Origin of the sequence: Kocuria sp. CPCC 205260 (assembly GCF_040981045.1) — a bacterium.
Taxonomy (GTDB): Bacteria; Actinomycetota; Actinomycetes; order Actinomycetales; family Micrococcaceae; genus Kocuria; species Kocuria palustris.
Genome location: NZ_JAVKPT010000005.1, coordinates 113,642 through 168,701, shown reverse-complemented (window position 1 = coordinate 168,701; position 55,060 = coordinate 113,642). Strand labels below are relative to the sequence as shown.

Below are 55,060 nucleotides of genomic sequence, written 5' to 3'. Positions count from 1 at the left end.
GACCCGACCATGCCTCAGACCCCGTCGACAGTCGCCCTAGCGGCTTGACGAAAACCATAGAGGCACCCCCCCCCGTTCTTCGCTGAGCTCTCAGTCCTCCAGCACCCCGACGGCCACGGCCAGGTCCTCCCAGGACATGCCCGTGCCCTTGAAGACATTCGGGCGGTCGTCGCGCCGTGCGACCTCGCCGGTGATAGAGGCGCGCAGCGACACCAGGTCGGCCTCGGCCAGGGTGCCGTCGTCGATCGCCATGACCACATCGCCGGCCTCGCGCAGTGCCGCCGCCGGATCCTCGACGACGACCAGCGAGCGCCCCATCAGCGCGGCGTCCAGCTCGCGGCGATCCGGCTCGTGCGAGCCCATGGCGATCACGCAGGCGCCAGCGGGCACCAGGGAGCCGTCGAACAGCGGCTCGGCCGCGGAGGTGGCGCACACGACGATCTCCGCCTCGGCCACCGCATCGGCGGTGCCGGCAACGACCTGCGGACCGAGCTGGCCCAGCTCGGCGACCAGATGCTCGACCTTCTCCGGGCTCCGTCCCACGATCGTGACGCGCTCGAGCGGGCGGATCGTCAGCATGGCGTGCACGTGCGCCTCGGCCTGCGGGCCGGTGCCGAACACCACCAGATGCTTCGCCCCGGCCGGAGCGAGGTCCTCGGCGACGGCCGCCGAGACGGCCGGGGTGCGCAGGGTGGTCAGCGCAGCGCCATCGAGCAGGGCGGTGGGCGTGAGGGTGCGGGTGTCCATCAGGAGGTAGGTCGCCTGGATGCGGGGCAGGCCGAGCTGGGCGTTCTCCGGGGACACGGTGGCGACCTTCACGCCCGTCCACTGCGTGAGCGTCGAGGGCATCAGCAGCACGTGCCCGGACCCGGCCGAGACGCCGATGCGGTGCGGATCCTCGGACGGGTCGAAGCCGTCGAGGATCGCCTGCCGGACCAGGCGACGGGCGCGATCGGGGGAGATGCGCTGGGCGATCTGCTGGGCGGTGAACCACTCGGGCTGGGTGTCGCTCATGGCGAGGCTCCTTCGCTGCGGGGCGGGTGCTTCGATAAACGCTACGGCTGTTCAGTGGACGTGAGTCGATAGGGCTTGAGCTGTCGGAGCCTCGCTCCACAATGGTGAGAGGAATCACAGCAGAAGGAGACCTCCGCATGACCGCCGCATCCGCCACCACCGACCCCGTCATCGTCGGAGGCGCTCGCACGCCGTTCACCCGGCTGCTCGGGGCTCAGGCTTCGCTGAGCGCCGTCGAGCTCGGGACCGCCGCGATCCGCGGGGCGCTGGAGCGTTCCGGGGTAGGGGCCGAGTCCGTGGACACGGTGCTCATGGGCCAGGTCGTCCAGGCCGGCGCCGGTCAGAACCCGGCGCGCCAGTCCGCGATCGCCGCGGGCATCGGCCGGGACGTCCCCGCCATGACCATCAACAAGGTCTGCCTCTCGGGGCTTGCCGCGATCATCGACGCCGCCCGTCTGGTGCGCCTGGGGGAGGCCTCGGTGGTGGTCGCCGGCGGCCAGGAGTCCATGACCAACGCTCCGCACCTGCTGCCGGGCTCTCGCACCGGGCACAAGTACGGGACCGCGGGGCTGCTGGACTCCGTGGCCCACGACGGCCTCACCGACGCCGACACCGGCGAGTCCATGGGCCTGCTGACCGAGCAGGGCAACGTGGAGCGTAGCCTCAAGCGCGCCAAGCAGGATCAGGCTGCGGCAGCCTCGCATCAGCGGGCCGCTGCCGCCCAGGAGGACGGGATCTTCGCCGACGAGATCGTCCCCACCGAGATCCCGCAGCGCAAGGGCGATCCGGTCAAGGTGAGCGCCGATGAGGGCGTGCGCGCCGATGCCACCGCCGAGTCGCTGGGCAAGCTGCGCCCTGCCTTCTCCCAGGACGACGACGCCTCCGTCACCGCCGGCAACTCCTCGCCGCTGACGGACGGGGCGGCCGTGGTGATCGTGACCTCGCGGGCCTATGCGGAGGAGCACGGACTGCAGATCCTGGCCTCGATCTCCGGGGCCGGACAGGTGGCCGGACCGGATACCTCGCTGCATTCCCAGCCCTCGAACGCCATCAAGGCCGCGCTGTCCAAGGCCGGGTGGACCGCAGAGGAGCTGGACTTCATCGAGATCAACGAGGCCTTCGGCGCCGTCGTGTGCCAGTCGCTGGCAGATCTCGACTACCCGCTCGAGAAGACCAACATCCACGGCGGGGCGATCGCCCTGGGCCACCCCATCGGCGCCTCGGGCGCGCGCCTGGCGCTGACAGCCGCCTACGAGCTGAGCAGACGCGGCGAAGGCAAGGCTGCGGTGTCCCTGTGCGGCGGCGGCGGGCAGGGCGATGCACTGCTGCTGAGCCGGTGAGGGGACGTGCGCTCGCGGTGAGGCCTCACAGCCGCACGTGCTGCAGGGTGTCCGCGGGAAGCTGACGCGCCTCGGGGCGGGCACCGGCGGGATCGTCGTCGGGGTGATCGTCGAGCCCGAGCGCACGGGCGGCAGTCAGGGAGCGCGAGGCCAGGAACTGGCCGAGCAGCCCGCCCATGGACAGGCACAAGGCGGTGACGGCTCCGGCGATCAGCTGGTCCCCGGAGCCGTCCACGCCGAAGATCGTGCCGAGCATCCCCTGGTAGATGTACGACCCCGGGAACAGCGGCAGCAGCGCGATCATCATGGACGCATTCGACGGCAGCCCCAGTGAAGGAGCGGCGCGCACGCAGATCGCCCCCACCACCACAGCGGCGGCCAGGATCGCCACGAAGGAGCTCAGCCCGACCGCTTGAGCGATCAGCACGAGCAGCTGCACGAGACCGCCGAGCGCCGCGAGCGCGACCAAGCGGATTCCTCGCCCGCTGCTGGCCAGCCCGTAGCCGCCGGATACCAGCACGGCGCCGGTGATGGCGGTGGCCCAGGTGACGCCGTCGGGGCGCAGAGCCTCGATGTAGGCCACCGACTCCCCGACGTACGGCGCCATCAGGTGGATCCCCAGCGCCACGCCGGCCACGAGCCCGGCGGTGCGCGAGGCGATGTCCATGACGCGTCCGGCGGCGGAGAGGTACCAGCCGGTGATCATGTCCTGGGCCGCGCCGTAGGCGGTGATCCCGGCCAGCCACGCCGCCAGCGCGGCCACGATGCACAGGGCCGTCTGGGCGTCGTCGATCACAGCGGTCGCGGCGGTGGCCCCGAGCACTGCGGTGAGCCCCGCGGCGGCCAGGGAGAAGATGCCGGGGGAGCGGAGGTGCTGCATCGCGGCGAAGGCGGCATAGGCGGCCACCGACAGCATCCCGGCGCACAGCGTCGTGGCCGCGGTGCCGCCCATGAGCAGGCAGAACCCCACGCCCAGGAGGCTGAGCCCGGCTGCGGGGATCGCATGCCGGGCACCGGTGTGCTGAGCGCTGCCGGGGCCGTCGGCCTCCCGGGACTCGAGCTCGGCCAGGCACTCGCGCACGGTGCGCCGGCCCTGGGCGAGGTCGTCGAGCATGGCCGTGATGCGCCGACGCAGCTCGAGGTCAAGGGAGCCCGGCGGCGCCTCGGAGACGTGGGTGATCGCAGCACTCGTGCCGCGACCGGGGCGGCTGAGGATGATCTGGCCCATGGTCACCCCGACGGTGGCGTCGTCCACTCCGGCGCTGCGCAGTGCACGCTGCAGGCACGTGGTCGTGGCGGCGGAGCTGGCCCCGCCGCGGATCAGCGCCTCGCCCAGCAGCACGGCCAGGCGGAAGGCGTCGTCGTCTCGTGAAGGCATGGCCAGGACGCTAGCGACGCCCCCGGCGCAGGGGCTGGGCCAGCGGTGCTCAGCACCGGCGGGCGGAGTGTGAATCGTCTGGACTGCGCCTTTCCCGCTCCTGACGACGCCCCGCCTGTCGCGCTAGCCCGGGCCTACGTGCGCCGATGCGCGATGTGCCTCCTCGTGCGCAAACAAGCACATAGGCATTGGGGTTGGTGGGGCGTGGGATCAGGCGGAGAGGCCGCGCCTCAGCGCCCCATCCGTGAAGAGGGCCTCATGGCCCAGGAGACCTACTGGGAGAACGGCCGGGAGAAGACCGGCACCATGATGTCGCGGGCGTTCTGCTCCACCGGCATCTCCTTGCGGAAGGTGCGCCCGGGGTGGGCCCTGGCGAACTGGCGGGCGCGAGTGGCCCACAGTGCCTCCGAGGCCAGGTACTGTCCGAGCAGGCCTCCCACGGACAGGCAGAAGGCCGTGATGGCGCCCTGCAGCAGGGCGTCCGCGGCGCCTTCGACGGAGAAGATGATCCCGAGCACCCCCTGGTAGACGTACATGCCGGGGAACAAGGGCAGCAGTACCACGGTCATGCTCGCGTTCGAGGAGACGCCCAGCGCTCGAGTCAGCACCACGCACATGCCCCCGGTGATCACCGACGCCGCCAGCGTTGCCGCATAGGAGCTGACGCCCATTTCGCCCAGGCTGAGCACGCCCACCTGGACCAGTCCGCCGAACACCGCGAGAGAGGCCAGCACTCGACCGCGCCCGCCCGCCGAGAACGCGAAGCCGCTGGAGACGAGCACCGCGCCCACGATGGAGGGGACCCAGCGTGAGCCGTCGGTCTGCAGCGTCTCCAGGAAGCCGGGGTCCCGGCCCAGCAGCGGCTCGAGCAGATGGATTCCCAGCGCCACGCCGAACACCAGGCCCGCAGTGCGTGTCAGCACGTCCATGAGCCGCCCGGTCGCGGAGAGGTACCAGCCGGTGATGACGTCCTGGACAGCGCCGTAGGCCGCGACGCCTGCCAGCCAGGCGGCCAGGGCCGCGACGATGCACACCGCCGTCTGCGCGCCGTCGACGACGGCGGCGAGCCCGCTGGCCCCGGCCACTGCCATCAGGCCGCCGGCGCCCAGGCTGAAGATCCCTGGGGCGCGCAGGTGCTCCAGGGCGGCGAAGGAGGCATAGACGACGACGGCCAGGAGTCCCGCCGCGATCGTCGTGATGCCGTTTCCTCCGAGGATCATGCTGAACCCCACGCCAATCGCGCTGAAGCCGAGGGCGGAGGGCCAGTGCGACGCCAGGCTGCGCTGCGTCTCGAGCTCGTCCAGGGCCTCGAGAGCCTGTGTCGCCTCCAGATTCCCCAGGACCGCGTCCTCGAGGATCCGATTGGCCTGGGAGCGCAGATGGATGTCGAGCGTCCCGGCGGCCGTCTCGTGGACGCGCGTGCTCGGGGCTGCTCCATCCTGTCCCGGCCGACTGATGGTGATCTGGCCCATGGTGATCGCCACGGAGACGTCATGCAGCTCGGAGCTGCGGTAGAGCGCCAGCAGGGACGAGGTGGTGCTCGCCGAGCTGGCGCCGGAGCGGATCAGGGCCTCGCCCAGGCGCATGGCCAGATCGTCAGTGGCCTGAGGGTTTTGTTGCATGCACGGGACCCTATCGTTCGGGGACGACTCGGGCTGCGGCGCATGCGTCGTCGGTGCTCCGGCGTAGTGTGTGGTGCATGACTCATCGCGTGCTCGTCACTGGATCCACCGGCTATGTGGGCGGGCGCCTGGTGCCGCGCCTGCTGGAGGCCGGCTATGCGGTGCGGGTGCTCGTGCGCTCGCCGCAGCGCCTTGAGGGGGTGCCGTGGCGCCAGGACGTAGAGGTGGTCCAGGGCGATCTGGGCGACGCCGAGACCGTGGAGAGGGCCTCCCGCGGCGTGGAGACCTTCTACTACCTCGTGCACTCGATGTCCTCGGGCTCGGACTTCGAGGCGAAGGAGCTGGCCATGGCGCGCACGGTCGCAGCCGCCACCGCCCGGGCCGGAGTGCGTCGGATCGTCTACCTGGGAGGGCTGCACCCGGAGGGCGTGGAGCTCTCCCCGCACATGCGCTCGCGCACCGCGGTAGGCGATGCGCTGCTGGCGGGCGACGTCCCCGCGGTGGTCTTCGAGGCTGGCGTGGTGATCGGCTCCGGATCGGCATCGTTCGAGATGATCCGCCACCTCACCGAGAACCTGCCGGTCATGCCGGCGCCCAGCTGGGTGCTGCGCCGGATCGAGCCCATCGCGGTGCGGGACCTGCTGCATTACCTGGTCCACGCCCCCGAGATCCCGGAGGGCACCAACCGCCGCTTCGGGATCGGCTCGCGCGAGGTCCTGACCTATGGGGCGATCATGTACGGCTACGCGCACGAGGCCGGTCTGGCCCAGCGCCGGGTCTACGCCCTGCCGATCCCCGCACCCCGGCTGGCCGGCTGGTGGGTCGCGCTCACCACGCCGATCCCACGCCCGCTGGCGGTGCCGCTGGTGCAGTCCCTGCAGCACGACGCCGTGACGGATGACCACGACATCGATCAGCACATCGCCCCGCCGGCGGAGGGGCTGACGGGCTACCGCCGGGCCGTGCGCCTGGCGCTGGGCAAGCTGGCAGCCGACGAGGTCGAGACCACCTGGGCCTCTGCGGCCAACACTCCGCCCTCGGACCCGCTGCCCTCGGATCCGGACTGGGCGGGGCGCAAGGTCTACGTGGATGAGCGCAGCCGCTCCGGCTCGGCCTCACCGGACGACGTCTGGGCCGTGATCCAGGCGATCGGCGCGGACAACGGCTGGTACTCGTGGCCGCTGGCCTGGTCGGTGCGCGGGGTCATGGACAAGCTGGCCGGGGGAGTGGGACTGGCTCGGGGCCGGCGCAGCCGCGACCGCCTGGCCGTGGGCGAGGCCGTGGACTGGTGGCGCGTGGAGTCGATCACCACCGGGCCCGACGGAACCCGGACCCTGCTGCTGCACGCCGAGATGAAGGCCCCGGGGCAGGCCTGGCTCGAGCTGTCCGCGGTGCCTGAGCACGGAGGGGGCACAGAGTACCGCCAGCGCGCCATCTTCTTCCCGCAGGGAGCGGCAGGCAAGGCCTACTGGTGGGGCGTGTACCCGTTCCACGGGTTCATCTTCCCGTCCATGGCGCGCAACATCCTGGCGCGGGCGGCTGAGCGGGGAGCAGACCGGGCTGCTGAGACGGGAAGCCGAACGGACCCGGCGGACTGAGAGGGGAGACCGAACGGGCGCGGCTGACTGAGTGGGGTGGCCGGACCGGCCCTCCCGGCGGAGTGGGGAAGCGGGCTGGGACCGGCTGAGGCCGGTGTCAGGCCGCTGGCCCGAGCCACAGGCCCAGGCCCAGCCCGAACCCTGCCGCACCGACCGCGATCACCAGCGTCCCCAGCCCGTGCACCATGCCTGCCGCCCAGCGCTGCTGCTGCAGCAGGCGGACGGTGTCCACGCTGGCCGTGGAGAACGTGGTGTAGCCGCCTAGGAACCCCGTGCCGAGCACGAGGCGCCAGGCCTCGGGCAGCAGCCCGCTCACGGCGAATCCCGTGACCAGGCCCAGCAGTAGCGAGCCGGTGATGTTGATCAGGACGGTGGGCCAGGGGAAGTCGGCCTCCGAGAGGGACGTCAGGAGTCCGTCGAGCACGAAGCGGCAGACCGCTCCCACGCCGCCGGCCGCGGCGATCGCCAGGAAGAGCAGCGGAGTCATCATCGGCCCTCACCCGAACGAGGGTCGGTGCTGGGGTGGGGTGCGGGGCCCGCGTCGGATGTGGCCATGTGGTCAGAGTCGGCCTCAGGGCTGGAGTCCGCGCCTGCGCCAGGCCGCAGAGCCGCGGCCACCGCGATGCCCGCCAATGCCGCCATGCCGCCGGCGAGCACGCTGCCCATCAGGTAGACCAGACCCACGGCTGTGGCCTCCACGCCGAGCATCTGCGCCCCGTCCAGAGCCAGCGTGCTGTAGGTCGTGAACCCGCCCATGAATCCGGTGCCCAGCAGGAGGCGCAGGTGTCTCAGCGGCGCCTCGTGAGGGCCGCGGCGGGCCAGTGCCTCGAGCAGAAGCCCGAGCAGGAAGGCGCCGAGAAGATTGACGGCCACGATGCCCAGCGGAAATCCCGACGGCATGCCGAGGACCAGCGAGACTGCCTCGCGGACGGCCGTGCCCAGCGTCCCGCCCACCAGCACCAGGGCGATCGCGCCCGCCCGCAGGTGCGCAGGCTGCGGGGCGGCAGCGGGCGAGGGGACGGCTGAGCGCGGGGCCATGGGGATCCTTCCGGGCGAGAGACAGCAGGCATCGTCTCACCCTCAGCCCAGCGCCTGCGCGACTCCCGTCAGCTCCTCGACCGCGCCCTGCGCCCACGCGCGGGCGGCGTCGTGCGTCGGGATGGCCGCGGCTGCGTCGTGCCGGCCGAACTCGCCCACGCGCTGGGCCCCGCAGGCCCGCAGTGTCTCGTCCAGGATTTCGCCGCCGCGCGAGTAGGTCGCGTGGTACGAGTGATCGCCCAGCCAGAAGACCGCGTAGCGCAGGCCCTTCAGCGACGGCGCCTGCTCCCGCAGCGCTTGGCAGAACGGGCGCGCGGAGACCGGCAGCTCGCCGTCGCCGTAGGTCGAGCAGATCATCAGGTGGGGCGCCTCGAGCTCAAGCGCGCTCGCGGGATCCTGAGGATCAAGGGAGGCGATGTCGAGCACTGTGACGTCCAGATGCTCGCTCAGCGCCGCGCCGAGCTCCTCGGCCACGAGCTCGGCATTGCCCGACTCGGTGCCGAACACGATGCTCAGCTTCGGCAGCCCCTCGGGGGACGCACGTCGGTTGCGGGTCGGTGGGGCGGCATCCGTGTCGGGCAGCTGCTGGGCCCCATCGACGACGGCCACCTGCCCGTCCTCGATCCGGGACATGTAGCTCAGGAAGTCGTGATGGACGGCCCAGAGGAGAGCTGTGGTCGCCACGGGGGTCCTCCGCGGGCCTCGGATTCACCCTGCGCCAGATGGATCTCTTCGTCGCCGCCGCCGAGCACGGGGGATTCGCCCCGGCCGCCCAGGCTCGACATCTGAGCCCCAACTCGGTAGCCCAGGCGATCACGGAGCTCGAGCGCCGCATGCAGACCCGCCTGGTCCTGCGGCATCGCGCTCGCGGGATCACGCTCACATCCTCGGGACGGCAGCTGGCGGAGGCCGCGCGCGATCTCCTGCGCCGCGCCGGCGAGCTGCCCCGGGGCCTGAGCGGGGACGCGCTGAGCGGGCCGGTCTCCGTGGGCTGCTACACCACGCTCGCACCCACCGCGCTCCCCGAGCTGTGGACGGCACTGGCGCAGCGGCATCCGAAGCTGGAGCTGTCCGTGCGGGAGGGCTCCGGGACCGAGCTCGCCCAGCTGGTGCGCGACGGATCCCTGGACATGCTGATCGCCTACGAGCTGGCCCTTCCTGCCGACCTGTCCCGGCGACAGCTGTTCCTGGCGCAGCCGATGGTCGCACTCGCCGGAAGCCACCGGCTGGCGGATCGGCAGCGGATCGAGGCCTCGGAGCTGGCCGAGGAGCCGCTGGTGCTCTTCGATCAGCCGCCCAGCGGTCAGTCCACGCTCACGCAGCTGCGGTGGCTCGGGCTCAGTCCGCGGATCGCCCACCGCACGGCCGATTTCGAGCTCATGCGCTCGCTGGTCGCCCGCGGCATCGGGTTCAGCACCCAGTACCTGCCGGCCCCCGTGCCGCTGAGCCGCGAGGGGCTGCCGATCGTGACGGTGCCGCTGGCCCGCGACGCCGTCGTGGAGCCCGTGGTCCTGGCCTGGTCGCCCGATGCGGAGCCGACCGCGCGCGCCGCGGCGACGATGGCACTGATCCGCGAGCGCCTGGGCCAGCAGGAGCGGATCACATGACGGGGTCGGGCACCCCGAACGGGTTGGGGACGCCATCGGTGACATCCCAGTCCGCCGGGTCGGTGGTGGCGCAGTAGTCCTTGATCTCCTGCAGGGCCGAGGCGCTGGGGATGCCGGCGGGGAAGAAATCCGAGTAGCAGGCGCCGCCTGCCTGGAAGTGTGCGAAGGCCTCGTCGGAGAGCCCCGCGGGATTCTGGGCGGCCTGGCCCTGGCTGGTGCCGGTCTGGCTCGGCTGTTCACCCTGGCCCTGCTGGGCCGGGTCCTGGCCTGCCGCCGGGTCCTGCCCCGCTGCGGGGTCCTCGGTGAAGCCGGGGATGTCCTCCGGGCCCGGGTTGGCGGGCACGGCGCCCTGCTCGACCGGGGCGGAGTGCGGTGCGGGGGAGCTCGTGTCCTCCGCCGTCTCCTCGGCCGACCCCTCTGGCTGCCCCGTCTGCGCCGGCTGCTCGGTCCCTGTCGAGGGGCTGGCCTCCGGGGGGCTCGCGGCCTGCGAGGTCTCCTCGGCCGGCGTCGTGGGATCGGCGCTGTCGTCGTCGGAGCCGCAGGCGGTGAGCGCCAGAGCGAGGGCCGCGGTGACGGCGAGGTGACGGGGTGCGAGCTTCATGGGTCTCCTGTCATCTGCGCGGATCTCGGCCGGAGGAAGGGGCGGCCGATGGGGCTTCCGCAGCATCTCCATTCAACAACGTCGTGGGATTCGCCGCATCCGGGCAGAGGTGGTCAGCGTTGGCCGAACAGGCAGAGACATTGGCGCCGATCTGCCGGGCTGGATAGCGTGGCGAGTCTGATCTCGTCCCCAGGAGGCCGTCATGTCGAAGCATCGTCGCGGGTCGATGTCCGAGAGCACGCGCGATCGTCGTGAGGAGCGCCCGGAGCGCAAGCGCGAGGGCATCGGCATCCGCCGTCTGCGCGTGATCCGCGTCGAGAACATCACCCCGCGTCTGCGTCGGATCGTGCTGACGGGGGAGGACCTGGGCGGCTTCCCGTTCCGGGAGTTCGCGCCCTCGGACAAGGTCAAGCTGCTCTTCCCGGATCCGTCCACCGGCGTGCTGCCGATGCCGGAGTCCACGGAGAAGGGCCTGCGCTGGCCCGGCGGGCGCAAGCCGCAGACGCGCAGCTACACGGTGCGCGGCTTCGACCCGGAGGCCTCCGACGGGCAGGGCGAGCTGCTGATCGAGTTCGTGCTCCACGACCACGGGCTCGCAGGCAGCTGGGCCCTGCGCGCGGCAGCGGGCGACGAACTGGGCGTGCTCGGCCCCAAGGGCGCCCGTCAGCTCCCAGCTGCTGCGCATTACGTGGCCCTGGGGGATGAGACCGCCCTGCCGGCCATCTCCCGGCTGATCGAGGAGGCGCCGGCCGAGTCTCGGGTGAGCGCTGTGATCGAGGTGGCCGACGCCGCCGAGGAGCAGCAGCTGGCCTCCCGCACCGGGGCCGACGTGCAGATCCGGTGGATGCACCGCGACTCCACACCCCTTCCCGACGGCTGCCTCAGTCTCCTGGAGCCGACCGTGGACGAGCTCGATCTCGGGGATCCCGAGGAGCTCTTCGTCTTCGCAGCGGGGGAGTCGCACGCCATGAAGGCGCTGCGCGGGCGGATCGCCGAGCGGGTGCGGCTGAACAAGCACCAGCTCGATATCCACGGCTACTGGAAGGACCGCACGCGGGCCGACCCGCGGCGTCGTCGCTGAAGCCGCAGCCACCCTGCGCGGCAGGACCGAGGGCTAGACTGCTCGGGCATCTCGTCGGGTCCGGACCCGACGACACCGATCCGCGAGCACGAGAGGCAGGCCGGGTTCCGCGTGACGACCTCCGCATCACCGAAGCTCGAGACCCAGGCCCTGCGGATCCTCGAATCGGTCTTCGGCTACGAGTCCTTCCGCGGCAAGCAGGCGGAGATCGTGGAGCATGTGGCCGCGGGCGGCGACGCCGTCGTGCTGATGCCCACCGGCGGCGGCAAGTCGCTGTGCTACCAGATCCCCGCGCTGCTGCGGCTGGGCACGGGCGTGGTCATCTCCCCGCTGATCGCTCTGATGGAGAACCAGGTCGACGCCCTGGCTGCGGTCGGGGTGAACGCTGCGTACCTGAACTCGTCGCTGTCCTTCGAGGAGGCCGACGAGATCGAGCGGAGGCTGCTGGCCGGTGAGCTCGACATGGTCTACATGGCCCCCGAGCGGCTCGTGCAGCCGCGCACCCTGCAGCTGCTCTCGCGGGTGGCTGTCTCGCTGTTCGCGATCGACGAGGCGCACTGCGTGTCCCAGTGGGGCCACGACTTCCGCAAGGACTACCTGGGCCTGTCCGTGCTGGCCGAGCGCTTCCCCGACGTCCCCCGGATCGCCCTGACCGCCACGGCCACGCAGGCCACCCACCAGGAGCTGACCGAGCGGCTGTCCCTGCAGGACGCCCAGCACTTCGTGGCCAGCTTCGACCGGCCCAACATCCAGTACCGGATCGTGGAGAAGGACCAGCCGCGCCAGCAGCTGCTGTCCCTGATCCGCAACGAGCACCCCGGAGACGCCGGCATCGTCTACTGCCTGTCCCGCAAGTCCGTGGAGCAGACCGCCGCGTTCCTGTCCCAGCAGGGGATCGACGCCGAGGCCTACCACGCGGGTCTCACCGAATCCGAGCGCTCGCAGCGCCAGGCACGCTTCCTGCGGGAGGACGGGGTGGTCATGGTCGCCACGATCGCCTTCGGCATGGGCATCGACAAGCCCGACGTCCGCTTCGTGGCCCACCTGGACCTGCCCAAGTCGATCGAGGGCTACTACCAGGAGACCGGCCGCGCAGGTCGCGACGGTCTGCCGGCGACCGCCTGGCTGGCCTACGGCCTGCAGGACGTGGTGCAGCTGCGGCGGATGATCGATCAGTCCGAGGGCACCGCAGAGCACCAGCGCTCGCAGCGCCAGCACCTGGACGCCATGCTCGCGCTGTGCGAGACGATGACCTGTCGCCGCGTGCAGATCCTCAGCTATTTCGGGCAGACCGGTGAGCCCTGCGGCAACTGCGACAACTGCCTGAACCCGCCCCAGGGCTGGGATGCCACCGTCCCCGCGCAGAAGATCCTCTCGGCGATCATCCGCCTGGACCGCGAGCGTCGCCAGCACTTCGGCTCGGGGCAGCTCATCGACATCCTGCGCGGCAAGCCGAACCCCCGCTCCACCGAGTCCAACCACGAGGCCCTGAGCGTGTGGGGCATCGGCCAGGACCTCAGTCCGCAGCAGTGGAAAGGCCTGGTCCGGCAGCTGCTGGCCCGTGACGTCCTGGCCGCGGTGGGCGACTACGCCACCCTGGCCCTGGGCCCCGAGGCCGATGGCGTCCTGCGCGGTCGCACCACGCTCGAGCTGCGCAAGGAGTCGGGGCGCAGCAGGGCCTCGGCCCCGCGCGGATCGCGGACGACGGCCGCCGCAGCACGCAGCGAGCTCACGCCGGAGGAGATGGAGATCTTCGAGGCGCTGCGCAAGTGGCGCACGGCCCAGGCGAAGGAGCAGGAGGTCCCCGCCTACGTCGTGTTCGCCGACGCCACCCTGATCGCGATCGCCCAGCGCCGCCCGGAGACCACCTCGGACCTCCACGGCGTCAGCGGCATCGGCGCCAAGAAGCTGGACCGCTACGGCTCCGCCGTCGTCGACGTGGTCACCCGGACCCTCAGCTGACCCGTCCCGTCGTCATCCACAGGCCGCTGACGCTGTCTGATGCGCCGCCGCTTCGGCGCTCGCCCCATCGAGTGGCGTCGCGGCGTGCGATCGAGGACCCGCTGTCATCGAGTGGCGTGGTGGTGTGCGTTTCGACATCGAAACGCACACCACCACGTCACTCGATAGGGGAGACGACACTGCGGAGCCACTCGATGCGGGAAGCGCACGGCAAGGCCGCTCGAGCCGCGCTGTGCACGGCATGTCGAAACGCTTGAAAAGCAATCAATGCCGTAGGTCAGAGTGCGTGACGCGGCACCACAGAGAGGGAGCAGTGACCTCGACGTCCCCGAACGGGTGTGTATTGAACTGGGACAAGGCGAGTTGCCGCGTGTTGTCGATCACATCTGGGCCGAAATCTGTCCCCAGGTGAGCGGGGACGGTCGCGTCGTCACGATCCGATGCAGATGGATCGGATGTGACGCTGGCCGACTCATGGGTCGGGGAAGCGGCTCGACCGATGCTGGCCTACCGTGGGGCTCATGGATTCGACGACTCAGCAACCTCACCGGACGCACGACTCCTCCGCGGAGGAACAGGCCCGCGAGATCGCCGCCGGCCTCGAGGGCGTGCGCGAGCGCATCGCAGCGGCGGCGCGGGAAGCCGGACGCGATCCGGAGGGCATCCGCCTGCTGCCGGTGTCCAAGACGGTGCCCGCCGAGCGGCTGCGCGCCGCCGTCGCCGCCGGGTGCCGGGAGCTGGGGGAGAACAAGGTCCAGGAGGCCGCGGGCAAGGCCGCCGAGCTCGCCGACCTGGAGCTGCGCTGGTCGGTGATCGGGCATCTTCAGCGCAACAAGGCCAAGGACGTGGCGGCCTTCGCCCACGAGCTGCAGTCCCTGGACAGCCTGCGCACCGCAGAGGCCCTCGAGCGCCGCCTGCAGGGAGAGGGGCGCAGCCTCGAGGTGATGGTCCAGGTCAACACCTCCGGCGAGGAGTCCAAGTCCGGGCTGGCCCCGGAGCAGCTGCCCGAGCTGCTGAGCGAGCTGGAGCAGTTCGAGACGCTGCGGGTCACGGGGCTGATGACCATCGCCATGGACTCCGAGGACGAGCAGCGGGTGCGCGGCTGCTTCCGGCTCCTGCGTCAGCTGCGCGATCGGGCGCGCGAGGACGGCCCGGGTTTCGTGGGCGATGGCGAGCTGTCCATGGGCATGTCCGGCGACCTCGAGCTGGCGATCGCCGAGGGGGCCACCTGCGTGCGGGCGGGGCGCGCGATCTTCGGCCGGCGACCGCGCCCCTGAGGCGATGGCGCCGCCTGGTCTGAGCGGGCCGAGGCAGCAGGGTATTGTTGCCCTCCCGCAAAGGCCATGTGACGGCAGCGGCGGAGCCCCCGAAGGAGATCTGCGCATGAGCGGAAGTCGCACCGAGACCTCGGAGTATGCGGATCCCCTGGTCATGGAGATGGGGGAGCGGCGCCGACGGAACCTGTTCGGCGCGCGCAACGTGCTCTCCCTGCTGGCCCTGCTCGGGCTGTGCATGGCAAGCACATCGCTGGCAGCCGGCGGGGCCCCGGAGGCCTGGATTCCCTGGCGCTCCGAGGCCGATGAGCGCAGCTACCTCTTCGCCACGATCTGCCTGCAGGCGGCCATGACGATCAGCGGCATGCTGGTCGCCCACACCGTCCTCAGCCAGCCGCCGCGCGTCGGGCCCCGGATCCTGGCGGGACGCATCGGCACGTACTTCATCACGCTGATCCCGATCGCGGGCGTCCTGGTGGTCGCCGAGCTGCTCAGCGACGGCCCCCTGCCGGTGCCCCGGCTTCTCGTGGCCATGATCGCGGTCTATCCGGTATGCATAGCGGTGATCGACCTGCTGCTGGCGCCCCTGCTGCTGCGGCAGTGGGCGTGGGTGATCGCCTTCGCCGCGCTGACGGTGTGGATGGTCGTGGCGCTGGCCACCGGCACCACCCAGGTCTCGGCTCCGACCACGTTCATGGCGGTGCTCTCCGGGGTGGAGTTCCTCTCCGACGCCGCGACCGTGAACTCGGTCCTCACACTCGGAACGTGCTTCTGGGCCGGAGCCGCCGTGGCCTGTCTGGGAAACCTGGTGGACAGCCACGGCCCGGTCGTGCGGACCATGGTGCCGCCCATGGCCGCGCTCGGCACGCTGATCTTCCTGCCGCAGATGCTCACCGGCGCCTCCGTCGGACACATCATGCTGGCCACGGCACTGGCCCCGCTCGTGGACGTCGACCAGCCGCGCTGGCTGACGGAGTTCGACGTCGGCTTCGGTCTGCTGACCATCGGCTGGGCCGCGGGTGTCGTCGGCAGCCTCCTCGTGGTCGGGACGATCACACCGTGGGGCACAGCGGTGAGCGCCCTCGTGATCGGCGGCGGTCTGAGCGTGCTCATCGGATCCCTGGCGGGGCGCCCCTGGGGCAGCGGCACATCGTGGGACCCGCACGGGGCGGCCTCGGCGCTGAGCGGCCGAGGCAGGCGCCACCGGGAGGCGACGCGGCGCGGACGGGCCCTGAGGCCGGGTGAGCACGCCGGGTTCCCGGACTCGCGGCGTCGTCTGGTGGCCGATCAGGGACGGACGTACTGGGAGGAGCGCGCGCAGGACGACGACGAGCCCGGGGCGCGCTGAGCACCACGACGCCTGCGCCGCCGGGCGGGTGCGCCCCATTAGAGTGGGGCGCGTGAATCGAGTGCTCGTCATCGCGGCGCATCCGGCGGAGACCGCGCAGCTGCCACCGGAGGCCGACGTCGTCCTGACCGGGATCGGCATGTCCCGAGCCGCCGCGGTCACGGCCCGTGCGGTGCTCGAACGGGCTCCGTCGCCGGCCGAGCGCCGTGGGCTCAGGGTGGTGAACCTGGGCAGCTGCGGTGGCCTGCGGCCCGGGCTCTCGGGGGTCTGCGAGCCCTCCGAGATCCTCAACCGGGATGTCGACGCCGACCTCATGCGCGCCATGGGCTCCGATCCCGATGACCTGATCCGCCTGCCCGAGCTGGGGCAGACCGGCGACGGCTCCGTGCTGGCCACCGGCGACTCGCTCGTGGCCGGCGGGCCGGTGCGCGATGCCCTGGCCGAGCGGGCCCACCTGGTGGACATGGAGGGCTTCGCGGTGGCCACGGCCTGCCGCGAGCTGGGCGTGACCCTGCGCATGGCCAAGCACGTCTCCGACGACGCCGACTCCCAGGCCCTCGAATGGCTCGAGCGGGTGCAGATCTCCGCGCGCGAGCTCGCCGCCTGGTACCGGGCCCATCACCACGAGCTGGTCTCCTGCGCACCGGCCGACGCAGCGTCGAATCGACCGGAGGGCGAGGCATGAAGCTGATCCGACAGCGCGATTCCCTGGGGCCCGAGCTGGACTACACCGCCGGCGAGCGGATGCTGCGCGCAGTGCGGGCCAGCCGCGAGCCCGTGCTGCGGCTCTACCAGCCCCGGCCCACGGTGGCCTTCGGGCGCCGTGACGAGCTGCTGGCCGGCTTCGGCGCAGCGGAGCGCTCCGCTCGGCGCAGCGCCTTCACCCCGCTCGTGCGCAAGGTCGGCGGGCGGGCGGCCGCTTACCACCGCGGCTGTCTGATCATCGACCACATCGAGCCCTCGGAGGATCCCAAGGCCGGGATCCAGGACCGCTTCGAGCTCTTCGGCGACATGATCGTGGCGGCCCTCGAGGAGCTCGAGGTCCATGCGGATGTCGGCGAGCTGCCGGGGGAGTACTGCCCCGGGGAGCACAGCGTCCACGGCACGGGGCGCACCGTCGATCGGGCGCAGGCGCAGATCAAGCTCGCCGGTGCCGCCCAGCGCGTCGTCTCCGATGCCTGGTACTTCTCCACGGTGATCGTCGTGGAGCAGTCCGAGCCGCTGCGCTCCGTGCTCACGGACGTCTACCGCGACCTCGGCCTGCAGTGGGATCCCGGCACCTGCGGGGCCGTCGACGACCTCCGCCCCGGCACCCGCGTCTCGGAGGTCGAGGCCGCGGTGCGCAAGGTCTACGGCATGTACGCCCGGCACATGGGCTACGGATCACTGAGAGAGCAGGCCTTCTGATGTGCGGACGCTATGTGATCGCCCGGGCCGCCGGGGACCTGATGGCTGATGTCGATGCCGCCCCCGGCGAGCCCTTCCAGGGCGAGGACCTCGACGAGCTGCGGGCCAACTGGAACGTCGCGCCCACCACCGAAGTGCCCATCGTCCTGGAGCGGCTCGACGACGGCCAGGTGCTGCGCGAGCTGCACGTGGCCCGCTGGGGCCTGGTCCCGTCGTGGGCCAAGGAGATCTCCGTGGGCGCCCGCATGTTCAACGCGCGCTCGGAGACCGCCGCCGAGAAGCCCTCGTTCCGCGCGGCCGTGAAGAAGCGACGCTGCGCGATCCCAGCCAACGGGTACTACGAGTGGCGCAAGCGGCTCGGACCCGACGGCAAGCCCGCCAAGGGCACCAAGGACGCTCCGGCCAAGCAGCCGTACTTCATCCACCCGCCCAGCGAGTCCGAGAACATCTGGTTCGCCGGGCTCTACGAGTGGTGGCAGGACCCGCAGGGCCACTGGATCCTCTCGTGCTCGATCCTCACCGCCGAGTCCCCGGATCCGGACAGCGACGACGAGACCCTGGCCGAGCTCGCCGCGATCCACGACCGCATCCCGGTGGCCATGGATCGCGAGGCCCTCGATGCCTGGCTCGACCCCTCCGCGGAGGACAAGGACGGAGCCCAGGCCCTCATCGAGCGCGTGGTGGCCCAGCACGAGACGGTGGCGGCCACGTGGGAGCTGAGGCCGGTGGGCCAGGCCGTGGGCAGCGTGCGGAACAACTCGCCGGAACTCGTCGAGCCGGTGGCCTCCCTCTTCTAGCGTGACAGCACCGGGGATCCGCCTCGGTCGACGGCGGCTTCCCCGGGTCCGCGTGGGTCAACACGGTCGTCACGCCGTCCGGTCTGATCGTGTTCTGGACGTCGAAGGAATCGCGCAAGGCTCTCAACCTGCAGTCGAACCCCAAGGTCTCGCTCTTGGCGGTGGACGGCCAGGGCCATGAGATCCAGGCCCATGCTGAGGCTCAGGTCCTGACCGGCCCGGAGGCCGGGCAGGTCGGTCAGGCGCTCGCTCAGGCCCACCCCGGAGGCGATGCCGATCCGGAGACCGCGATCCTGGTGGGGCCACCGGTCGTGTGGGCCCGGTGGGTCGACGCCACGCAGGTGCCCCCCACACGCCCAGGAAGCCTCCTTCTGAGCTTCAGCTCGAGCGCTCGGCCAGGCTCCGGCAGCGGCTCAGCGCCGCCAGGACCTCCGCGCGACGCGGCATGGCCATGTCGCCTGGGTGCCCGCGCCGCGGGGACAGGGCGTCCAGGCCGTCGCGGTCGATCGTCTCGAGAACCCGATCGATCGCCGCGGCCGCTGTCGTCGTCCCGTCCAGGTGCCCGGCCGCAGCGTCCAGCGCCAGGGCGATCGCCTGGGTCTGGCCCGGTTCCATGAGCTGGGCCAGCGCCGAGAGGTCGACGTCCTCGTGGCCTCGCTGGATCGTGTGCAGTCCCCGGGCCCGCGACGGTTTGGGGCGCTCGCCGTCCCCGCTCGATCCCCGTTCGCGCCGGCCGCGCTCGGAGCCGCCGTCGCGGCGCGGGGCGCCCAGGGCTCCGGCGGGCAGCACGCGGTCCACGCCGTGGGGGAACAGCTCGTCGTCGCCCTCCTCCAGGGCGGCAGGCTGCTCGGCGATCAGCTGTCGCACCTGGGCGGTGGCATCGCGCGGCTGGTAGGACTCCATGGCGATCACGTGATCGGCGGCCTCGAAGAACGCGCTCGAGCCTCCAGCGACCAGCACGGTCGAGACGCCGAGCTGGCGGCGCAGCGGGCCGATCCGGTCCATGAAGGGCGTGATCGGCTCGGCATCGGCCGGAATCAGGGCGCGCATGCGGGCGTCGCGGATCATGAAGTTCGTGGCCGAGGTGTCCTCGTCGATCAGCAGGGCGGGGCTGCGTGCCTCGAGCGCCTCGACCAGACCGGCGGCCTGGGAGGTCGAGCCGCTGGCATTGGCGGTGACGAACGCGGAGGTGTCGGTGCCCTGCGGAAGCCCCCCGATGAACGGGGAGATGTCCGTGCCGGCCACGCTGCGTCCGTCCTCGGCGCGGATGGACACGGCGTCGGGACGGGTGAGCACCCACTCGCGTCCATCGCCGGCGATATGCGGATGGATCCCGCGCTCCAGGGCGCGCAGCAACGTGGACTTGCCGTGGTAGCCGCCGCCCACGATGACCGTGATGCCCTCCGGGATCCCCATGCCGGTCACCGTGCGGCCGCTGGGCAGCTCGAAGCTCGTGCGCAGGGTCTCGGGGCACTGCAGGGGCTGTGCGCCGCGGCGCAGCGGAAGGTCGGAGTCCCCGGAGGCCCGCGGCAGGATCGAGCCCTCGCCCACGAAGGCGATCAGCCCGCGCTCGCGCAGCTGCGACTGAAGATCCAGCTGATCCAGCACCAGCTCCACATGCTTGCGCAGCGCCTCGACGTCCAGGGCGCCGGGCAGCAGCGAGCGCTCCACCGCCTCGGGCAGGGCCTCGGCCAGCAGCGCGGTTGCGGCGCGGCCGCGGATCCGTCGCCCGCCGGCCGGCAGGGCGGCCTCCAGCCGCAGCTCCACGCGCTCGCGATCGACGAGCACGGCCGTGCGCTCCAGGACCTGCTGGCCCGGGACCATCATCCGCAGGGAGCCGGCGGCCTTGTCGCGACCGCTCGGGCCGACTCGTCGCAGCGCGTCGCAGAGCAGCCGCGTGAGGTGATCGCCCGCGGCCACGCGCTGGGAGTGCTCGCGCACCAGCTCGGCTGGCACCGCGGTCGCCGCGCGATCGAGCACCAGGCGGATCTTCGACGGCGGCGCATACGGGTCGGACTGCACATGATCCACGTGCAGCACTGCCGGGCCCAGGTCCCAGGCACCCTGCAGGTCGCGGTAGGCGGGGTAGCCGCGCCCGTCCATCCGGGCGAGCTCACGGCGGAGATCATCGAGGGTGCGCATCCCTCCAGGCTAGGCACGAGCTCGGCGTCTCGGCCAGCGAGGGCCACGCCGCCCGCGTCGTCTCCGACGGGTGCCGCGCTGGCGCCCCTCGTGCGTCGAGCGGCGCCGTGGCGTGCCCCGCCGCATCGTCGGGGGCCTTCCGTACTCTGGTGCCTCATGAGCGATCCAGCCCCTCGTGACGCCGCCGGAAGCGGCCGGGACAGCACCGCCGAGCGAGCCCATGAGGTCATCCGCGTGCTCGGCGCGCGGCAGAACAACCTGCAGGACATCTCGATCGAGATCCCCAAGCGCCGTCTCACGGTCTTCACCGGAGTCTCGGGCTCGGGGAAGTCCTCGCTCGTGTTCTCGACCGTGGCGGCCGAGTCCCAGCGGCTGATCAACGAGACGTACAGCTCCTTCGTGCAGGGATTCATGCCCTCCACGGCCCGCCCAGATGTCGACGTGCTGGAGGGGCTGACCGCGGCGATCATCGTGGATCAGGAGCGGATGGGCTCGAATCCGCGCTCCACGGTCGGCACTGCGACCGACGCCCATGCGGTGCTGCGGATCCTGTTCTCCAGGCTGGGCGACCCGCACATCGGGCCGCCCCCGGCGTTCTCGTTCAACACTCCGTCGGTCACGGCCAAGGGCTCGATCACCGTGGCCAAGGGCAAGCAGGAGAAGAAGCTGAGCTCGTTCACTCGCACCGGCGGCATGTGCCCGATGTGCGAGGGTCGCGGCACGGTCTCGGACCTGGACCCGCGCGAGCTCTACGACCCGTCCAAGTCGCTCGAGGAGGAGGGCGCCATCACGGTCCCCGGCTACAAGGCCGGCGGCTGGTCCGTGCGCTACTACGCCGAGTCGGGCTTCCTGGACCCGACCAAGAAGATCGGCGACTACACCGAGCAGGAGCTGCACGACTTCCTGCACCACGAGCCCGAGCGCATCAAGTTCCGGGGCATCAACACCACGTACGAGGGCCTGATCCCCAAGATCCGCACCTCCATGCTCTCCAAGGACCGCGAGTCCATGCAGCCCCACATCCGGGAGTTCGTGGACCGGGCCGTGGCCTTCTCGACCTGCCCGCAGTGCGGCGGCACCCGGCTGTCCCAGGCTGCGCTGTCGTCGCTGATCGACGGCAAGTCCATTGCCGATCTGTGCCGAATGCATATCACGGAGCTCGCCGAGTGGGTCCGCACCCGCGACCTGCCCTCGGCCGGTCCGCTGCTGGAGTCGCTGCAGCAGATCCTGGACTCGTTCATCGACATCGGCCTGGGCTACCTCTCCCTGGACCGAGCCACCGGCACGCTCTCGGGCGGCGAGTCCCAGCGCACCAAGATGATCCGCCACCTGGGCTCGGCGCTCTCGGATGTCACCTACGTCTTCGACGAGCCCACCACCGGCCTGCACCCGCACGACATCGAGCGCATGAACCGCCTGCTGCTGAGCCTGCGCGACAAGGGCAACACCGTGCTGGTCGTCGAGCACAAGCCCGAGGTCATGCGCCTCGCCGACCACATTGTGGACCTCGGCCCCGGGGCGGGCTCCGACGGCGGGCGGATCACCTTCCAGGGCGGCTTCGACGAGCTGCGCGCCTCCGAGACCCTGACCGGGCGCTACGTGGAGTACCGCGCGCGCCTCAAGGACGACATTCGTCGGGCGAGCGGCGCGCTCGAGATCCGCGGGGCGGATGCCCACAACCTCCAGGACGTCGACGTCGACATCCCCCTGGGCGTGCTCACCGTCATCACGGGCGTGGCCGGGTCGGGAAAGTCCTCGCTGATCCACGGCTCGCTGCCGGCCGATGCCGCGCAGGCCCACGGCGTGGTGAGCATCGACCAGGCCCCGATCCGGGGCTCGCGGCGCTCGTCCCCGGCCACCTACACGGGTCTGCTCGAGCCCATCCGCAAGGCCTTCGCCAAGGCCAACGGCGTCAAGCCCGCGCTGTTCTCCGCGAACTCGGAGGGCGCCTGCCCGCAGTGCGGCGGCGCCGGGGTGATCGAGACCGATCTGTCCGTCATGGCCTCGGTCTCCAGCCCGTGCGAGCTGTGCGAGGGGCGCCGCTACGACGCCTCCGTGCTCGAGCACACCTTCGGCGGCAAGGACATCGCCCAGGTGCTGTCCATGTCGGTGGCTGAGGCTGCGGAGTTCTTCGCCGGCGCAGAGGCCAGGATCCCGGCCGCGCAGAAGATCCTCGCCCGGCTGCAGGACGTGGGCCTGGGCTACCTGCGGATCGGCCAGCCGCTGACCACGCTGTCCGGCGGCGAGCGTCAGCGCCTCAAGCTGGCGGCGCACCTGGGGGAGAAGGGCGGGGTGATCGTGCTCGACGAGCCGACCACCGGCCTGCACCTGGCCGACGTAGCCGCCATGCTGGAGATGCTCGATCGCCTCGTGGACGGCGGACGCACCGTGATCGCCGTGGAGCACCACCAGGCGGTCATGGCCCACGCGGACTGGATCATCGACCTGGGCCCGGGCGCGGGCACCGAGGGCGGGCGCGTGGTCTTCCAGGGGACCCCGCGCCAGCTCGTCGAGGACGCCTCCACGCTGACCGGGCAGCACCTGGCGGAATACGCGCAGGACTGACGACGGCGGCCGACCCTGCATCGGCCCCAGAGCCATGACGGGCCGGTCGGCCTCTGTCCGCCGTCGAGCGTGCTCAGGCCGGCCACATCCCCGAGGCGCCCCGGCGGTGGGAGCCCATCAGGTGCAGGTCGACCATCCCGATCGCCGACATCAGCGCGTACATGGTGGTGGGCCCCACGAACACGAAGCCCTCCTTCTTCAGCGCCTTCGACATCGCCTTCGACTCCGGGGACTGGGTGGGAACCTCGGCCATGGTCCGCGGCTGCGGTGTGGTCTCCGGCTGGAAGGACCAGATCAGCTGCGCCAGCCCGCCCTCGTCCCGCAGCGCGATCGTGGCCTGAGCGTTCGTGATCGTGGCCCGGATCTTGGCCCGATTGCGCACGATGCCGGCATCGGCCATCAGGCGGGCCTCGTCGTCGTCGCCGAATCCGGCCACGGCCTCCGGGTCGAAGCCGGCGAAGGCCTCGCGGAAGGCCGGGCGCTTGCGCAGGATCGTGGCCCAGGACAACCCGGACTGGAAGGCCTCGAGGCTCAGCCGCTCGAACAGTCCCTGCTCGTCGCGGATCGGCATGCCCCACTCGGTGTCGTAGTACTGCTGCAGCAGCGGGCCGGCCGCCGCCCACTCGGGGCGCAGCAGCCCGTCGTCGCCGCGCACGAGCCCGTGCTCGTCGGACGCGGCTCCCGGAGGGTCGGCGCTCGGATCGCTCATGGGGCTCCTCGGCTCGAGAGACGGAAGACGGCGGGCGCGCTGCTGCGCGCCTGCCGAGATCCTACGGTCCGGCGAACCCGCCGGGGGCGCCTGCGGCTCAGACCGCGGCGTGCTTGCCCTTGCCGTGGATGAGCCCGCGGCGACCGGAGATCCGATCCCACAGCGGGCTGACGACCACGGCCAGCACGAGGAACGCGGCGAGAACGCCCAGCAGTCCGAGCACACCGGTGCCGAGACCGGCATCCGCCTTGGCGTCGAAGAAGAAGACGTCGCGGGTGCACAGCCACAGGTAGTGCAGCGGCTCCCACTGGGACAGCCCGTGGAAGAACCCGGGCAGCGCCTCGGGCGGGGAGACGGCCCCGGCCGAGGGCAGGCCCATGAAGACCAGGTAGAACATGGCCACGAGCATCCCGGCGCTGCCCATCACGGTGATCAGCGACAGGGTCGCCGCGCCGAAGGTCACGATGCCCAGCCAGGTCACCAGGAACAGCGTGCCGCCGTTGGGCATGGGGACATCCACCATTGCCCCGGCCAGCATCATCAGGCCCGACGCCCCGGCGGCGCCGATGATCACGATGCCGAGCTTGAGCGCGAAGGTCGCCAGCCGGGACATGCCGGTGGGGGGGTAGAACTTCAGCGAGGGGCCCATCTCCCAGGGGGTCACGCCGTTGAGCCCATCCACCAGGGTGGACACTGCCACAGAGCCGGACAGGCCCACGACCAGCGCCACGATGGCCCAGTAGAAGGGACCCATGCCCAGGGCGACGCCGTCGGGAAGCTCCTCCCAGACCGTCTGGTTCTCGACGATGGGATCGCTGAGCGTGCCCTCGGCGACCGTGGTGAGGCTCGGGGTCGGGCCGTCGGCCTTCTCGAGCTGCTGGATCTGGCTCTGCGCGCTCGGCAGCAGCTGCTCGCCCAGGCTCGAGGACGCCGACGAGACGGCCGGATCCATCACGCCCGTGGCCAGCCGGGAGGTCATGGACCCGGCCTGAGGGGAGGTGACGATATCGATCACCGGCTGCTGGCCGTCGCCGTCGCCGCCCAGCGAGGCGCTGATCAGCGCGGTCGAGCGCTGGCTGAAGTCCGAGGGCACGACGATCGCGCCGTAGGCATCGCCGCGGTGCAGGGCGTCCTCGGCGTCCTCGCGGGAGAGCAGACGGAAGTCCACCTCGTCGCTGTCATCGCCCTGGGCCACGATCGCGTCGGCGATCTCCTGGCCCATCTGCACGTCGGTCTGCTTGCCGTCGGGCCCGGGCATCTGCGCGCCCTCGTCCTCGTTGACCACGGCGATCGGGAACTCGTGCAGGTTCTGCTGGGGCGAGCCGAGCCCGCCCATGTAGAGCAGGACGCCCAGGAAGCCGATGGCCATGACGGCCAGCGGCGGCAGCACCCAGCGGACGGTCCGCGGCAGTGCTCGCACGATCGGCCGAGTCGTGTCTGGCTTGGGAGAAGGTGCCAATTCGTGCTCCTCGCTTGACGTTTCGGGTATTCTCAATACACTGATGTATTGAATGTCTGGTATCCACGGTACACTCGAGCACTGCACTGACGGGACTCGACGGGAACTCGAAGGGACGTGAGATGCACGACGCATGGGCGGATGCCGCCACGGAGGTCGCCAAGCGATCGCGCACGCAGACTCGACGCCGCCTGATCGAGGCTGCACCCAGGGTATTCGTGGAGCGCGGGATCGGTGGAGCCAGTGTGGCGCAGATCTGCTCGGCGGCGGGCTTCACCCGCGGTGCCTTCTACAGCAACTTCGAGTCCAAGGAGGAGCTGGCCGCAGCCATCTACGTGGACCACGTCGACGGCCTGGTCGAGCTGCTCTCGCACCGCGTGGTCGAGCAGCTCGAATCGGGCATGGCCATCGGCACGATCCTGCGAGAGGTCTTCGACGCGATCGCAGGGGTCTCCAACGGCTCCGACTGGCACCTGTTCCGGCTCGAGATGCACCTGGCCTCCCGTCGCAGCGAGCAGATGCGCCGGGTCGTCGAGGACCAGTACGAGCGTCTGCTGGGAGCGGCCGAGGAGGCGCTGGGACACGCCCAGGCCCACGGAGTGCGGCTCCAGCTGCCCGTCGACGTCCTGGCCCGTCTCTTCGTGGCCGTGCGCGACGGCGAGGAGATGCGCATGACGGCACCCGTCGGCGACAGCCTCCTGCATCCCGTGTGGGATGCGTTCACGATCATCCCCAGTGATGATCAGCGCATGCCTCGGGCATGACTAGACTGTCTGTGATCATCCGCATCTGCGTCATGCGCCGGGGGCTGATGAGCATGCGTCCGGCGTACGGCTCACGGGCCGACCGCCTCTCGTCGGCCTGACGGCCCGCGAGCACGACTTCTACCGAGGAGCACGGAAGCCATGAGCACGCCGCCCGAGAGCACCGCCCCCTCCGCTGGCCCCGAGACCACCACCATCCAGGTCGTCACGGAGGTCCTGTCGCGGGAGGCCAACCGCCGCCTGACCGCCGAGGAGCGCGCCGCCGTCGAGGCCCTGCCTCCCCGCACCGCGATCCTGGTGGAGACGGTGGAGAACGGCGCCCGCGCCTCCCGCTTCCTGCTGGACACCGATGAGGTCTCCGCCGGCCGCCACCCCAGCTCGGACGTCTTCCTGGACGACGTCACCGTCTCGCGCAAGCACGCCGGCTTCCTGCGCCGGGAGAACGGCTTCGAGCTCGTCGACCAGGGCTCGCTCAACGGGACCTACGTCAACGGCGACCGCGTGGACTCGGTGCGCCTGAACAGCGGCGACGAGGTCCGCATCGGCAAGTTCACCTTCGTCTACTACAGCTCCGCTCGCACCGCCGGTCAGGGCGCCTGAGCCGCTGGCCGCGCCAGGAGCCTGCCGCGCGCGTGGTCCTCGACGCAGTCAGTCGCATCCGTTGAAGGGAGGACGCCCGTGAGCGATCAGCCCGCCGCCGACCGGCCCGTCCGCCGCGTCAGCATCGGCCCGCTGCTGCGGGCGCTCGAGCCGGACTTCCCCGGTATCACTGCCTCCAAGATCCGCTTCCTCGAGGATCAGGGGCTCGTGCACCCCGAGCGCACCGCCTCGGGCTATCGCAAGTACAGCGCGCAGGACCTCGAGCGCCTGCAGGCGGTGCTGCGACTGCAGCGCGAGCACTACATGCCGCTGAAGGTCATCCGCGAGCTCGCCGACGCCGGGCGGCTGCTGGACTTCCAGGAGCCTGCCGCACCGGTCGCCTCGAAGGACCGTGAGCCTGCCGAGAGCTCGGAGCAGCAGCAGACGGATGTGCCGTCGTCGGGGCCCCTGCTCAGCCGCCGCAGCGAGCACTCCCTGACCATGCGCGAGCTGTGCCGGCGCTCCGGTGCCGGCGTGGCGCTGGTGCGGGAGCTGCTGAACTTCGGGCTGATCCGCGACGGCGAGGGCCACTTCGACAGCCACGACATCGCCGTGGCGGCCGCCGCCCGCGAGCTGCAGGCCTTCGGCGTGGAGCCGCGGCACCTGCGCACCCTCAGGCAGGCCGCCGACCGGGAGACCGGGCTCGTGGAGCAGGCCGTGGCCACCGAGGCGACCCGGCGCACCCAGGAGTCGGCGCGCCGAGCCGCCCAGCGCGCCGAGGAGATCGCCGGGCTGTGCCTGTCGATGCACGCCGCGCTCGTATCCAGCCGCCTCGAGCAGCTGCAGCGGGGGATCGCCCCCGAGGAGCCGTCGCAGGGCTGAGGCGGCACCGCAGCCGGCCGCGAATGATTCGGAAAGGACCGCTATGGCCCAGGAGGACCACCTCATGGAGATCGACGGGGTGCGCATGGATCTGCCCTCAGCACAGCCCGTCGTGGTGCTGCGCGAATCCAGCGGCAGCCGCTTCCTGCCGATCTGGGTGGGCAGCTCCGAGGCCACCTCGATCGTGTTCGCCGTGCAGGGCATCGAGCCGCCCCGCCCGCTGACTCACGACCTGCTGCTGTCGGTCGCCGCCTCCTTCGGCCGCAGCCTCGAGCGGGTGCGCGTGCACATGGTCGAGGACACGGTCTTCCACGCCGCGCTGGTCTTCGACGACGGCACCGTGGTGGACTCCCGGGCCTCGGATGCCATCGCGCTGGCGGTGCGCGTCGAGTGCCCGGTGGTGTGCGCGTCGTCGGTGCTGGATCAGGCCGGGCTGATCATGACGGGCGACGGCGAGCTGCGCGCACCCGGGGAAGCGGCGCCCGGTGACGGCGATGCTGCGGGCCCCGAGGAGGCCGACCGGCAGGTCCGGCGCTTCCGCGACTTCCTGGACACGGTGGATCCCGAGGATTTCCAGGGCTGACGGGTAGACTTCCGGGAGCGAGTCCGTCGGGCCCGCTTCCGCCTCCGGCATCTGCCGCGGGACGTCATCGGCAGCACAGGAAGGGAGGACGCGCGTGAAGGACACCGACCACGTCGAGCACCTCTCCGCCGGTTTCCCGGACGATCTCCTCTCCGAGGACCCCATCCTGCCGATCTTCACGTCCCTGACCGGCGGCACCCAGGGCGTGCTCTTCGACGACGAGCGCCAGGCCCTCGACGACACCGTCGGCTATCGCGGCGCCACCGCCTGCAAGATCGCCGGCATCACCTACCGTCAGCTCGACTACTGGGCGCGCACCGAGCTCGTAGAGCCCACGGTGCGCAGCGCCAAGGGCTCCGGCACGCAGCGCCTCTACAGCTTCCGCGACATCGTCGTGCTCAAGATCGTCAAGCGCCTGCTGGACACCGGCGTCTCGCTGCAGCAGATCCGCTCGGCTGTCCACGCGCTGCACGAGCGCGGCGTGGAGGATCTGGCCCGCCTGACGCTCATGAGCGACGGCGCCTCGGTCTACGAGTGCACCTCCCAGGAGGAGGTCATCGATCTCGTCCAGGGTGGGCAGGGCGTCTTCGGGATCGCCGTGGGCCGCGTCTGGCGCGAGGTCGAGGGCTCCCTGGCCGGAATGCCCCCGGCCAACGGAGATGCCGAGGCCGGGGAGTTCCCCGGCGACGAGCTCTCCGCCCGGCGTGCGCGCCGCCAGCAGAACGTCAGCTGATCCCGGGCTCCAGCGGCTGATCCGGCCCGTCCGCCCAGCCGACGGCCCGATCTGACTCCGACCGTCCGCATCGGGCAGCCGTTTCTCGACCGCCGATTCCTCGAGCGGTCTCTTCGTCACTTCCGGCTCATGGAGCGCCCCCGGCTCGGCGGCGCGGAACCAGACGGCTCAATCCAGCAGGCCCCTCAGGATCGAGGTGAAGCGCGCTGCCATGTCCGCGGCATCGGCGCCCGGCCAGCGGTGGATCGGCCAGGCGGCGCCCTGCGCGCGATGCCACACGGGGCGATCGGGGATGACCTGGGAGACCAGCAGCGCGCCGAACAGCTCCTGCAGCTCTGCCACGCGATGCTGATGCTCGGGATCGTCCTCGGCCACCTTGTTGACCAGCACGGAGGCCGAGGGCACGGCGCGCTTGGAGCTGGTCTCGAACTGACCGATCGCCGTCATGGTGCGCTGCGCGCCGGCCACGGAGAACAGCGACGGCTCCGCGACGGTGAGCACCTTGTCCGAGGCGGCCCAGGCCAGCCGGGTCAGCGCGTTGAGGTTCGGCGGGCAGTCCACCAGCACCAGGTCGTAGTCCGTGTCCAGCCCCTCGAGGGAGCGGGAGAGCCGATCCAGGTCCTTGCCGCGGAAGGTCGAGCGGTCCAGGCGCGAGGAGTTCGACGACCCCGGCAGCACATCCAGGCGGGCCGAGGAGGTCCTGCCGGTGTCCCGGGCGGCCGCGTGCTCGCGCTCGATCCACGCCGAGGGCACGGCGGCGGCACGGGCGCCGGAGCGGGCCACGCGGCCGTTGAGCACCGAGCCCGCGTCCGCAGAGCTGCTGGCGACGGCGCCGAGGCCGGTGGTGGCATCAGCGTGCGGATCGAGATCGACCACGAGGGCGCGATGGCCGTCGTCCATGGCCGCCGAGGCCAGGCCGAGGGCCACGGAGGACTTGCCGACCCCGCCCTTGAGGCTCGAGATGCTCACGATCTGCACAGTGGGATCCTCCGACGTCGGTGCCTCCGCCTCTGGGGATGCTCCATGTGGGGGAACAGGCGGGCGCCCTCATGGTACCCAGCGAGGGCCGCCGGACCGGCAGGGCGGCAGCGCGCCGCCGCGCCGATACAGTGGGGGCCATGCGACGCTTCGACATCATCATCATCGGCTCGGGCTCGGGCAACACGATCCTCTCGGAGGCCTACGAAGGTCTGGACGTCGCGCTCATCGACGGCGGGATCTTCGGCGGAACCTGCATCAACGTGGGCTGCATCCCCACCAAGATGTACGTCTACCCAGCGGAGATCTCAGAGTCGTCGCGCGAGCTGGACCGGCTTGGCGTCTCCGTCTCGATCCAGGACGTGCGCTGGCGCGAGATCCGGGACCGCATCTTCGGGCGGATCGACGCGATCTCCGAGGGCGGGCTGGCCTACCGGCAGTCGCTGGAGAACGTCACCGTGTTCCAGGAGATGGTCCGCTTCACCGGCCCCAAGACGCTGATGACGGCCTCGGGCGAGCAGCTCACGGCGAATCAGATCGTGATCGCCTCCGGCTCGCACATCACCACCCCGGGGGTGCCCGGCGAGGACCTTCCGCAGGTGCACACCTCGGACACCGTGATGCGCATCGACGACCTGCCGCAGCGCGTGGTAGTGGTCGGCGGCGGGTTCATCGCCGCGGAGTTCGCGCACATCTTCCACGGACTGGGCTCCTCGGTCGTGCAGCTCAACCGCTCCGGGAGGCTGCTGCGCGCCCATGACGCCGAGATCGTCGAGCGCTTCACCGCCGCGGCCTCCGAGCAGTGGGACCTGGCCCTGCACCAGGGCATCGAGGCCATCGTCGACAACGGCGACGGCACCGTCACCGTCCGCTCGATCGCCAGCGGCGACGGCTCCGCACCGGCGGGCGAGGTGCGCGAGGACGTCGCGGACATCGTCCTGCTGGCCACTGGCCGACGCCCCGCGACCGACCTGCTCGACCCGGCCGCCGGTGGCTTGGGGGTCGACGAGCGCACGCATCTGCTGCAGGTCGACGAATTCCAGCGGGTCCTGTCGCCCACGGGCGAGGCGGTCGAGGGCGTCTGGGCGCTGGGCGATATCTGCAGCCCCTGGCAGCTCAAGCACGTGGCCAATCACGAGGCCCGGGTGGTCGCCCACAACCTCCTGCACCCGGAGTCCCTGCTGCGCAGCGACCACCGCTTCGTGCCGTCTGCGGTGTTCACGCATCCGCAGATCGCCTCCGTGGGCATGACCGAGGGCCAGGCGCGGGCCTGGGCGGCCGAGAACGGCACCGAGATCGCCGTGAAGGCCCAGGAGTTCGGCGACGTGGCCTACGGCTGGGCCATGGAGGACCGATATGGGCTGTGCAAGCTGATCGCCGACCGGTCCACCGGCCAGCTGCTGGGCGCGCACCTGATCGGGGAGTCCTCGTCGTCGCTGATCCAGCCGCTGATCCAGGCCATGAGCTTCGGCCTCGACGTCTCCTCGATGGCCCGCGGCCAGTACTGGATCCACCCGGCTCTGGCGGAGGTCGTGGAGAACGCGCTGCTCGGGCTGGATGTCGACGTCGACGAGGCTGTGGCGCTCGAGCACTGAGCTGCTGGACTGGATGGGCGGTGGCCCCCTCCCTTGACTGCTTCGCTTGATGTCTGCGGGAGGGGGCCACCGCCCATCCCTTACGTTGGGCAGTCCCGTTCCCAGCGCGTCCCGGTCCCCAGCGGGGGCAGGCCGAGTCGACGCCTGCGTGCGCGCTTCGGGGCCTCGTGCGGCATCGAAGCGTCGATTCGGCGGGGTCGGACGTGTCAGGTGCGGGCGGGCTGGCGGAGGTGGCCCGCCGCGAGCACGGCGAGCACCGCCGCCACCGGGATCACCAGGAAGGCCAGTCGCAGGCCGAGCGCATCCGACATGACGCCCACGAACGGCGACAGCGACAGGAACGCCCCGCGCATCAGCCAGCTCACGACCGCCAGACCGGTTCCAGGGCGCAGGCCGGGGACCAGATCGGCGGCGTGGTAGGCAGAGGGCACCAGCGTGGCCGAGCCCAGCCCGGCCAGGAAGAACCCGGCCACGGCAGCAGCCGGTGCCGGAGCGGCGACGACCAGGCCCAGGCCGGCCGCGATCCCCACTGCCCCCAGGCGCGCCATGGTCACGTGCCCCAGCCGATCGACCATGCGATCGCCCAGCAGGCGGCCGATGAACTGGGCGCACATCAGCGCCACCAGGCCCAGCCCTGCCATCGTGGCCGAGGCCTCCAGGACCTGGCTCAGGTACAGGGCCGACCAGTTCTGCCCCAGGTCCTCGACCATCACGCCGGTGATCGACACGACCGAGATCAGCAGCAGCATCAGCACCGCGCGGCGGGCGGGCCCGGCGCTGCTCGGCGACGCCGTCGCAGCCGAGGCCGCCCCCGACGACGGCTCGTGTGCGGCAGCCGCCACCCCCGGCGCGTCCTGCTCGGACAGCCCGGGCAGGTCCTGGGCCGGCTCGGGGCCGTCCGCCGACAAGGCGTCCTGCTGCGCGGACGACTCGGCGATAGGTCGCACCCGGGCGACCTCCTCCATGGTGAGCACCCGGGTCCCGGCGAAGACCGCCACGGCGGAGAAGAGGATGCCGCTGATCGTCAGATGCATGGCCAGGGGCACCTGCAGCGCCAGGGCAGCCGTGCCCATCAGCCCGCCGATCACGGAGCCGAGACTCCACAGGGCGTGCATGGAATTGAGGATCGAGCGGCCCATGGCGCGCTGGACGTCCAGGGCCTGCGCATTCTGAGCGGTGTCGGTGATGGCATCGAGCATGCCTGCGAGCATCAGGGGCACGATGTAGGCCAGCAGCACCAGCAGGCCGCCGCCGATTCCTCCGGAGACGCCGGCGAGCAGGATCATGAGTGCGATGGCCACGGAGCCCATGACCACAGTGCGCCCCGAGCCCCATCGCCGCATGATGGGAGCAGGTGCCGTGCCTGCCAGCAGCGACCCCAGCGGGAAGGCGATCACCACGAAGCCGTAGACCGAGTTCGACAGCTCGAAGGCGTCCTTGATCTGCGGCAGGCGCGGCAGGAGATTGGCGAAGACCGCCCCGTTCACCAGGAACAGCAGGGCCGCGCCCAGACGGGCCCGCCGAAGACGCTCTGGGCTGAGGAAGGATCCGGCGGGCGAGGGCATCGGCCCAGCCTAGCCGCCCTGCGGACCCTCCCCACGGCGCTGGTCAGCGTCGTCGTCCTCGACCTCCTGGGAGCCGAGCCGCAGCTCGCGCAGCCGCTCGAGGGAGGCCTCCGACGACTCCCGGACGCGCTCTCGCAGACCGCGCAGCTCCTCGCGCAGCTGGGCGGCGCGCTCGCGCGTCATCTCCTGGCGAGGGGCCGGAGCGGGCCGGGAGTAGATCTCCTCGATCTGCTCGGCGAAGTCCTGCAGGATCACCGCGCGGCGCAGCTTCAGCGAGGGCGTGAGGTGCCCCGAAGCCGGTGTGAAGTCGACGGGCAGGATCTGGAACGCGCTGATCCCCTCGGCCCGGGAGACGCGGCGGTTGGCGAAGTCCACGATCTCCTGCACGTGCTCGATCACCGCGGGATGCTCGGAGGCCTGCGCGGCAGTCATGGACGGGTCCAGGCCGAGCGCGCGCAGGCACTGCGGCAGCAGCTCCGCGTCCAGAGTGATCAGAGCGGCGATGAACCGCCGGCCGTCGCCGATGACCATGCACTGGCTGACGATCGCCGCGGTGCGGATGGGGCCTTCGAGGACATCGGGGATCACGTTCTTGCCGGCGGCCGTCACCAGGATCTCCTTCTTGCGCCCGGTGATCCGCAGCATGCCGCGCTCGTCGAAGGCTCCGAGGTCTCCGGTGGCGAACCAGCCCTCGTGCAGCGCCTTCTCGGTGAGGTCGGGGCGGCCGTGGTAGCGGGCGAGCACATGGGGCCCGCGGACCTCGATCTCGCCGTCCTCGCCCAGGCGCATCTCATGCCCGGGCAGGGGCCGCCCGACGGTGCCCAGCGCGGCGGTGCGCGGAGTGTTCGCGGCCACCGGGGCGGTGGTCTCGGTCAGGCCGTAGCCCTCGACCACGAAGATCCCCATGCCGGCCAGGGTGTGGGCGAGCTCCTCGCCCAGGGCCGCTCCGCCGGAGATCGCCCAGCGCACGCGCCCGCCCATGGCATCGCGCACCGGCGCGTAGACCAGGCGGTCCCAGAGCCGGTGGCGCAGCTTCAGCGCGGGGGAGACGCGGCCGTCCTGACGCTGACGGGAGAAGGCCTCCGCGTCCTCGACGGCGCGCTGGAAGATCCCGGCGCGCAGCCTCCCTCCGCCCTCGGCCTTGAGCCGAGCGCTGGTCATGATCTTCTCGAACACCCGCGGCACGGCCAGCAGGAACGTGGGCTGCACGCGCTGCAGGTCGCTCATCAGCGACTTCACATCCGGGGTGTGGCTCAGGGTGACGCCGCCGTGGACCGAGATCACCTGGACCATGCGGGCGAACACGTGGGCCAGCGGCAGGAACAGCACGGTGCGGGAGCCGGGGCGGACGACCTCGGGCAGGAACGGACGCAGGTTCTCGCACAGGAACACGAAGCTGCGGTGCGTGAGCTCGCAGCCCTTGGGCGGGCCGGTGGTGCCGGAGGTGTAGATGATCGTGGCGGTGTCGTCGAGCCCGCGATTGGTGCGTCGCCGCTCGAGCTCGTCGTCCTCGACGGCGGCTCCCAGACCGATCAGCCGCGAGAGGTCCTCGCCGGTGCCGTCCAGGCGCCAGATCCGCTCGGCGGCGCTCAGCGTCGAGCCCAGCTCGGGAGCGTCGTCGAAGCCGTGGAGGCTGCCCGCCGCCAGATCGTCCGCGGCCTGTCGGACAGCGGCCTCGAGCCGCTCATCCTCCACGAAGACTGCGCGGGCCTGCGAATCGCCCAGGTTCCACGCGATCTGATCCGGCGACGACGAGTCGTAGACCGGGACCGGCACCGCACCGGCCCACCAGATCGCGAAGTCGACCAGTGTCCACTCGTAGCGGGTGCGCGAGAGGATGCCGACGCGATCGCCGGGCTCGATCCCCGCCGCCACCAGTCCCTTGGCCACGGCCCGGACCTCGTCGCGGAAGGCGCTCGCGGTCACCTCGACGGATCCGTGCGCGTGGAGGCGCTCGTAGAGCACCGGGTCCTGCGGGGAGTCCGCGCGCTGGACGAGCAGGTCCGTGATCCGGTGGGCCTGCAGCTCGGCCACGACGGCGGGCTCGGCTTCGATGGTCAAGGTCATCCTCCTGGGCTCGTGCGCGTTCGCGATCTCGTCGATGGGGGAGTCAGGTGTCGCGGATCAGACCTGGGCGCCGTCGTCGTCGTCGCTGCGATCCTCGGGCAGGGCCTGGAACAGCGAGACCAGGCTGCCGAGGATCAGCGCCAGACCGGGGACCCACAGCCACCAGGGGAGGCCGTCGAGCAGGAACCCCAGGACCAGCAGCGCTGCGGCGACTCCGAGCAGCACGGCCCAGGCCATGATCGTGCCCGGGCGCATGCCCGCCGTCACCGGCCCGGGGTCCTGCGGCTGCCAGTCGTCGTCGAGGAGCTCCGGCTCGTCCGTCTCCGGAGCCAGCTCGAAGTCGCGGGGTCCGCGGGCCCGGTCCTCGAGCTCGATCGGAGCCTCGTGGCTGCGGACCTCCTCAACGGGCGCGCCGTGGGCCGGGGCTGCCTCGGCAGCCGCGCTGTCGGCGGAGGCGTCGTCTTCCTGGAGCCGGCGGACGAGGTCCTCCCAGGCGCGGGCGACGCTGTCCGGATCACGCTCGGGCGGGGTCATGGCGTCATCCTCTCACTGTCTGCGCGCCCGATCCCCATGGGGTGCGCGCCGACCGCTCGCGCGGCTGTCCTTCATGCGACAATCACTGCGCGGCGGGGCTCACCGCCGCTGCAGGGGTCCGTCGAGCACCGCGCACGGGCCGTTCCAGATCCAGCCACGATGCCCGCGAACCGGGCCACGAGGAGAGCAATACGCCATGGTCTACATGTTCCTGAAGGACTGGATCGTGACCCCGCTGGTCAACGCCGCCTTCCGGCCGGAGGTCGAAGGCGCCCACCACGTCCCGGACCAGGGGCCGGCGATCCTGGCGAGCAATCACCTCTCCGCCGCAGATCACATCTTCATGCCGATCGCGGTGCAGCGGCAGATCTTCTTCCTGGCGAAGTCCGACTACTTCACGGGCCGCACGCTCAAGGGCCGGGCGATCGCCGCGTTCTTCCGCGCGATCAACCAGATCCCCATGGACCGCTCCGGCGGGCGCAAGTCCGCTGCCTCCCTGTCGGCCGGCGGTCGCAAGCTGGCCGAGGGCGAGCTGCTCGGCATCTACCCGGAGGGCACGCGCTCCCACGACGGCCGCCTGTACCGCGCCAAGATCGGTGTGGCCCGCCTGGTCATGGAGTCCGGCGCGCCGGTCATCCCGATCGCCATGATCAACACCGACGTCGTCCAGCCCCTGGGCACGCCCTTCCCCGCTCCGTGGCGGCAGAAGGGCAAGCGCGTGAAGACGATCTTCGGCGAGCCGCTGGACTTCTCCGAGTACAAGGGCCGCACCGGCGACCGCGTGGCCGCCCGGGAGATCTCCGACCGCATCATCCAGGCGATCCAGGAGCTGTCCCACCAGGAGTACGTGGACGTCTACGCCGCCGACGCCCGCCGCGACCTCGAGCGCGGGGCCTCCTGAGCCGAGGACCCCGATCACAGGGAATCTCCCGCCCTGCGATAGCGTTGCCTGCGGTGGCCGCAGTCGGTGCGGTGCCCGGCAGCCGCGTTGCCGGCGCCTGTCCGGCTGTCCTTGCCGCACCCGCGCAAGCCCGGGCCGCCGCCGACCTGATCTAGACGAGGGACGATCACCGTGACCCAGCCGCTGTCCGCCGACCAGCCCACCCCCTTCATGCCCGGCCCCAAGCCGAGCACGAAGGACTATCAGGGCCTGGACGACTGGCGCAGCCTCAGCGCCGACCAGCAGCCGGACTGGGCTCAGCACCCCGAGTTCGAGCGCGTCATGGGCGAGCTGAACACCGTGCCGCCCCTGGTCTTCGCCGGCGAGGTCGACACCCTCAAGCGCCGCCTGGCCGAGGTGGCCGAGGGCCGAGCCTTCCTGCTGCAGGGCGGCGACTGCGCCGAGACCTTCGAGGGCGCCACCGCCGACCGCATCTCCGCGCGGGTGAAGACGCTGCTGCAGATGGCCGCCGTGCTCACCTACGGCGCCTCCATGCCCGTCGTGAAGATGGGGCGCATGGCGGGTCAGTTCTCCAAGCCGCGCTCCTCGAACGACGAGACCCGCGGCGACGTCACTCTGCCGAGCTTCCGCGGCGAGATGGTCAACGGATTCGACTTCACCGCCGAGTCGCGCGCCCACAACCCCGAGCGGATGCTTCGCGGCTACCACACCTCCGCGTCCACGCTGAACCTGATCCGGGCCTTCACCGGCGGCGGCTTCGCCGATCTGCGCCACGTCCACTCGTGGAACATGGGCTTCGCCTCCAACCCGGCCCACGCCCGCTACGAGAAGCTCGCCAAGGAGATCGACCGCGCCGTGAAGTTCATGGCGGCCTGCGGCGCCGACTTCGACGCCCTGTCCACCACCGAGCTGTTCACCGGCCACGAGGCGCTGTTGCTCGACTACGAGCGCGCCCTGACTCGCATCGACTCCCGCACCCACCGGCCCTACGGCACGTCGGGGCACTTCCTGTGGATCGGGGAGCGCACCCGCGGGATCGACGACGCCCACGTGGACCTGCTCTCGCGCCTGCAGAACCCCATCGGCGTGAAGCTCGGGCCCAAGACCACCGGCGAGGACGCGCTGCGCCTGATCGACAAGCTCGACCCGAACCGCGAGCCCGGCCGCCTGACGTTCATCACCCGCATGGGCGCCAAGAGCATCCGCGAGGCGCTGCCCCCGGTCGTGCAGGCGGTCCAGGACTCCGGGGCCAAGGTCGTGTGGGTCACCGACCCCATGCACGGCAACACGGTCTCCACGCCGTCGGGGTTCAAGACCCGCAACTTCGACGACGTCATCGACGAGATCAACGGCTTCTTCGAGGTGCACCGCGCCATCGGCTCGCACCCCGGCGGAATCCACGTGGAGATGACCGGCGACGACGTCGCCGAGTGCCTGGGCGGGGCGGACGCGATCGAGGAGGCGCACTTCGCCGATCGCTACGAGTCGCTGTGCGATCCGCGCCTGAACCACATGCAGTCCCTCGAGGTCGCGTTCCTGGTCTCCAGCTACCTCTCCGGAGAGCAGAGCTGATCCGCTGACGACGAAGGGCCCGGCTCCTGCAGGAGCCGGGCCCTTCGTCCGTGCGCTGAGGCACTGCCGGTTCAGATGACGCGCAGTGTGATCGTCGTGCCGTCCTGGCTCTGGGTGACGACGCGGTTGAGGTTCGCACCGGCGACCTCCTCGATCTCGACCGTGAAGCCGAGGTCCTCGAGCTGCTCGCGGGCGTCATCGGCATTGCTGCCGACCACGCGTGGCACTTCCTCGGGCTCGGCGCCGGCGGAGACGACCAGGTCCACGGTGCTGCCCTCCTCGACCCTGGCGCCGGGGGAGGGCGACGCGGAGACGACGCTGCCCTCCTCCGAGTCGTCGAACTGCTCGGAGACGGTGCCGACGTCGAGGCCGGCGGAGCTCAGCTGCGATTCGGCATCGGACTGCGACATGCCCTCGACCGCGGGGATCTCCACCTGCTCGGGCCCGGTGGAGACCGTCAGCACGATCTGCTCGCCCACTCGGGTCTCCGTGCCCGCGGCGGGCGAGGACTCGATGACGCTGCCCGCCGGGACCTCCGTGCTGGGCTCCTCGTGCACCGTGACGTTGGAGAAGCCCTCGGTCTCCACCGCGTCCACGGCCAGCGGCTGGGTGGTGCCCACGACCTCCGGGACCACTGCGGTGCGGAAGCTGCCGGAGCCCAGCAGCCATCCCAGGAAGCCGGCCAGCGCCACGAGCAGCGCGGCGAGGGCCACGGCGACGGCCGCCTTCGGCGGATGGGTCTGCTGCAGCCGCACCGTGGGCTTGGACGGGTCCACCGGCGCCGACTCGTGCAGCCGACCGCGACGCGGCTCGGTCTCCTGCTCGGCTGTCTCGCCGTCCGAGTCCGAAGGCTCGTCGAAGGCGGCCAGCCGGTGCACGCTGGGGCCCCTGCGCTGCCGGTTCGGATCCACCGAGGCACCGAGCGCCGTCCCTGCCCCTGCGGCACCCACGGCGGTCGAGCCGGTGCGGGGCGCCGCGGCAGCTGCCGCCGCGCCTGCGACGGCTGTCCCTGCGACGCCGGCGGCACCCGCTGCACCGGCGCCGCTGCGCATGGGCGGCAGCACCGAGGTGCGCTGATCGTCATCCTGGTCGGCGGAAGCCCCCTGCCAGCGGGGCAGCGCCTCGGTCGGGGCGGATCCGGCGGACGCGGAGTCCGATGATGCCTCGGCGAAGCGCGGCATGGCGTCCGTGGGCGCATCGGGACCCTCCGCGCCGGAGCCCGGTCCTGGCATGGCCTCGGTGGGGGCCTCGTCGACGGGCTCCTCCGACTCCAGGCCCCGCCCGCCCTCGGCGCCCAGCGGAACGCGCAGCACCTGCGTGGTCGGCGGGATCTCGCCGTCGGCGGTCTCGGGGGCGTGAGCGGAGCCGTCGGGGGAGGCCTCCGCCGTGCCGTCCTGCTGATCGGAGACCGGGGCTGCGCTCGAGCCTCCTCGGCGCAGCTCGTCCACGGCCTCCAGATCGATCGGCCCGGTGGCCGGGGCGGTGCTGGGCAGGGTCGTGGCCCCCGGATCCTCGGGCCGCGGCGCGGCCGGACCCGGTCCCTGCTCCCAGCCCTCCGGGAGGTGGTCCAGGGCATCGAGGCTCAGCTCGCGACGCAGCTCGCCGATCGAGGCCAGCAGCTCGGCGCCGTCCGACGGGCGCTTCTGCGGGTCCTTGGCGGTCCAGCCGGCCACGGCCTCGGCGAGCTGGGGTTCGATCCCGGGGACCGCTTCGAGCAGGGAGGGGACGGACTTCTGGGCATGGGCGCGGGCGATCGTCCACGGGCTGCCGTCGAAGGGGCGGCGGCCGGTGAGCATCTCCCAGGCCATGATGCCCAGCGAGTACAGATCGGAGCGGGCGTCGAGACGCCGCTCGGTGACCAGCTCGGGCGAGGCATAGGCAACCGTGCCGAGCACGGCCCCGGAGGTGGTGTGCTGATCGGCGGTGCGGGAGAGGCCGAAGTCGGCGACCTTCACCGTGCCGTCCGGGCGCATGAGCACGTTCTCGGGCTTGATGTCGCGGTGGATCAGCCCAGCCTGATGCGCCGCCGAGAGCCCGGCGGCCACCGAGGAGAGGATGGTCAGCGCCTCGCCGGGGCGCAGGAACTCCTTGCGGCGCAGGACGTCGCGCAGGGTCCCGCCCTCCACGTACTCCATGACCAGGAAGACGTGGCCGTCATCGGTGCGGCCCTGATCCAGCACCGCGACCACGTTCGAGTGCGACAGGCGAGCGGCCGCACGGGCCTCCCGGGCGAAGCGCTCGACGAACGAGGGGTCCTCCGTCAGGTGCGCGTGCAGGATCTTGACGGCGACGGTGCGCTCCAGTCGCCGATCGACAGCGCGATACACACCGCCGGTGCCGCCGCGCGCCAGGCGCGGTCCGACGGTGTACCGGCCTTCCAGGACCGAGCCGGTCAGATGATCATCCACGGGCTTGTGCACGAGCCCCACAGTAGGGGAGCGGACTGGGCTGCGGCTGGATGACGACGGGCGTGGTTGCGATCGTGACGCCCTCGGGACCTGTGTCCGGGCGGGCTCAGCGCAGGTGCGTCCAGGCCGAGATCCGGGCCTTCACCTGGTGGACGTAGGTCTTCGTGTCGTCGTACATCCCGTACTCCTCGACGCCGTAGGCGCCCTGGTAGTACGACGCGATCCCGCGGTCGAGATCCTCCGCCGAGCGCTGGTTCGCGCGGATGATGGCCACGCCCGCCGTGACATTGTCCTGGGGGTCCAGCAGGTCGAGATCGCGCCCCACCAGGGCGGAGGCCCACTCGCCCGACGACGGCAGCACCTGCATGGTGCCCACGGCATCGGCCGGTGACACGCTGCGGTGCACGAAGCCCGACTCCTGCTCGGCATGGGCCAGGGCCAGAGCCGGATCCACGCCCATCTCCTGAGCGGTGGTGCGCACCAGACGCTGCATCTCCTCGGCCGAGGGCGACCGGCGCTCGTAGAGCTGATCGAGATGGCTCTGCGCGGAGGCCAGGGTCTCGTCGTCGTAGTCGTAGCCGGGGAAGTCGTCGCGGATCCGCGGGGCCTCGGCGGGGGCTGCGACCTGGGCCGCGTCGTCCTGCGCGGCAGGTGCCGCCTCGGCTGCGGGGATCTGCAGCGTCTCGCCCTCGCGCAGCGGGGCGGCGACGTCCAGGTCGTTGGCCTCGATCAGGGCCTGGACCGTGATGTCGTGGCGCTGCGAGATCGCCCACAGGCTCTCACCCGCGGCTACGCGGTGCTCGGTGCTGCTCGGCGCGGTCTCTGCGGCGGCTGCCGGGGCGGCGGGGTCCTGGACGCGGGTGGCTTCGTCACCGGACTTGGGGGAGTCATCGGCCTTGGCGGAGGAGGCCTCCTTCGCCGGAGCCGACAGGCGCAGGGTGTCGCCCGGGGCCAGCGAGGTATCGCCGGACAGCCCGTTCCACTCCATGAGGTCCTCGACCGACAGGCCGTTGGCCGTGGCCACCGACCAGATGCTGTCGCCGGGCTGGACGGTGCGCGCGGGGCCGTCGACGGCCTCGGGGCGCTCATCCGGGGCCGAGCCCTCCGGCTGGCCCACCGCGTGGGCCGCGGGCGTCCCGGAGGCGCCGAACACGGCCAGCGCGGCCAGTGCCGCGGCGGAGCGGCGGGCGCGCGAGCCGCTGGGGGCCGGATCCGAGTCCTGGGGGCGGGGATCCTGAGGGGTGTGCTGCATGCTGGCGAAGACCTCGGGCTGGGAGATGCGCTGATCAGGGGGAAGTGCTGAAGCGCTGCTGCCTGCAGGGTACCCGGTGCCTGCGCCGGGGCATCGGTGGCGGCGCATCACGGCGGTTCGTGGCACCCTGGATCCGTGAAGAAGTCTGAGATGAATCCCGCGCAGCCCACCCTCGAGCAGTTCGAGGCCCTCGACGCCCTGGTCGGCGAGTGGACCACGTTCCCGGACGTGGCCGAATCCACTGGGATGATCGTGACCCGCGTGCACTCCATGGCCGAGGACGGCACGCTCGTGGCCTTCCGCGACCCCCGCGACGGCGTCCGCCGCATCCCGGCGGAGTTCCTCATGGACGGCCGGCCGATCGATGCGCTGCGCGGGACCATGACCGTGCTGCGGGACAACCTCTACACCGACCTGGAGGCCGTGACCTGGCTGTTCACCGAGGACGAGTCCCTGCCGGGTCGGCCCATCGACTTCCTGCGCGCCGGGCGCAAGGCCGAGATCCGTCGTCGGGCGCAGACCCTGGACTGGTGACGGCGGCGCCGTGACGCGCACGAGCGCCCGTCCCCGATCGGGGGGGGGGCGGGCGCTCGTCTGCCAGGCTCAGCTGCGTCCGGAAGCGGCGGCTTCGGCCCCGGGCGGCCTGCCGGTCAGCGGGAGCGGCGGACCAGGGCGTCGGCCATCTGCTGCAGACCGGCCCGCGGCAGGTCCTCGATCCGCATCTGCGCCAGAGCCTGCTCGGTGCGCTGCGACAGCTCGTCCACGATCTGCTCGGTGCGCTGGAGGGCGCCGCTGCGGCGCAGGGCTTCCCTCAGGTCCTCGATCTGAGCGTCGTCGAGCGACTGATCGCCCAGGGCCCGGGCCACGAGCTGCGCGTCCTGCGGCTCGGCGTCGCGCAGATGCTGCCCGATCAGCACGGTGCGCTTGCCCTCGCGCAGATCGTCGCCGGCCGGTTTGCCCGTGGTGACCGGATCGCCGAACACGCCCAGGACGTCGTCCCGGATCTGGAAGGCCTCGCCCAGCGGCAGGGCGAATCCGCGGCACGCCTCCACGAACGACGACGGCGCCGCCGCCAGCAGGGCCCCCAGGGCCGCCGGGTGCTCCGCCGAGTACTTGGCCGACTTGTAGCGCAGCACCTCGAAGGCGCGCTCGATGGCCTTGTCCGGCGGAAGGGTCTGCGCGGCGACCTCCGCGTGGATGTCCAGGTACTGCCCGAGCATCACCTCGGTGCGCATGCGCGTGAAGTCCGCGGCAGCGCCGGCGGGGTGCCCGGCCAGCGCGACGGCCTCGCCGAAGATCTGCTCCGACCAGGTCAGGGCCAGATCGCCTGCCAGGACGGCGGCAGAGGTGCCGAAGTGCGCGCTGTCCTGGCTCCAGCCGCTGTCGCGGTGGCGATCGGCGAACAGGACGTGGATCGAGCGCATGCCGCGACGGGTCGCCGAGCGGTCGATGATGTCGTCGTGGATCAGAGCGGCCGTCTGGAAGAGCTCGATCCCGGCTCCTGCCAGGCGCGGGATGCGGGAGTCCGCGTCTCCGCCGGCTGCCCGCCAGCTCCAGTAGAGCAGCTGGGCGCGGGTGCGCTTGCCGCCCGTGGACAGCCCGGCGATGGCTTGGACCATGGGGCCGGCTGCCTCGGAGATGCCGTCGGCCACGGTGCGCTGGTCCTGGAACCAGGACTGCAGGACGGCGTCGACGTCGTAGCGGAAGGCCTCGGACTCGGCGGCCGCCACGCGTGAGAGCTCGGGGCTCGAGCTGTCGGAGTCGGGTGCGAAGCTGGGGTCGGTCAAGGGGCTCCTGACGGTGGCGGTTCTCGCGGCGCGGCCGGTGGGACAGCGCCTCCGGTCAGGGTAGCCCGCGGCCTTCCGGACGGCGGACCAGCACCCGGTCCGCGATCATTCGCAGCGGCTTCTTCAGGAGAGGGGATGAGCATGAGCGGCGAGCAGCTCGAGCAGTGGCGAAGCGCGGCCATCATGCACGTCGATCTCGACATGTTCTTCGTGGCCGTCGGGCTGCTGGAGCGCCCGGATCTGGTGGGCAAGCCGGTGATCGTGGCCCGGGATTCCGGGCGCTCGGTGGTCCTGTCCGCCTCCTACGAGGCGCGCGCCTTCGGGGTGCGCTCCGGCATGCCGGTCTCCCGCGCCCGAGCCATGTGCCCGCAGGGGATCCTGCTGGATCCGTCGTATGCGGACTACCCGCGCTACTCCGAGCAGGTGATGGCCATGTTCCACGACCTCACGCACCTGGTGGAGCAGATCAGCGTGGACGAGGCCTTCCTGGACGTCTCCGGAGCCATCCGCAGGCTGGGCTCGCCGGTGCACATCGCTCGGCAGCTGCGCGCCCGCATCCATCGGGAGACGGGGCTGACCGCCTCGGTGGGCATCGGCGCCACCAAGACCGTCGCCAAGATCGCCTCCACCCGCTCCAAGCCGGACGGACTGCTGCTCGTGCGCGCCGAGGACACCGTGGCGTTCATGGCGGAGCTGCCCGTCGGGGCGCTGTGGGGCGTCGGCAGGCGCACGGAGGAGACGCTGCAGCGCTCGGGGATCCGCACCGTGGGGGAGATCGCACAGCGCACGCCGCAGCAGCTGGCCCGCGTCGTCGGCCCGGCTGCGGGTGCGCACCTGCATGCGCTGGCCCACGGCGTGGATCCCCGCCCGGTGACTCCGGAGCGCGAGGAGAAGAGCCTGGGGGCGGAGCAGACCTTCCAGACCGACGTCAGCGACATCGACGCCCTGCGCCGCGAGCTGCTCGGGCTGTCCCATCGCACCGCCGCGCGACTGCGCCGCCACAGGCTGCGGGCCCGGCGGGTGGGACTGAAGCTGCGGTGGGAGGACTTCACCACCATCTCTCGCTCGCGGACGGTGAGCCATCCCTTCACCTCCGGGCACGACCTCTACACGCATGCCGAGGAGCTGCTGACGGCGGAGCTGCCGCTGCCCAGCGCCGTGCGCCTGATCGGAGTGCGCGCCGAGTCCCTCGAGGACGCCGATTCCGCCATGCAGCTGAGCATCGACGGCCGCGAGGAGGAGTGGGCCGCCGCCGAGTCGGCCATGGACCGGGCGCGCGAGCGATTCGGCGGCGCCATCCTGGGGCCGGCCTCCATGCTGAGGCCTCCGCGCGGCACGGTGGGGCGCAGCGAGCTGCGCGCCGGCCACCGCGATGATCCTGCGCCGGGAGGCGCCGGGCGGGCCCGGTCGCAGCCGCGCAGATGAGCGGCGGATCGTCATGTGACGACCGGGTGCTCCGCAAGGGGCCTTGCGGGTAGACTGGAGCAACCGCAGGGACGCGGCACGTGTCCCTGAACTTTGAAGCAGACCCCCCAGGAGGGACGTCGTGGCCCTTTCGGAGCGCGAGCAGCAGCTGCTGGCTCAGCTGGAGCAGCAGCTCAATGCGGAGGATCCGAGGTTCGTGAGCCAGATGGACTCACGACCCGTGAAGCCCACGTTCTCCACGCGCGCGCTCGTGCTCGGAGCCGTGATCGGCGTGGTCGGCCTGGGCATCGTGGTCGGAGGTGTGGCCCTGGACTCGATCCTGGTGGGCGTCCTCGGCTTCCTGATCATGTCGTTCGGCGTCTACTGGGCCTCCACCCGCTCCTCGGGCGCCAAGGAGGCGGGGGAGTCGAGCTCTTCCCGCGGCGGTGCCAAGGCTAAGCCGGCCGCTGCCAAGAAGCCGCAGTCCAGCTTCATGCGCAATCTCGAGAACCGCTGGGACGAGCGCCGCAACGGCAGCTGATCCCACCGCACCGACGTCAACGAGGCCCCCGCTCCGTCAGGACGGGGGCCTTCGTCATGCCCGGGTGCCGCCTTGCTCCGCTCCCGCCCGCGAGGAGTCTCGTGCGCCGGTCTTCGCGCGTCGATGGTTCGCACCGGCGACTCCTCGCGAGCAAGAGCGAGGACTGCGGGCGGCCTCCACTTCGCTCCCCACTCCTCTCCTCGAGGACGCACCACTTCCCTCCACGGTCAACGCCGGCTGCCTCGAGGCGGCGCTGAGAAGCGGGCTGATCCCCGTGATCATGGGGATCTCCGTGCCCGATCAGCGCGGCGGCGGTCCGTGGGCCTGTCGCGTGACCATTCGAAGGGCGAAGGCTGCGGCAGCGGTCAGAGAAATCCCCTCCCCATCGCCCCACTTCGCCTCCCAGGTCGCCTCCAACCCGCAATGACAAGGGAGAACGCGGCTGATCCTGTGGGCAGGATCTCTTCGGAATCGCCTCGAAACGCGCCTGGAACCACCGACCGTGATTGACGGTGGAGGAAGGTGGAGTAAAGTGGGGGTCACGAGAGCGAATCAGAAGTCTCCGGATCCGAACGGCGGTGGGCATGTTCCTCGGAACGCACTCCCCCCGCTTGGACGAGAAGGGGCGGCTGATCCTTCCGGCCAAGTTCCGCGAGGAGCTGGCGGACGGACTGGTCCTCACCAGAGGCCAGGAGCGGTGCCTCTACGTCTTCAGCGCGGCTGAGTTCGAGAGGGTGCACGAGCAGATGAGGGCGGCCCCGCTGTCCTCCAAGCAGGCTCGCGACTACATCCGCGTGTTCCTCTCGGGTGCCTCGGACGAGGTGCCGGACAAGCAGGGTCGGGTGACCGTCCCTGTGCCGCTGCGTCAGTACGCGGGTCTGGATCGAGAGCTCGCCGTCGTCGGCGCGGGCTCCCGGGCAGAGATCTGGGACGCCGCGGCATGGCAGCAGTACCTGGAGGAGCAGGAGGCGACCTTCTCGAACACCGAGGAGGAGGTCATCCCCGGGCTCTTCTGAGAAGACCTGGACCGCCGAGAGGCGGACCGCAGACGCGGCGCCACGAGCACTGCATCGGGATCTCCCGGATGGGATCTCCACCCGCACTGCCATCACCGTCCTGACTCACCTTCCCCTGAGCCAGGCCGGATTCGAGGGATGGTCAGCGGTTGGGGTTCTCGCCCTGGAGCGCCAGATGCGGTGCTCGTCGTCGTTGCGGGCCCGATCGCACGGTGCGCCGATCGGGCGCACCGTGGTGGCGCGGGTCATGGCCGTCCCCGGCCCCGCCGCGTCGGGGCCTGCCGCTGCGCCCGATAGGGTGGGCGGTCGTCGGGATGCCAGCACGAGCACCCGGACGAGGCGCGCCCCGCGCGCATCGCCGAGCACCAGGAGGACGAGCCATGGACGATCTCGAGCGCCCCGCCGGCGACCGGCACGTCCCCGTCCTGCTCGAAGCCTGCCTGGACCTGCTGGCCCCCGCCTTGGAGGGCCCCGCCCCCGTCGTCATCGACGCCACGCTCGGCATGGGCGGGCACAGCGAAGCCATCCTGCGCCGCTTCCCGGACGTCCGCCTGGTGGGCATCGACCGCGACCCCCAGGCCCTGCGCCTGGCCGGGCGGCGCCTGGAGCCATGGGCCGATCGCTTCTTCCCGGTCCACACCACCTACGACCAGATCGAGCCCGCCCTCGCCCAGGCCGGCTTCGAGGCCGCCGACGGCATCCTCTTCGACCTCGGCGTCTCCTCCATGCAGCTCGATGAGCGCGAGCGCGGCTTCGCCTACTCCTATGACGCTCCGCTGGACATGCGCATGGACTCCACGGCCGAGCTCACGGCCCGGGACATCGTCATGGAGTACTCGGAGCAGGACCTGCGGCGGATCCTGCGCGACTGGGGCGAGGAGCGCTTCGCCCAGCGCGTCGCCCGCGGGATCGTGCAGGCGCGCGAGCAGCGGGAGCTGACGACCACCGGGGAGCTCGTGGAGATCGTCCGGGCCGCCAAGCCAGCGGCGGCCCTGCACAAGAAGGGCCACCCGGCCAAGCAGACCTTCCAGGCGCTGCGCATCGAGGTCAACCAGGAGCTCGAGGTCCTGAGCCGCGCTGTGCCGAACGCCCTGGATGCTCTCAGGCTCGGAGGGCGAGTCGCTGCCATGAGCTACCACTCGCTCGAGGACAAGATGGTCAAGCAGGAGCTCGCCGGACGCTCGCGCTCCTCGGCGCCCAAGGGCCTCCCGGTCGAGCTGGAGGAGCACAAGCCGACCTTCCGCATGATCACGCGCGGCACGCACACGCCCACGGCCGAAGAGATCGAGGCGAACCCGCGAGCGGCTTCCGCGCGGCTGCGCGCCGCGGAGCGGATCAGATCGGACAGCAGGCACGGAAAGCACTCATGAGCACATCAGCGGGCAGGACGGCACGGGGCGGGCGGCTGCGCCTGCCGCGTCGTCGTCCCAGGGTCTCAGACCGCCAGCGCGCGTCCCGTCGGGCCATGTGGTCGCGGCTGCTCCCGGTCGCTGCGGCGGTGCTGGCGGTGCTCGGGACCTTCGCGGTGATCCTGCTGATGACCGTGCGGATCACCGACGGGCAGTACCGGCTGGTCGAGCTGCGCAACCAGGAGCAGGCCCTCGAGCTCGAGAACGAGTCGCTGACCCAGGACCTCGAGTTCCATCAGGCTCCGCAGAACCTGGCCCGCAGCGCCCAGGAGGAGGGCCTGGTGCCCGCACCGACCGAGCAGGGCGTGGTCGACCTGAGCACCGGCGAGGTGACGGGGGAGGCCGTGCCTGCTCCGAAGGCTGATGACGACGAGGTCGACACGGCCATCCCGGTGCCCATCCAGGTGGGATCCTCGGCCGCCGAGCAGGCCCAGAAGGAGGAGCGCGCCCGTCGCGATGCGCTGCCCTCCTCGGAGTCCGAGGCGGAGGACCAGCTCGACAGTGCTCGCAAGGCGGAGGCGGACGTCGAGCTGCACGGCGGCACGATCCCCGCACCGCAGCAGCGCGGCGACAGCTCGGCCGACGACGCAGCGCAGGACGGGACCGCACAGGGCGGCACGGCACAGGAAGGAGCAGATCAGTGAGCGGCAGCACGCGCGATGACAGCGGCAGCGCAGGCGGCATGGGCCGTCGCGAGTTCGTGGGCCTGCTGATCGGCCTGCTGGCCCTGGTGCTGCTGGCGCTGCGACTCGTGTGGGTCCAGGGACTGGATCTGCGCGGGCAGGCGGCCAGCGCCGAGGCCAGTCGTCTGCGCGTCCAGGTCATCCCGGCCCGGCGCGGCGAGATCCTCGATCGCACGGGCGCCGTGCTGGCGCGCAGCATCCAGCGCTACGACATCGCGGTGGATCAGACGATCGTGCAGGACCTGGTCGTGCATAACCCGGACGGCTCGACCGAGGAGCTCACCGTCCTGGAGGCGATCCGCAGCCTGGCCGACATCCTGGGGATGCCGGATCAGGAGGTCAAGGACAAGCTGCAGGGGGACGCGGACGTCCCGGTGGGGGAGCGCAAGAACTTCGAGTACCTGTTCCGGGACGCGACCCCCGAGCAGTGGAGCCGCATCGAGGACCTGCGCGTGGGCTACGTGACGGGCGAGCCCGTGTCCCAGCGCAGCTACCCCAACGGCTCCCTGGCCGGTTCCGTCGTCGGGTTCGTCGGGGGAGAGGGCGAGGCCCTCGGCGGCATCGAGCTGACCCAGGACGAGCACCTGCGGGGCATCGACGGCGAGCGCAGCTTCGAGATCGGCGCCGACGGCGTCCGCATCCCGGTGGCGCCCCAGGACGAGACGGCCGCGCAGGACGGCTCGTCGATCGAGCTGTCCCTGGACCGCGACGTCCAGTTCTACGCCCAGCAGGCCATCGCCCGCCGCGTGGAGGAGCTCAGCGCCGAGTGGGGCACGGCGATCGTGATGCGGATCTCCGACGGCGCGGTGCTGGCGCTCGCGGATTCGTCGATGGTCGATCCCAACGACACCGGGCGCACCGAGGACGAGGGCGACTTCCAGCCGCGCAGCGTGGCCTCGGCTGTGGAGCCCGGCTCGACCCAGAAGATCCTGACGGCGGCCGCTGCGATCGACACGGGCAACGCCGACAAGCTCTCCGAGGTCGCCGTGCCCTCGGAGCTGGAGATCGACGGGCAGACGATCACCGACGCCTTCGAGCACGAGGACGAGGACCGCACCTTCGCGGGCGTCATCGCCGACTCCATGAACACCGGAACCGTGCTGGTGGGCTCGCGCCTGGATCGACAGGGCCGCTACGACTGGATGAAGAAGTTCGGCGTGGGCGAGCTCACGGGCATCGAGCTGCCCGGTGAGTCCCCGGGGCTGCTCCCCGAGTGGGAGGACTGGGACATCCGGCAGCAGTACACGGTGCTGTTCGGGCAGGGAGTCTCCCAGTCGCCGCTGCGCACCGCCACGATCTTCCAGGCGGTCGGCAACGACGGCCTGCAGATCGAGCCGCGCCTCCTCCAGGCGATCATCGACCCCGACGGCACCCGCACCGAGATCGAGCGCCCGGAGGGCCGTCAGATCTTCTCCGCGCAGACCGCCGAGCAGCTGCGCGAGATGATGGAGTCCGTGATCACCGTCGGCGGAGCTCCGGATGCGGCCACCGACGGGTACCGCGTGGGGGGCAAGTCCGGCACGGCCGAGGCCGCCAGCGCCGACGGCGGCTACGACGGCTACACGACCTCGTTCGCGGGCATCGGTCCCATGGAGGACCCGCAGTTCGTCGTGGCCGCCACCGTCCACAAGCCGCAGGGCGCCGTCGCCTCGATCGGGGCGTCGGCGGCCTTCTCGCAGATCATGGGCCAGGTGCTGCGCCACTACGGCGTGCAGCCCTCGACCGGCGGCGCGGTCGGTCTGCCCAAGTTCTACGGGAAGGACGAGGACCGCAACGAGAAGCTGCCGGACACGCCGACCGGCATCGCCTGAGTGGACGCCGCGCGGTCGATCTCGTCCTGCTGCTTCGGTTGCCGGACTAGACTCGCCACGTCCGGAATATGGCTCTTCCCCGCCGTCCTCGAGGTCGGGCGTCCTCGGCGGGCAGGGGAAGCGCTGCCTCCGCGACCGATGGGTCCCGAACGTGGCCCGCATCGAGGGAACGGCCGGCTCCCACCGGCCGATCCGAGGAAGGATGACATGCAGAACCTGCCCGAGCCCGGTCTCGACGCGGCCCGTCTGCGGCCCCGCAGCGCCGCCTCGCTGCCGGCCGCCGAGCTGGCGCAGCTGATCGGCGCGCGACTGGAGCTGCCGGAGGCGCACCGCGGTGCGCAGGAGCCGGCTTCCGTGCGCGGCATCAGCATCGACTCCCGATCCGTGCAGCCGGGCGACCTCTACGCGGCCCTTCCCGGTGCTCGGTTCCACGGCGCGGGCTTCGCCGCTGCCGCGATCGGCTCCGGTGCGGCCGCTGTGCTCACCGACCAGGCTGGACTGCAGCTCATGCTCGACGAGGGCCCACTCAGCGTCCCGGTGATCGTGGCGGCCGTGCCGCGCGAGCACATGGGGCAGATCTCCGCCGCTCTCTACGGCGGCAGCGAGGACGAGCGCGCCCGCATGCCGCTGTTCGGCGTGACCGGCACCAACGGCAAGACCACCACCACGTACTTCCTCAACTCGATCCAGAAGGCCCTGGGCCGCACCACTGGGCTGATCGGCACGATCGAGATCCTGGCCGGCGATCAGCGCATCCCGTCGCTGCTGACCACGCCCGAGGCGCCGTCCGTGCACGCCCTGCTGGCCGTGATGCGCGAAGCCGGCATGACCGGAGCCTCCATGGAGGTCTCCTCCCACGCGCTCGAGTTCCACCGCGTGGACGGCGTGCACTACGACGTCACCGGCTTCACCAACCTGACTCAGGACCACCTGGACCTGCACGGGTCCATGGAGGCCTACTTCGAGGTCAAGGCCCAGCTGTTCACCGCCCGGCGCACCGACCGCGCCGTGATCGTCGTGGCCGATGACCAGGACGAGTGGGGCCTGCGCATGGCCCGCCGAGCCCGCGAGGAGCTCGGCGCCGAGAAGGTCGAGGTCATCGCCCTGCGCGGCGGGATCGTCGAGGATCGCGACTCCGGCCCGCAGCGCCACGGAGCCGACTGGACGCTGCGCTCGCTGGCCCGGCGCGGGGTGGGGCACCGCTTCGAGCTGGTGCACCGCGACGGCCGTCGGCTGCGCGTCTCGACCGGGCTGCCCGGAGAGTTCAACGTGGCCAACGCCGCACTGGCCGTCGTCATGGTGCTGGCCTCCGGCGTGCCGCTGCAGGTGCTGCAGGACGTGCTGGACGATCAGGACCCGCTGACCACCGATGTCCCCGGGCGCATGCAGCTGATCGCCAGCGAGCCGACCGCCGTCGTGGACTTCGCGCACAACCCGGACGCCCTGACCCGCGCCCTGGAGGCGGTCGATCCGCCCGAGGGCGACGGCCGCGTGATCGTGGTCTTCGGCGCCACCGGGCAGCGCGACACCACCAAGCGCCCGCTCATGGGCCGGATCGCTGCACAGGGTGCGGACGTGGTGATCGTCACCGACGACGACCCGCACGACGAGGACCCCGCCGGAATCCGGGCCGAGGTCATCGCCGGAGCCCGCCAGGCCCGCGACGAGGGCGCGGCGCGGGCCACCGAGATCGAGGAGATCCACCCGAGGGCCACGGCCATCCGCACGGCGGCCGCCATGGCCGGTCCGCGCGATTCGATCCTGGTCGCCGGACGAGGCCACGAGACCACGCAGGAGATCGCAGGAGTCGACCATCCCCTGGATGATCGGCAGGAGCTGCGCGACGCGCTCCACGACACGCAGGAAGGACGGTGGGGGCGCTCGTGATCCCTCTCAATGCCAGGCGCATCGCCGAGATCGTCGGAGGCGAGCTGCTGGGGCTGGATCCGCAGCAGGACGGCCCCGTCATCGAGCACGTGACGACCGATTCTCGGGAGGCGGGGGAGGCGACCCTCTTCGTCGCCAAGCCCGGTGAGGTCACGGACGGCCACCGCTTCGTGGCCGCGGCCTTCGCCGCCGGCTCCCCGCTGGCGCTCGTGGAGCGCGAGGTCGCAGCCGACGACGGCTCCGTGCACCCCTCGGTGCGCGTGCCGGACGTCGTGGAGGCCATGGGCACGCTGGCCAGCTGGGTCGTGCGGCAGCTGCGCCAGGACAACGGCCTCAAGGTCGTGGCGGTCACCGGCTCGGTCGGCAAGACGACCACCAAGGACCTGCTGCGCGCGATCTTCTCCGAGATGGGCCCCACCGTGGCCCCGCAGGGCTCCTACAACGGCGAGGTCGGCGTGCCGCTGACCGTGTTCCGCACGGATGCGACCACCGAGTACCTGGTCGTCGAGATGGGCGCCACCCACATCGGCAACATCTCGTACCTGTGCCGCATGGTCTCCCCGGACGTCGGCACCGTGCTGTGCGTGGGCTCCGCGCACGCAGGCGAGTTCGGCGGCGTGGAGAACATCGCGATCGCCAAGGGGGAGATGGTCGAGTCGCTGTCCGCCGACGGCGTGGCGATCCTCAACGACGACGACGACCGCGTGCGCCGGATGCACACGCGCACGCAGGCGCCCGTCGTGTTCTTCGGCACGGGGGAGACCAGCACGCTCCCGGAGGTCCCGGCCGCCCGCGTGTGGGCAGACCGGATCTCCACCGACGACGACGGCCACCCGTCCCTGGACCTGCACTTTCCGGGCGGGACCGTGCACCGGGTGGTCTCCGGGCTGATCGGCGAGCACCACGTCTCCAACATCCTGGCCGCGGCCTCGGCCGCCTTCATGGCCGGCGTCCCGTCCGAGACGATCGCCGATGTCCTGCAGGGCCTCGGCCCGGGCAGCCGCTGGCGCATGGAGCGCACCGAGCGCCCCGACGGCGTGACGATCCTCAACGACGCCTACAACGCCAATCCGCAGTCCATGGCCGGGGCGCTGCAGACGCTGGCGCGCATGGGCGGGCCGCAGGACTCCCCGCGGCATCGCCGCACCTGGGCCGTGCTCGGCGAGATGTACGAGCTCGGGGACTCCTCGGTCGAGGAGCACAACCGCCTGGGCTCGCTCGTGGTGCGCTACAACATCTCCCGGCTGCTGGCCGTGGGTCCGCTGGCCCGCCCCACCTACGTCACGGCTCTGCTCGAGGGCTCCTGGGGCGAGGAGGCCGCCTGGGTCGAGGACCTGGAGGCCGCTGAGGCCTTCCTGGCCGAGAACCTGCGCGCCGGAGACATCGTCCTGTTCAAGTCCTCGAACTCCGCGGGGCTCAAGACGCTCGGCGATCGGGTCGCCGCTGCGGGCCAGGGAGGTCGAGCATGATCCAGATCATCGTCGCCGCTGCACTGGGCCTGATCCTCTCGATCCTGGGCACCCCGCTGTTCATCCGCTTCCTGGCCAGCCGCGGCTACGGCCAGTTCATCCGCGAGGACGGGCCCTCGAGCCACCAGACCAAGCGCGGCACGCCCACCATGGGCGGCGTGGCCATCCTGGGCTCGGCCGTGATCGCCTACCTGGTCTCGCACGCTGTCGTGGGCCTGGTCACGGGGGAGTGGACCGGTCCCACCGCCTCCGGGCTGCTGGCCGCGTTCCTCATGCTCGGCATGGGCTTCGTCGGCGGGATCGACGACGCCAAGAAGATCACCAAGAAGCAGAACCTGGGCCTGAGCCCGGGCGGGAAGATCGCCCTGCAGGGCACGATCGGCACGGTCTTCGCGCTGCTCACGCTGATGCTGCCCGATGCCAGGGGCCGCACACCCGGCTCCACCGAGGTCTCGCTCACCCGCGACACCGGGCTCGACCTGGGCCTCGGGCAGCTGGGAGGCGGGCTCGTCGAGGCCCTGACCTCCGAGCGGACCATCGTCCTCGTGCTCCTGGGCCTGATCCTCTACGTCGTGTGGGTCAACCTCATCGCGACCGCCACCACCAACGCCGTCAACCTCACCGACGGGCTGGACGGGCTGGCCACGGGGGCGTCGATCCTCGTGTTCTCCGGCTATCTCCTGATCACCCTGTGGCAGTCCGACCACCTGTGCGGCGAGGGCGGGCCCGGGCTGTGCTACACCGTGCGCGACCCCTCGGACCTCACCGTCCTGGCGGCGGCGCTGGTGGGCGCGCTGATCGGCTTCCTGTGGTGGAACACCTCCCCCGCCAAGATCTTCATGGGCGACACCGGCTCGCTGGGCCTGGGCGGCGCCCTGGCGGCGTTCGCCATCCTCACCCGCACCGAGCTGCTGCTCGTGCTGATCGCCGGGCTGTTCGTGCTCATCACCGTCTCGGTGATCCTCCAGGTCGGCTGGTTCAAGCTCTCCGGCGGCAAGCGCATCTTCAAGATGGCGCCCCTGCAGCACCACTTCGAGCTCAAGGGATGGCAGGAGGTCACGATCGTCGTGCGCTTCTGGATCATCGCCGGGCTCTTCACGGCCATCGCGCTCGCGGTGTTCTACGGCGAGTGGCTCATCTCCAACGGAGGCGCGTTCCTGTGATCCATGCCAGCAATGACAACCCCATCCTGGACGATCCCCGGCTGGCGTCGCTGACCAGCTGGGACGCCGACTGGGCGGACCTGCGCGTGGTCGTGCTGGGCATCGGCATCTCGGGCTTCGCCGCCGCGGACACGCTGATCGAGCTCGGCGCCCGCGTGGTCGTGATCGACGGCCGGGACTCGGAGGCCAACCGGCAGAAGGCCGAGACGCTGGGCATCGTGGGCTCCGCCGACGTCCTGCTGGGCGCCCAGGCCGTGGCCGGGCTGCCGCAGGTCGACGGCCAGGACCCGCAGCTCGTGGTGACCTCTCCGGGCTTCCGCCCCGATGACCCCGTCCTGTCCGAGGCCGTCGCGCGCGGCATCCAGATCTGGGGCGACGTCGAGCTGGCCTGGCGCATCCGCGAGCGCGCGGGGCGCCCCACCGCTGCGTGGGTGTGCATCACCGGCACCAACGGCAAGACCACCACCGTGCAGATGGCCGAGGCCATGCTCCAGGCCGGCGGGCTCAAGGCCCTGGCCGTGGGCAACGTGGGCAC

47 protein-coding genes and 1 pseudogene (1 of these 48 only partly in view) are annotated in these 55,060 nt (G+C 71.5%); 31 read left to right on the top strand and 17 right to left on the bottom strand.

What is annotated here, in order from left to right:
• Positions 1–90: 90 nt before the first annotated feature.
• Positions 91–1,014, bottom strand: a complete 924-nt coding sequence (locus tag RF645_RS09970; protein WP_058872149.1) for an ornithine cyclodeaminase family protein — start codon at positions 1,012–1,014, stop codon at positions 91–93.
• A 137-nt stretch (positions 1,015–1,151) separates the two neighbouring features.
• Here RF645_RS09970 and RF645_RS09965 point away from each other — a divergent pair, with 137 nt between their 5' ends.
• A complete protein-coding gene (locus RF645_RS09965; RefSeq protein ID WP_058872150.1) occupies positions 1,152–2,354 on the top strand; it encodes an acetyl-CoA C-acetyltransferase in 1,203 nt (400 codons plus the stop codon).
• A gap of 25 nt (positions 2,355–2,379) precedes the next feature.
• Here RF645_RS09965 and RF645_RS09960 read toward each other — a convergent pair whose 3' ends face one another.
• Both RF645_RS09960 and RF645_RS09955 read right to left on the bottom strand, forming a co-directional pair.
• Positions 2,380–3,732 (bottom strand): threonine/serine exporter family protein, encoded by a 1,353-nt coding sequence (locus RF645_RS09960; protein ID WP_368819020.1) that lies wholly within the window; start codon positions 3,730–3,732, stop codon positions 2,380–2,382.
• A gap of 272 nt (positions 3,733–4,004) precedes the next feature.
• On the bottom strand, positions 4,005–5,354 hold the full coding sequence (locus tag RF645_RS09955; RefSeq protein WP_239546396.1) for a threonine/serine exporter ThrE family protein: 1,350 nt from the start codon (positions 5,352–5,354) through the stop codon (positions 4,005–4,007).
• Between the two features lie 77 nt (positions 5,355–5,431).
• Here RF645_RS09955 and RF645_RS09950 point away from each other — a divergent pair, with 77 nt between their 5' ends.
• On the top strand, positions 5,432–6,952 hold the full coding sequence (locus RF645_RS09950; protein ID WP_368819019.1) for an SDR family oxidoreductase: 1,521 nt from the start codon (positions 5,432–5,434) through the stop codon (positions 6,950–6,952).
• Between the two features lie 97 nt (positions 6,953–7,049).
• On the opposite strand, the gene crcB is transcribed toward RF645_RS09950, so the two are convergent.
• Genes crcB through RF645_RS09935 form a run of 3 tightly spaced genes read right to left on the bottom strand, consistent with a single transcriptional unit; the run spans position 7,050 to position 8,674 of the window.
• Positions 7,050–7,439: a fluoride efflux transporter CrcB gene (crcB, locus tag RF645_RS09945; protein WP_058872257.1), complete on the bottom strand. Its 390-nt coding sequence runs from the start codon at positions 7,437–7,439 to the stop codon at positions 7,050–7,052.
• Positions 7,439–7,990, bottom strand: a complete 552-nt coding sequence (locus RF645_RS09940) for a CrcB family protein (RefSeq protein ID WP_368819018.1) — start codon at positions 7,988–7,990, stop codon at positions 7,439–7,441. Before RF645_RS09940 ends, crcB begins: the two co-directional genes overlap by 1 nt.
• A gap of 42 nt (positions 7,991–8,032) precedes the next feature.
• Positions 8,033–8,674 (bottom strand): flavodoxin domain-containing protein, encoded by a 642-nt coding sequence (locus tag RF645_RS09935; RefSeq protein WP_368819017.1) that lies wholly within the window; start codon positions 8,672–8,674, stop codon positions 8,033–8,035.
• A 38-nt stretch (positions 8,675–8,712) separates the two neighbouring features.
• Here RF645_RS09935 and RF645_RS09930 point away from each other — a divergent pair, with 38 nt between their 5' ends.
• Entirely contained in the window at positions 8,713–9,597 is an 885-nt protein-coding gene (locus RF645_RS09930; protein ID WP_368819015.1) for a LysR substrate-binding domain-containing protein, read from the top strand.
• Here the strand turns inward: RF645_RS09930 and RF645_RS09925 are convergent.
• Positions 9,590–10,198, bottom strand: a complete 609-nt coding sequence (locus RF645_RS09925) for a hypothetical protein (protein ID WP_368819014.1) — start codon at positions 10,196–10,198, stop codon at positions 9,590–9,592. The genes RF645_RS09930 and RF645_RS09925 overlap by 8 nt on opposite strands.
• A gap of 202 nt (positions 10,199–10,400) precedes the next feature.
• Here RF645_RS09925 and RF645_RS09920 point away from each other — a divergent pair, with 202 nt between their 5' ends.
• The 8 genes and pseudogenes from RF645_RS09920 to RF645_RS09885 all read left to right on the top strand — a co-directional run.
• Positions 10,401–11,279, top strand: a complete 879-nt coding sequence (locus RF645_RS09920; protein ID WP_368819013.1) for a siderophore-interacting protein — start codon at positions 10,401–10,403, stop codon at positions 11,277–11,279.
• Positions 11,280–11,390: 111 nt separating this feature from the next.
• The gene (gene recQ / locus RF645_RS09915; protein WP_368819012.1) at positions 11,391–13,241 is read left to right on the top strand and encodes a DNA helicase RecQ; all 1,851 of its coding nucleotides are present in this window, start codon (positions 11,391–11,393) and stop codon (positions 13,239–13,241) included.
• 521 nt (positions 13,242–13,762) lie between these two features.
• Positions 13,763–14,518 (top strand): YggS family pyridoxal phosphate-dependent enzyme, encoded by a 756-nt coding sequence (locus RF645_RS09910; RefSeq protein WP_058872159.1) that lies wholly within the window; start codon positions 13,763–13,765, stop codon positions 14,516–14,518.
• A 106-nt stretch (positions 14,519–14,624) separates the two neighbouring features.
• Positions 14,625–15,863, top strand: coding sequence for a hypothetical protein (locus RF645_RS09905; RefSeq protein ID WP_368819011.1), 1,239 nt, complete (start codon positions 14,625–14,627; stop codon positions 15,861–15,863).
• Positions 15,864–15,915: 52 nt separating this feature from the next.
• A complete protein-coding gene (locus tag RF645_RS09900) occupies positions 15,916–16,548 on the top strand; it encodes a nucleosidase (protein WP_368819010.1) in 633 nt (210 codons plus the stop codon).
• On the top strand, positions 16,545–17,270 hold the full coding sequence (locus RF645_RS09895) for a lipoate--protein ligase family protein (protein ID WP_024290256.1): 726 nt from the start codon (positions 16,545–16,547) through the stop codon (positions 17,268–17,270). Before RF645_RS09900 ends, RF645_RS09895 begins: the two co-directional genes overlap by 4 nt.
• Positions 17,270–18,067 (top strand): SOS response-associated peptidase, encoded by a 798-nt coding sequence (locus RF645_RS09890; protein WP_368819009.1) that lies wholly within the window; start codon positions 17,270–17,272, stop codon positions 18,065–18,067. Before RF645_RS09895 ends, RF645_RS09890 begins: the two co-directional genes overlap by 1 nt.
• A 53-nt stretch (positions 18,068–18,120) precedes the next feature.
• A pseudogene (locus RF645_RS09885) lies at positions 18,121–18,276 on the top strand (pyridoxamine 5'-phosphate oxidase family protein); the annotation flags it as partial.
• Between the two features lie 169 nt (positions 18,277–18,445).
• Here RF645_RS09885 and RF645_RS09880 read toward each other — a convergent pair.
• Complete coding sequence (locus tag RF645_RS09880) at positions 18,446–20,209, bottom strand: ABC-ATPase domain-containing protein (RefSeq protein WP_368819008.1); 1,764 nt, start codon at positions 20,207–20,209, stop codon at positions 18,446–18,448.
• Positions 20,210–20,365: 156 nt separating this feature from the next.
• Between RF645_RS09880 and RF645_RS09875 the strand changes: the two genes are divergently transcribed.
• Complete coding sequence (locus tag RF645_RS09875; RefSeq protein WP_368819007.1) at positions 20,366–22,774, top strand: ATP-binding cassette domain-containing protein; 2,409 nt, start codon at positions 20,366–20,368, stop codon at positions 22,772–22,774.
• A 73-nt stretch (positions 22,775–22,847) separates the two neighbouring features.
• Here RF645_RS09875 and RF645_RS09870 read toward each other — a convergent pair whose 3' ends face one another.
• Together RF645_RS09870 and RF645_RS09865 are read right to left on the bottom strand one after the other, a co-directional pair.
• Positions 22,848–23,483 (bottom strand): DNA-3-methyladenine glycosylase I, encoded by a 636-nt coding sequence (locus RF645_RS09870; RefSeq protein WP_368819006.1) that lies wholly within the window; start codon positions 23,481–23,483, stop codon positions 22,848–22,850.
• A gap of 97 nt (positions 23,484–23,580) precedes the next feature.
• Positions 23,581–24,942: a DUF3533 domain-containing protein gene (locus tag RF645_RS09865; protein ID WP_368819005.1), complete on the bottom strand. Its 1,362-nt coding sequence runs from the start codon at positions 24,940–24,942 to the stop codon at positions 23,581–23,583.
• A gap of 122 nt (positions 24,943–25,064) precedes the next feature.
• Between RF645_RS09865 and RF645_RS09860 the strand changes: the two genes are divergently transcribed.
• The 5 genes from RF645_RS09860 (at position 25,065) to RF645_RS09840 (ending at position 28,483) form a co-directional block, all read left to right on the top strand.
• Complete coding sequence (locus tag RF645_RS09860; RefSeq protein WP_368819004.1) at positions 25,065–25,706, top strand: TetR/AcrR family transcriptional regulator; 642 nt, start codon at positions 25,065–25,067, stop codon at positions 25,704–25,706.
• A gap of 141 nt (positions 25,707–25,847) precedes the next feature.
• The gene (locus RF645_RS09855; protein WP_368819003.1) at positions 25,848–26,306 is read left to right on the top strand and encodes an FHA domain-containing protein; all 459 of its coding nucleotides are present in this window, start codon (positions 25,848–25,850) and stop codon (positions 26,304–26,306) included.
• A 78-nt stretch (positions 26,307–26,384) separates the two neighbouring features.
• Complete coding sequence (locus tag RF645_RS09850; protein WP_058872171.1) at positions 26,385–27,167, top strand: MerR family transcriptional regulator; 783 nt, start codon at positions 26,385–26,387, stop codon at positions 27,165–27,167.
• A gap of 43 nt (positions 27,168–27,210) precedes the next feature.
• Positions 27,211–27,750: a bifunctional nuclease family protein gene (locus RF645_RS09845; protein ID WP_368819002.1), complete on the top strand. Its 540-nt coding sequence runs from the start codon at positions 27,211–27,213 to the stop codon at positions 27,748–27,750.
• 163 nt (positions 27,751–27,913) lie between these two features.
• A complete protein-coding gene (locus tag RF645_RS09840) occupies positions 27,914–28,483 on the top strand; it encodes a MerR family transcriptional regulator (RefSeq protein WP_171004121.1) in 570 nt (189 codons plus the stop codon).
• A 168-nt stretch (positions 28,484–28,651) separates the two neighbouring features.
• Here the strand turns inward: RF645_RS09840 and RF645_RS09835 are convergent, their stop codons facing one another.
• Entirely contained in the window at positions 28,652–29,461 is an 810-nt protein-coding gene (locus tag RF645_RS09835) for a ParA family protein (protein ID WP_368819001.1), read from the bottom strand.
• 140 nt (positions 29,462–29,601) lie between these two features.
• Between RF645_RS09835 and RF645_RS09830 the strand changes: the two genes are divergently transcribed.
• Positions 29,602–31,056: a mycothione reductase gene (locus RF645_RS09830; protein WP_368819000.1), complete on the top strand. Its 1,455-nt coding sequence runs from the start codon at positions 29,602–29,604 to the stop codon at positions 31,054–31,056.
• 206 nt (positions 31,057–31,262) lie between these two features.
• On the opposite strand, the gene RF645_RS09825 is transcribed toward RF645_RS09830, so the two are convergent.
• The 3 genes from RF645_RS09825 to RF645_RS09815 all read right to left on the bottom strand — a co-directional run bounded on the left by RF645_RS09825 (position 31,263) and on the right by RF645_RS09815 (position 35,222).
• Entirely contained in the window at positions 31,263–32,621 is a 1,359-nt protein-coding gene (locus tag RF645_RS09825; RefSeq protein WP_368818999.1) for an MFS transporter, read from the bottom strand.
• Between the two features lie 9 nt (positions 32,622–32,630).
• Positions 32,631–34,682 carry a long-chain fatty acid--CoA ligase gene (locus tag RF645_RS09820; RefSeq protein WP_368818998.1) on the bottom strand — a complete coding sequence of 684 codons (2,052 nt, stop codon included), beginning with the start codon at positions 34,680–34,682 and terminating at the stop codon, positions 32,631–32,633.
• 63 nt (positions 34,683–34,745) lie between these two features.
• Positions 34,746–35,222, bottom strand: a complete 477-nt coding sequence (locus RF645_RS09815; protein WP_368818997.1) for a hypothetical protein — start codon at positions 35,220–35,222, stop codon at positions 34,746–34,748.
• Positions 35,223–35,418: 196 nt separating this feature from the next.
• Between RF645_RS09815 and RF645_RS09810 the strand changes: the two genes are divergently transcribed.
• Together RF645_RS09810 and RF645_RS09805 are read left to right on the top strand one after the other, a co-directional pair.
• A complete protein-coding gene (locus RF645_RS09810; RefSeq protein ID WP_368818996.1) occupies positions 35,419–36,123 on the top strand; it encodes a lysophospholipid acyltransferase family protein in 705 nt (234 codons plus the stop codon).
• A gap of 210 nt (positions 36,124–36,333) precedes the next feature.
• Positions 36,334–37,695, top strand: coding sequence for a class II 3-deoxy-7-phosphoheptulonate synthase (locus RF645_RS09805; RefSeq protein ID WP_058872259.1), 1,362 nt, complete (start codon positions 36,334–36,336; stop codon positions 37,693–37,695).
• Positions 37,696–37,766: 71 nt separating this feature from the next.
• Here RF645_RS09805 and RF645_RS09800 read toward each other — a convergent pair whose 3' ends face one another.
• Both RF645_RS09800 and RF645_RS09795 read right to left on the bottom strand, forming a co-directional pair.
• Positions 37,767–40,115, bottom strand: coding sequence for a protein kinase (locus RF645_RS09800; RefSeq protein WP_368818995.1), 2,349 nt, complete (start codon positions 40,113–40,115; stop codon positions 37,767–37,769).
• 94 nt (positions 40,116–40,209) lie between these two features.
• Complete coding sequence (locus RF645_RS09795; RefSeq protein ID WP_368818993.1) at positions 40,210–41,355, bottom strand: LysM peptidoglycan-binding domain-containing protein; 1,146 nt, start codon at positions 41,353–41,355, stop codon at positions 40,210–40,212.
• Positions 41,356–41,505: 150 nt separating this feature from the next.
• Between RF645_RS09795 and RF645_RS09790 the strand changes: the two genes are divergently transcribed.
• On the top strand, positions 41,506–41,889 hold the full coding sequence (locus RF645_RS09790) for an Rv2175c family DNA-binding protein (RefSeq protein WP_058872181.1): 384 nt from the start codon (positions 41,506–41,508) through the stop codon (positions 41,887–41,889).
• A gap of 116 nt (positions 41,890–42,005) precedes the next feature.
• On the opposite strand, the gene RF645_RS09785 is transcribed toward RF645_RS09790, so the two are convergent.
• A complete protein-coding gene (locus RF645_RS09785; protein WP_368818992.1) occupies positions 42,006–43,142 on the bottom strand; it encodes a polyprenyl synthetase family protein in 1,137 nt (378 codons plus the stop codon).
• 135 nt (positions 43,143–43,277) lie between these two features.
• Between RF645_RS09785 and dinB the strand changes: the two genes are divergently transcribed.
• The 10 genes from dinB to murD all read left to right on the top strand — a co-directional run.
• A complete protein-coding gene (gene dinB, locus RF645_RS09780) occupies positions 43,278–44,567 on the top strand; it encodes a DNA polymerase IV (protein ID WP_058872183.1) in 1,290 nt (429 codons plus the stop codon).
• Between the two features lie 121 nt (positions 44,568–44,688).
• On the top strand, positions 44,689–45,087 hold the full coding sequence (locus RF645_RS09775; protein WP_053447514.1) for a DUF3040 domain-containing protein: 399 nt from the start codon (positions 44,689–44,691) through the stop codon (positions 45,085–45,087).
• Positions 45,088–45,671: 584 nt separating this feature from the next.
• Positions 45,672–46,103 (top strand): division/cell wall cluster transcriptional repressor MraZ, encoded by a 432-nt coding sequence (gene mraZ / locus RF645_RS09770; protein ID WP_058872260.1) that lies wholly within the window; start codon positions 45,672–45,674, stop codon positions 46,101–46,103.
• Positions 46,104–46,483: 380 nt separating this feature from the next.
• Positions 46,484–47,473, top strand: coding sequence for a 16S rRNA (cytosine(1402)-N(4))-methyltransferase RsmH (gene rsmH / locus RF645_RS09765; protein WP_058872185.1), 990 nt, complete (start codon positions 46,484–46,486; stop codon positions 47,471–47,473).
• Positions 47,470–48,156 (top strand): hypothetical protein, encoded by a 687-nt coding sequence (locus tag RF645_RS09760; protein ID WP_137802306.1) that lies wholly within the window; start codon positions 47,470–47,472, stop codon positions 48,154–48,156. The genes rsmH and RF645_RS09760 overlap by 4 nt, the downstream gene beginning before the upstream one ends.
• Entirely contained in the window at positions 48,153–50,006 is a 1,854-nt protein-coding gene (locus tag RF645_RS09755) for a peptidoglycan D,D-transpeptidase FtsI family protein (RefSeq protein WP_368818991.1), read from the top strand. The genes RF645_RS09760 and RF645_RS09755 overlap by 4 nt, the downstream gene beginning before the upstream one ends.
• 207 nt (positions 50,007–50,213) lie before the next feature.
• The gene (locus RF645_RS09750; protein ID WP_006214829.1) at positions 50,214–51,893 is read left to right on the top strand and encodes a UDP-N-acetylmuramoyl-L-alanyl-D-glutamate--2,6-diaminopimelate ligase; all 1,680 of its coding nucleotides are present in this window, start codon (positions 50,214–50,216) and stop codon (positions 51,891–51,893) included.
• Positions 51,890–53,362 (top strand): UDP-N-acetylmuramoyl-tripeptide--D-alanyl-D-alanine ligase, encoded by a 1,473-nt coding sequence (murF, locus tag RF645_RS09745; RefSeq protein WP_040560983.1) that lies wholly within the window; start codon positions 51,890–51,892, stop codon positions 53,360–53,362. Before RF645_RS09750 ends, murF begins: the two co-directional genes overlap by 4 nt.
• Positions 53,359–54,525: a phospho-N-acetylmuramoyl-pentapeptide-transferase gene (gene mraY / locus RF645_RS09740; RefSeq protein WP_006214831.1), complete on the top strand. Its 1,167-nt coding sequence runs from the start codon at positions 53,359–53,361 to the stop codon at positions 54,523–54,525. Before murF ends, mraY begins: the two co-directional genes overlap by 4 nt.
• Positions 54,522–55,060, top strand: partial view of a UDP-N-acetylmuramoyl-L-alanine--D-glutamate ligase gene (murD, locus tag RF645_RS09735; RefSeq protein ID WP_271403704.1) — the start only. 991 nt of this gene lie beyond the right edge of the window; 539 of the gene's 1,530 nt are visible here — the first part of the coding sequence; the start codon lies at positions 54,522–54,524; its stop codon lies beyond the right edge, outside the window. The genes mraY and murD overlap by 4 nt, the downstream gene beginning before the upstream one ends.

Coding starts and splice junctions, on each gene's coding strand:
- RF645_RS09970 (WP_058872149.1), bottom strand. CDS start 1,014: ATGAGCGACACCCAGCCCGAGTGGTTCACCGCCCAGCAGATCGCCCAG.
- RF645_RS09965 (WP_058872150.1), top strand. CDS start 1,152: ATGACCGCCGCATCCGCCACCACCGACCCCGTCATCGTCGGAGGCGCT.
- RF645_RS09960 (WP_368819020.1), bottom strand. CDS start 3,732: ATGCCTTCACGAGACGACGACGCCTTCCGCCTGGCCGTGCTGCTGGGC.
- RF645_RS09955 (WP_239546396.1), bottom strand. CDS start 5,354: ATGCAACAAAACCCTCAGGCCACTGACGATCTGGCCATGCGCCTGGGC.
- RF645_RS09950 (WP_368819019.1), top strand. CDS start 5,432: ATGACTCATCGCGTGCTCGTCACTGGATCCACCGGCTATGTGGGCGGG.
- crcB (WP_058872257.1), bottom strand. CDS start 7,439: ATGACTCCGCTGCTCTTCCTGGCGATCGCCGCGGCCGGCGGCGTGGGA.
- RF645_RS09940 (WP_368819018.1), bottom strand. CDS start 7,990: ATGGCCCCGCGCTCAGCCGTCCCCTCGCCCGCTGCCGCCCCGCAGCCT.
- RF645_RS09930 (WP_368819015.1), top strand. CDS start 8,713: ATGGATCTCTTCGTCGCCGCCGCCGAGCACGGGGGATTCGCCCCGGCC.
- RF645_RS09925 (WP_368819014.1), bottom strand. CDS start 10,198: ATGAAGCTCGCACCCCGTCACCTCGCCGTCACCGCGGCCCTCGCTCTG.
- RF645_RS09920 (WP_368819013.1), top strand. CDS start 10,401: ATGTCGAAGCATCGTCGCGGGTCGATGTCCGAGAGCACGCGCGATCGT.
- RF645_RS09910 (WP_058872159.1), top strand. CDS start 13,763: ATGGATTCGACGACTCAGCAACCTCACCGGACGCACGACTCCTCCGCG.
- RF645_RS09905 (WP_368819011.1), top strand. CDS start 14,625: ATGAGCGGAAGTCGCACCGAGACCTCGGAGTATGCGGATCCCCTGGTC.
- RF645_RS09895 (WP_024290256.1), top strand. CDS start 16,545: ATGAAGCTGATCCGACAGCGCGATTCCCTGGGGCCCGAGCTGGACTAC.
- RF645_RS09890 (WP_368819009.1), top strand. CDS start 17,270: ATGTGCGGACGCTATGTGATCGCCCGGGCCGCCGGGGACCTGATGGCT.
- RF645_RS09880 (WP_368819008.1), bottom strand. CDS start 20,209: ATGCGCACCCTCGATGATCTCCGCCGTGAGCTCGCCCGGATGGACGGG.
- RF645_RS09875 (WP_368819007.1), top strand. CDS start 20,366: ATGAGCGATCCAGCCCCTCGTGACGCCGCCGGAAGCGGCCGGGACAGC.
- RF645_RS09870 (WP_368819006.1), bottom strand. CDS start 23,483: ATGAGCGATCCGAGCGCCGACCCTCCGGGAGCCGCGTCCGACGAGCAC.
- RF645_RS09860 (WP_368819004.1), top strand. CDS start 25,065: ATGCACGACGCATGGGCGGATGCCGCCACGGAGGTCGCCAAGCGATCG.
- RF645_RS09855 (WP_368819003.1), top strand. CDS start 25,848: ATGAGCACGCCGCCCGAGAGCACCGCCCCCTCCGCTGGCCCCGAGACC.
- RF645_RS09845 (WP_368819002.1), top strand. CDS start 27,211: ATGGCCCAGGAGGACCACCTCATGGAGATCGACGGGGTGCGCATGGAT.
- RF645_RS09830 (WP_368819000.1), top strand. CDS start 29,602: ATGCGACGCTTCGACATCATCATCATCGGCTCGGGCTCGGGCAACACG.
- RF645_RS09825 (WP_368818999.1), bottom strand. CDS start 32,621: ATGCCCTCGCCCGCCGGATCCTTCCTCAGCCCAGAGCGTCTTCGGCGG.
- RF645_RS09815 (WP_368818997.1), bottom strand. CDS start 35,222: ATGACCCCGCCCGAGCGTGATCCGGACAGCGTCGCCCGCGCCTGGGAG.
- RF645_RS09810 (WP_368818996.1), top strand. CDS start 35,419: ATGGTCTACATGTTCCTGAAGGACTGGATCGTGACCCCGCTGGTCAAC.
- RF645_RS09805 (WP_058872259.1), top strand. CDS start 36,334: ATGCCCGGCCCCAAGCCGAGCACGAAGGACTATCAGGGCCTGGACGAC.
- RF645_RS09795 (WP_368818993.1), bottom strand. CDS start 41,355: ATGCAGCACACCCCTCAGGATCCCCGCCCCCAGGACTCGGATCCGGCC.
- RF645_RS09790 (WP_058872181.1), top strand. CDS start 41,506: ATGAATCCCGCGCAGCCCACCCTCGAGCAGTTCGAGGCCCTCGACGCC.
- dinB (WP_058872183.1), top strand. CDS start 43,278: ATGAGCATGAGCGGCGAGCAGCTCGAGCAGTGGCGAAGCGCGGCCATC.
- mraZ (WP_058872260.1), top strand. CDS start 45,672: ATGTTCCTCGGAACGCACTCCCCCCGCTTGGACGAGAAGGGGCGGCTG.
- rsmH (WP_058872185.1), top strand. CDS start 46,484: ATGGACGATCTCGAGCGCCCCGCCGGCGACCGGCACGTCCCCGTCCTG.
- RF645_RS09760 (WP_137802306.1), top strand. CDS start 47,470: ATGAGCACATCAGCGGGCAGGACGGCACGGGGCGGGCGGCTGCGCCTG.
- RF645_RS09750 (WP_006214829.1), top strand. CDS start 50,214: ATGCAGAACCTGCCCGAGCCCGGTCTCGACGCGGCCCGTCTGCGGCCC.
- mraY (WP_006214831.1), top strand. CDS start 53,359: ATGATCCAGATCATCGTCGCCGCTGCACTGGGCCTGATCCTCTCGATC.